The organism is Pseudomonas peradeniyensis (genome assembly GCF_014268935.2).
Classification (GTDB): domain Bacteria; phylum Pseudomonadota; class Gammaproteobacteria; order Pseudomonadales; family Pseudomonadaceae; genus Aquipseudomonas; species Aquipseudomonas peradeniyensis.
The window spans coordinates 1-55,730 of the sequence record NZ_JABWRJ020000003.1; the positions used below are offsets into that span (position 1 = coordinate 1).

56 protein-coding genes and 1 pseudogene (1 of these 57 running past the window's edge) are annotated in these 55,730 nt (G+C 64.9%); 28 read left to right on the top strand and 29 right to left on the bottom strand.

Translation table 11 applies throughout. The features are described 5' to 3' along the window. Positions 1–1,473: aldehyde dehydrogenase (locus HU751_RS14825; RefSeq protein ID WP_217862544.1), on the bottom strand; the 1,473-nt coding region annotated here is incomplete at its 3' end. Between the two features lie 196 nt (positions 1,474–1,669). On the opposite strand from HU751_RS14825, the gene HU751_RS14830 reads away from it, so the two are divergent. After that, entirely contained in the window at positions 1,670–2,029 is a 360-nt protein-coding gene (locus HU751_RS14830) for a cupin domain-containing protein (protein ID WP_050707521.1), read from the top strand. A gap of 95 nt (positions 2,030–2,124) precedes the next feature. Here HU751_RS14830 and rpmG read toward each other — a convergent pair whose 3' ends face one another. Together rpmG and rpmB are read right to left on the bottom strand one after the other, a co-directional pair. After that, positions 2,125–2,280 carry a 50S ribosomal protein L33 gene (gene rpmG / locus HU751_RS14835; protein WP_003253507.1) on the bottom strand — a complete coding sequence of 52 codons (156 nt, stop codon included), beginning with the start codon at positions 2,278–2,280 and terminating at the stop codon, positions 2,125–2,127. A 10-nt stretch (positions 2,281–2,290) separates the two neighbouring features. Next, positions 2,291–2,527: a 50S ribosomal protein L28 gene (rpmB, locus tag HU751_RS14840; RefSeq protein ID WP_003258972.1), complete on the bottom strand. Its 237-nt coding sequence runs from the start codon at positions 2,525–2,527 to the stop codon at positions 2,291–2,293. A gap of 371 nt (positions 2,528–2,898) precedes the next feature. Between rpmB and HU751_RS14845 the strand changes: the two genes are divergently transcribed. Continuing rightward, on the top strand, positions 2,899–4,488 hold the full coding sequence (locus tag HU751_RS14845; RefSeq protein ID WP_186732197.1) for an ABC transporter substrate-binding protein: 1,590 nt from the start codon (positions 2,899–2,901) through the stop codon (positions 4,486–4,488). A gap of 69 nt (positions 4,489–4,557) precedes the next feature. Here HU751_RS14845 and radC read toward each other — a convergent pair whose 3' ends face one another. Next, complete coding sequence (gene radC, locus HU751_RS14850; protein ID WP_186732196.1) at positions 4,558–5,238, bottom strand: RadC family protein; 681 nt, start codon at positions 5,236–5,238, stop codon at positions 4,558–4,560. 127 nt (positions 5,239–5,365) lie between these two features. Here radC and coaBC point away from each other — a divergent pair, with 127 nt between their 5' ends. The 4 genes and pseudogenes from coaBC to argB all read left to right on the top strand — a co-directional run bounded on the left by coaBC (position 5,366) and on the right by argB (position 9,482). Continuing rightward, positions 5,366–6,577 carry a bifunctional phosphopantothenoylcysteine decarboxylase/phosphopantothenate--cysteine ligase CoaBC gene (gene coaBC / locus HU751_RS14855; protein WP_050707524.1) on the top strand — a complete coding sequence of 404 codons (1,212 nt, stop codon included), beginning with the start codon at positions 5,366–5,368 and terminating at the stop codon, positions 6,575–6,577. Positions 6,578–6,582: 5 nt separating this feature from the next. Continuing rightward, positions 6,583–7,038, top strand: a complete 456-nt coding sequence (gene dut / locus HU751_RS14860; RefSeq protein ID WP_050707525.1) for a dUTP diphosphatase — start codon at positions 6,583–6,585, stop codon at positions 7,036–7,038. A 134-nt stretch (positions 7,039–7,172) separates the two neighbouring features. Then, a pseudogene (locus tag HU751_RS14865) lies at positions 7,173–8,546 on the top strand (phosphomannomutase/phosphoglucomutase); the annotation flags it as partial. 30 nt (positions 8,547–8,576) lie between these two features. Continuing rightward, a complete protein-coding gene (gene argB, locus HU751_RS14870; RefSeq protein ID WP_028689938.1) occupies positions 8,577–9,482 on the top strand; it encodes an acetylglutamate kinase in 906 nt (301 codons plus the stop codon). Between the two features lie 149 nt (positions 9,483–9,631). On the opposite strand, the gene pyrE is transcribed toward argB, so the two are convergent. After that, positions 9,632–10,273 (bottom strand): orotate phosphoribosyltransferase, encoded by a 642-nt coding sequence (gene pyrE / locus HU751_RS14875; protein ID WP_011536401.1) that lies wholly within the window; start codon positions 10,271–10,273, stop codon positions 9,632–9,634. An 80-nt stretch (positions 10,274–10,353) separates the two neighbouring features. On the opposite strand from pyrE, the gene crc reads away from it, so the two are divergent. Next, positions 10,354–11,133, top strand: a complete 780-nt coding sequence (crc, locus tag HU751_RS14880) for a catabolite repression control protein Crc (protein WP_186732195.1) — start codon at positions 10,354–10,356, stop codon at positions 11,131–11,133. Between the two features lie 47 nt (positions 11,134–11,180). Here the strand turns inward: crc and HU751_RS14885 are convergent, their stop codons facing one another. Both HU751_RS14885 and rph read right to left on the bottom strand, forming a co-directional pair. Continuing rightward, positions 11,181–11,549 (bottom strand): DUF4870 domain-containing protein, encoded by a 369-nt coding sequence (locus HU751_RS14885; protein ID WP_186732194.1) that lies wholly within the window; start codon positions 11,547–11,549, stop codon positions 11,181–11,183. 24 nt (positions 11,550–11,573) lie between these two features. After that, complete coding sequence (gene rph, locus HU751_RS14890) at positions 11,574–12,296, bottom strand: ribonuclease PH (protein ID WP_009681991.1); 723 nt, start codon at positions 12,294–12,296, stop codon at positions 11,574–11,576. Positions 12,297–12,520: 224 nt separating this feature from the next. On the opposite strand from rph, the gene HU751_RS14895 reads away from it, so the two are divergent. Next, positions 12,521–13,384 carry a YicC/YloC family endoribonuclease gene (locus HU751_RS14895; RefSeq protein ID WP_186712300.1) on the top strand — a complete coding sequence of 288 codons (864 nt, stop codon included), beginning with the start codon at positions 12,521–12,523 and terminating at the stop codon, positions 13,382–13,384. A 13-nt stretch (positions 13,385–13,397) separates the two neighbouring features. Continuing rightward, positions 13,398–14,018 (top strand): guanylate kinase, encoded by a 621-nt coding sequence (gene gmk, locus HU751_RS14900; RefSeq protein WP_028689945.1) that lies wholly within the window; start codon positions 13,398–13,400, stop codon positions 14,016–14,018. A gap of 134 nt (positions 14,019–14,152) precedes the next feature. Here gmk and HU751_RS14905 read toward each other — a convergent pair whose 3' ends face one another. The 3 genes from HU751_RS14905 to HU751_RS14915 all read right to left on the bottom strand — a co-directional run bounded on the left by HU751_RS14905 (position 14,153) and on the right by HU751_RS14915 (position 17,968). Next, positions 14,153–15,694, bottom strand: coding sequence for an APC family permease (locus HU751_RS14905; RefSeq protein ID WP_186732193.1), 1,542 nt, complete (start codon positions 15,692–15,694; stop codon positions 14,153–14,155). Positions 15,695–15,807: 113 nt separating this feature from the next. After that, positions 15,808–16,581, bottom strand: coding sequence for a gamma-glutamyl-gamma-aminobutyrate hydrolase family protein (locus HU751_RS14910; protein WP_186732192.1), 774 nt, complete (start codon positions 16,579–16,581; stop codon positions 15,808–15,810). Between the two features lie 4 nt (positions 16,582–16,585). After that, positions 16,586–17,968 carry a glutamine synthetase family protein gene (locus HU751_RS14915; protein ID WP_050707534.1) on the bottom strand — a complete coding sequence of 461 codons (1,383 nt, stop codon included), beginning with the start codon at positions 17,966–17,968 and terminating at the stop codon, positions 16,586–16,588. Positions 17,969–18,176: 208 nt separating this feature from the next. Between HU751_RS14915 and HU751_RS14920 the strand changes: the two genes are divergently transcribed. From HU751_RS14920 to HU751_RS14940, 5 genes are all read left to right on the top strand, one after another. Further along, entirely contained in the window at positions 18,177–19,052 is an 876-nt protein-coding gene (locus HU751_RS14920) for a LysR family transcriptional regulator (protein ID WP_186712296.1), read from the top strand. A gap of 238 nt (positions 19,053–19,290) precedes the next feature. Further along, positions 19,291–19,554 (top strand): DNA-directed RNA polymerase subunit omega, encoded by a 264-nt coding sequence (rpoZ, locus tag HU751_RS14925; protein WP_008091595.1) that lies wholly within the window; start codon positions 19,291–19,293, stop codon positions 19,552–19,554. Between the two features lie 59 nt (positions 19,555–19,613). Continuing rightward, the gene (spoT, locus tag HU751_RS14930; RefSeq protein ID WP_028689950.1) at positions 19,614–21,722 is read left to right on the top strand and encodes a bifunctional GTP diphosphokinase/guanosine-3',5'-bis pyrophosphate 3'-pyrophosphohydrolase; all 2,109 of its coding nucleotides are present in this window, start codon (positions 19,614–19,616) and stop codon (positions 21,720–21,722) included. Between the two features lie 23 nt (positions 21,723–21,745). Then, the gene (locus HU751_RS14935) at positions 21,746–22,126 is read left to right on the top strand and encodes a RidA family protein (RefSeq protein WP_028689951.1); all 381 of its coding nucleotides are present in this window, start codon (positions 21,746–21,748) and stop codon (positions 22,124–22,126) included. A gap of 58 nt (positions 22,127–22,184) precedes the next feature. Further along, positions 22,185–22,910, top strand: coding sequence for a hypothetical protein (locus tag HU751_RS14940; protein WP_186732191.1), 726 nt, complete (start codon positions 22,185–22,187; stop codon positions 22,908–22,910). A 73-nt stretch (positions 22,911–22,983) separates the two neighbouring features. On the opposite strand, the gene HU751_RS14945 is transcribed toward HU751_RS14940, so the two are convergent. Beyond that, entirely contained in the window at positions 22,984–23,841 is an 858-nt protein-coding gene (locus HU751_RS14945; protein ID WP_186732190.1) for an SDR family oxidoreductase, read from the bottom strand. 192 nt (positions 23,842–24,033) lie between these two features. On the opposite strand from HU751_RS14945, the gene exbB reads away from it, so the two are divergent. The 6 genes from exbB (at position 24,034) to HU751_RS14975 (ending at position 30,763) form a co-directional block, all read left to right on the top strand. After that, positions 24,034–25,008, top strand: coding sequence for a tonB-system energizer ExbB (exbB, locus tag HU751_RS14950; RefSeq protein WP_186732189.1), 975 nt, complete (start codon positions 24,034–24,036; stop codon positions 25,006–25,008). Positions 25,009–25,011: 3 nt separating this feature from the next. Next, positions 25,012–25,440 (top strand): TonB system transport protein ExbD, encoded by a 429-nt coding sequence (gene exbD, locus HU751_RS14955; protein WP_023632733.1) that lies wholly within the window; start codon positions 25,012–25,014, stop codon positions 25,438–25,440. Then, positions 25,437–26,171, top strand: a complete 735-nt coding sequence (locus tag HU751_RS14960) for an energy transducer TonB (protein WP_028689955.1) — start codon at positions 25,437–25,439, stop codon at positions 26,169–26,171. The genes exbD and HU751_RS14960 overlap by 4 nt, the downstream gene beginning before the upstream one ends. Positions 26,172–26,266: 95 nt before the next feature. Further along, positions 26,267–27,193: a hydrogen peroxide-inducible genes activator gene (locus HU751_RS14965; RefSeq protein WP_028689956.1), complete on the top strand. Its 927-nt coding sequence runs from the start codon at positions 26,267–26,269 to the stop codon at positions 27,191–27,193. Between the two features lie 4 nt (positions 27,194–27,197). Beyond that, positions 27,198–29,276: an ATP-dependent DNA helicase RecG gene (gene recG, locus HU751_RS14970; protein ID WP_186732188.1), complete on the top strand. Its 2,079-nt coding sequence runs from the start codon at positions 27,198–27,200 to the stop codon at positions 29,274–29,276. A gap of 77 nt (positions 29,277–29,353) precedes the next feature. Next, entirely contained in the window at positions 29,354–30,763 is a 1,410-nt protein-coding gene (locus tag HU751_RS14975; protein WP_110736235.1) for an aminoacyl-tRNA deacylase and HDOD domain-containing protein, read from the top strand. A gap of 177 nt (positions 30,764–30,940) precedes the next feature. Here the strand turns inward: HU751_RS14975 and HU751_RS14980 are convergent, their stop codons facing one another. The 4 genes from HU751_RS14980 to HU751_RS14995 form a co-directional block, all read right to left on the bottom strand. Continuing rightward, positions 30,941–31,315 (bottom strand): hypothetical protein, encoded by a 375-nt coding sequence (locus HU751_RS14980; protein ID WP_050707542.1) that lies wholly within the window; start codon positions 31,313–31,315, stop codon positions 30,941–30,943. Between the two features lie 134 nt (positions 31,316–31,449). Continuing rightward, complete coding sequence (locus HU751_RS14985) at positions 31,450–31,746, bottom strand: HU family DNA-binding protein (protein WP_050707543.1); 297 nt, start codon at positions 31,744–31,746, stop codon at positions 31,450–31,452. A 188-nt stretch (positions 31,747–31,934) separates the two neighbouring features. Continuing rightward, positions 31,935–33,083 (bottom strand): NAD(P)/FAD-dependent oxidoreductase, encoded by a 1,149-nt coding sequence (locus tag HU751_RS14990; RefSeq protein ID WP_186732187.1) that lies wholly within the window; start codon positions 33,081–33,083, stop codon positions 31,935–31,937. A gap of 33 nt (positions 33,084–33,116) precedes the next feature. Continuing rightward, positions 33,117–33,284, bottom strand: coding sequence for a rubredoxin (locus HU751_RS14995; RefSeq protein ID WP_028689962.1), 168 nt, complete (start codon positions 33,282–33,284; stop codon positions 33,117–33,119). Between the two features lie 221 nt (positions 33,285–33,505). Between HU751_RS14995 and HU751_RS15000 the strand changes: the two genes are divergently transcribed. Continuing rightward, positions 33,506–34,063: a chorismate--pyruvate lyase family protein gene (locus HU751_RS15000; protein WP_186732186.1), complete on the top strand. Its 558-nt coding sequence runs from the start codon at positions 33,506–33,508 to the stop codon at positions 34,061–34,063. Further along, positions 34,063–34,953: a 4-hydroxybenzoate octaprenyltransferase gene (gene ubiA, locus HU751_RS15005; RefSeq protein WP_186732185.1), complete on the top strand. Its 891-nt coding sequence runs from the start codon at positions 34,063–34,065 to the stop codon at positions 34,951–34,953. Before HU751_RS15000 ends, ubiA begins: the two co-directional genes overlap by 1 nt. A gap of 81 nt (positions 34,954–35,034) precedes the next feature. Here ubiA and HU751_RS15010 read toward each other — a convergent pair whose 3' ends face one another. Further along, complete coding sequence (locus HU751_RS15010) at positions 35,035–35,406, bottom strand: COG4315 family predicted lipoprotein (RefSeq protein ID WP_186732184.1); 372 nt, start codon at positions 35,404–35,406, stop codon at positions 35,035–35,037. A gap of 174 nt (positions 35,407–35,580) precedes the next feature. Here HU751_RS15010 and phoB point away from each other — a divergent pair, with 174 nt between their 5' ends. The 3 genes from phoB (at position 35,581) to HU751_RS15025 (ending at position 39,138) form a co-directional block, all read left to right on the top strand. Further along, complete coding sequence (gene phoB, locus HU751_RS15015) at positions 35,581–36,270, top strand: phosphate regulon transcriptional regulator PhoB (RefSeq protein WP_003253341.1); 690 nt, start codon at positions 35,581–35,583, stop codon at positions 36,268–36,270. 72 nt (positions 36,271–36,342) lie between these two features. Then, positions 36,343–37,614, top strand: a complete 1,272-nt coding sequence (gene phoR / locus HU751_RS15020; RefSeq protein WP_264082619.1) for a phosphate regulon sensor histidine kinase PhoR — start codon at positions 36,343–36,345, stop codon at positions 37,612–37,614. A 183-nt stretch (positions 37,615–37,797) separates the two neighbouring features. Continuing rightward, positions 37,798–39,138, top strand: a complete 1,341-nt coding sequence (locus HU751_RS15025) for a hemolysin family protein (RefSeq protein WP_028689967.1) — start codon at positions 37,798–37,800, stop codon at positions 39,136–39,138. Between the two features lie 32 nt (positions 39,139–39,170). Here HU751_RS15025 and HU751_RS15030 read toward each other — a convergent pair whose 3' ends face one another. The 8 genes from HU751_RS15030 to HU751_RS15065 form a co-directional block, all read right to left on the bottom strand. Further along, positions 39,171–40,070, bottom strand: coding sequence for a peptidoglycan DD-metalloendopeptidase family protein (locus tag HU751_RS15030; protein ID WP_186712284.1), 900 nt, complete (start codon positions 40,068–40,070; stop codon positions 39,171–39,173). A gap of 199 nt (positions 40,071–40,269) precedes the next feature. Continuing rightward, positions 40,270–41,175 carry a response regulator gene (locus HU751_RS15035; protein ID WP_050707550.1) on the bottom strand — a complete coding sequence of 302 codons (906 nt, stop codon included), beginning with the start codon at positions 41,173–41,175 and terminating at the stop codon, positions 40,270–40,272. Positions 41,176–41,338: 163 nt separating this feature from the next. Beyond that, positions 41,339–42,109, bottom strand: a complete 771-nt coding sequence (phoU, locus tag HU751_RS15040) for a phosphate signaling complex protein PhoU (RefSeq protein WP_023630537.1) — start codon at positions 42,107–42,109, stop codon at positions 41,339–41,341. 188 nt (positions 42,110–42,297) lie between these two features. Then, positions 42,298–43,131 carry a phosphate ABC transporter ATP-binding protein PstB gene (gene pstB / locus HU751_RS15045; protein ID WP_110736314.1) on the bottom strand — a complete coding sequence of 278 codons (834 nt, stop codon included), beginning with the start codon at positions 43,129–43,131 and terminating at the stop codon, positions 42,298–42,300. Positions 43,132–43,203: 72 nt separating this feature from the next. Next, a complete protein-coding gene (gene pstA, locus HU751_RS15050; RefSeq protein ID WP_186732182.1) occupies positions 43,204–44,874 on the bottom strand; it encodes a phosphate ABC transporter permease PstA in 1,671 nt (556 codons plus the stop codon). A gap of 17 nt (positions 44,875–44,891) precedes the next feature. Beyond that, complete coding sequence (locus HU751_RS15055) at positions 44,892–47,180, bottom strand: ABC transporter permease subunit (RefSeq protein ID WP_186732181.1); 2,289 nt, start codon at positions 47,178–47,180, stop codon at positions 44,892–44,894. 142 nt (positions 47,181–47,322) lie between these two features. Continuing rightward, positions 47,323–48,321: a phosphate ABC transporter substrate-binding protein PstS gene (locus tag HU751_RS15060; protein WP_186732180.1), complete on the bottom strand. Its 999-nt coding sequence runs from the start codon at positions 48,319–48,321 to the stop codon at positions 47,323–47,325. A 168-nt stretch (positions 48,322–48,489) separates the two neighbouring features. Further along, the gene (locus tag HU751_RS15065; RefSeq protein WP_062360101.1) at positions 48,490–49,779 is read right to left on the bottom strand and encodes an MFS transporter; all 1,290 of its coding nucleotides are present in this window, start codon (positions 49,777–49,779) and stop codon (positions 48,490–48,492) included. A 362-nt stretch (positions 49,780–50,141) separates the two neighbouring features. Between HU751_RS15065 and HU751_RS15070 the strand changes: the two genes are divergently transcribed. Beyond that, on the top strand, positions 50,142–50,540 hold the full coding sequence (locus HU751_RS15070; RefSeq protein ID WP_003253317.1) for an acyl-CoA thioesterase: 399 nt from the start codon (positions 50,142–50,144) through the stop codon (positions 50,538–50,540). Between the two features lie 73 nt (positions 50,541–50,613). Then, entirely contained in the window at positions 50,614–51,510 is an 897-nt protein-coding gene (locus tag HU751_RS15075) for a D-hexose-6-phosphate mutarotase (RefSeq protein WP_186732179.1), read from the top strand. Between the two features lie 117 nt (positions 51,511–51,627). On the opposite strand, the gene HU751_RS15080 is transcribed toward HU751_RS15075, so the two are convergent. The 5 genes from HU751_RS15080 to HU751_RS15100 all read right to left on the bottom strand — a co-directional run bounded on the left by HU751_RS15080 (position 51,628) and on the right by HU751_RS15100 (position 55,239). After that, positions 51,628–52,161, bottom strand: coding sequence for a DUF3299 domain-containing protein (locus HU751_RS15080; protein ID WP_186732178.1), 534 nt, complete (start codon positions 52,159–52,161; stop codon positions 51,628–51,630). A gap of 50 nt (positions 52,162–52,211) precedes the next feature. Beyond that, complete coding sequence (locus tag HU751_RS15085) at positions 52,212–52,457, bottom strand: GlsB/YeaQ/YmgE family stress response membrane protein (RefSeq protein WP_050707557.1); 246 nt, start codon at positions 52,455–52,457, stop codon at positions 52,212–52,214. Between the two features lie 96 nt (positions 52,458–52,553). Then, the gene (locus HU751_RS15090; RefSeq protein WP_186732177.1) at positions 52,554–53,636 is read right to left on the bottom strand and encodes a 5-(carboxyamino)imidazole ribonucleotide synthase; all 1,083 of its coding nucleotides are present in this window, start codon (positions 53,634–53,636) and stop codon (positions 52,554–52,556) included. A gap of 10 nt (positions 53,637–53,646) precedes the next feature. Continuing rightward, positions 53,647–54,138: a 5-(carboxyamino)imidazole ribonucleotide mutase gene (gene purE, locus HU751_RS15095; RefSeq protein ID WP_050707559.1), complete on the bottom strand. Its 492-nt coding sequence runs from the start codon at positions 54,136–54,138 to the stop codon at positions 53,647–53,649. A 171-nt stretch (positions 54,139–54,309) separates the two neighbouring features. Further along, positions 54,310–55,239: a LysR substrate-binding domain-containing protein gene (locus tag HU751_RS15100; RefSeq protein WP_050707560.1), complete on the bottom strand. Its 930-nt coding sequence runs from the start codon at positions 55,237–55,239 to the stop codon at positions 54,310–54,312. A 181-nt stretch (positions 55,240–55,420) separates the two neighbouring features. Here HU751_RS15100 and aspA point away from each other — a divergent pair, with 181 nt between their 5' ends. Next, positions 55,421–55,730: the 5' portion of an aspartate ammonia-lyase gene (gene aspA / locus HU751_RS15105; protein ID WP_050707561.1), read on the top strand. The gene runs 1,115 nt beyond the window's last position; the window shows 310 of its 1,425 coding nt (coding positions 1–310); it begins with the start codon at positions 55,421–55,423; its stop codon lies beyond the right edge, outside the window.

Consider the following 55,730-nt stretch of genomic DNA (forward strand, 5'->3'; position numbering starts at 1 on the left):
CTTCAGCTCGGTGTACTTCTCCAGGGCGTGCAGCGACTTGTCACGGCCGTTGCCCGATTGCTTGAAACCACCGAACGGCGCGGTCATGTCGCCGCCGTCGTACTGGTTGACCCAGACGCTGCCGGCGCGCACGGCGCGGGCAGTCTTGTGGGCCTTGGAGATGTCCGCGGTCCAGATGCCGGCGGCCAGGCCATACGGCGTGTCGTTGGCGATGGCGATGGCTTCCTCGGCGGTGTCGAAGGTGATCACCGACAGCACCGGGCCGAAGATCTCTTCCTTGGCGATCTTCATGGCGTTGGTCACGCCGTCGAAGATGGTCGGCTCGACATAGGTGCCACCGGTCTCTTCGAGGATGCGCTTGCCACCGGCCAGCAGCTTGGCGCCGTCCTGGTGACCGGCGTCGATGTACGACAGCACGGTGTTCATCTGCTGGGTGTCGACCAGCGCGCCGACGGTGGTCGCCGGATCCAGCGGGTTGCCCGGCTTCCAGGCCTTGAGGGCCTCGACCACCATGGGCAGGAACTTGTCCTTGATCGAACGCTCGACCAGCAGGCGCGAACCCGCGGTGCAGACCTCGCCCTGGTTGAAGGCGATGGCGCTGGCGGCGGCCTCGGCGGCGGCCTGCAGGTCAGGGGCGTCGGCGAAGACGATGTTCGGGCTCTTGCCGCCGGCTTCCAGCCAGACGCGCTTCATGTTCGACTCGCCCGCGTAGACCATCAGCTGCTTGGCGATCTTGGTGGAGCCGGTGAACACCAGGGTGTCGACGTCCATGTGCAGGGCCAGGGCCTTGCCCACGGTGTGACCGTAGCCTGGCAGCACGTTCAGCACGCCCGCCGGGATACCGGCCTCGATGGCCAGCTGGGCGATGCGGATGGCGGTCAGCGGCGACTTTTCCGACGGTTTCAGGACGATGGAGTTACCGGTGGCCAGGGCTGGGCCCAGCTTCCAGCAGGCCATCAGCAGCGGGAAGTTCCACGGTACGATGGCACCGACCACGCCTACTGGCTCGCGGGTCACCAGGCCCAACTGATCGTGCGGGGTCGGGGCGACTTCGTCGTAGACTTTGTCGATGGCTTCGGCAGTCCAGTGGATGGCCTGGGCCGCACCCGGAATGTCGATGGAGGAGGAGTCACCGATCGGCTTGCCCATGTCGAGGGTTTCGAGCAGGGCCAGTTCCTCGACGTGCTTGCGCAGCAGGTCGGCGAAGCGGATCAGCTTGGCCTTGCGCTTGGCCGGGGCCAGGCGCGACCAGACGCCGGATTCGAACACGGCGCGGGCGTTGTCGACGGCGCGGTTGGCGTCGGCCAGGTCGCAGCTGGCGACCTTGGCCAGGAAGCGTCCGTCCACCGGGCTCAGGCAGTCGAAGGTTTCACCGGATGCGGCATCGGTGTATTCGCCGTTGATGAAGGCGCGGCCTTCGATCTTCAGTTGCTGGGCACGCTGTTCCCAGTCCGCTCGAGTCAGGGTGGTCATAGGAAACTCCTCTCTTGTTAAGGTGCAACGCCGCACTGAGGACTCACGGGCGCTGTCAGAAATTCTGGCCGGGCGACAAACGCACACCGGCATCCGACACCCTAAACCAGGGCGGACAAACTATCAATATATTTGACACGAATGGCCTAAACGCCTACTGATGTGCATTTTATTAAACAACAACAGGGTAATCACCATGAGCATCGCCAGTATCGTCGACTTTGCCCAGGTTCTCACCGAGGCCGAACGCTACCGCCCGGCGGCGGAGAAAATCCTCAAGGGCGAGCCTGACCAGGCTGTCTACAACCACTATTCCAGCCCTTGCGGCCAGTTCGCCGCCGGCGTCTGGGAGGGCGAGGTGGGCCAGTGGACGGTGAGCTATACCGAACACGAGTACTGCGAGATCGTCCAGGGCGTGTCGGTGCTGCGCGACCAGGAAGGCAACGCCAAGACCCTGCGTGCCGGTGATCGGTTCGTCATCCCGGCCGGCTTCAAGGGCACCTGGGAAGTGCTGGAGCCCTGCCGCAAGATCTATGTGCTGTTCGAGCAGAAGTAACCTTGTGGGAGCGGGCTTGCCCCGCGATTGCCGATTCGCAGGCATAAAAAAACCCGCCACCTTTCGGTAGCGGGTTTTTTCAGGTCGCCGATCAATTACTTGATCTTGGCTTCCTTGTACACCACGTGCTTGCGGACGACCGGATCGTATTTCTTGATCTCGATCTTGTCCGGAGTGGTGCGCTTGTTCTTGTCGGTGGTGTAGAAGTGGCCGGTGCCGGCACTCGAAACCAGACGGATCAATTCACGCATGACGTTCTCCTTAGAACTTTTCGCCGCGAGCACGCAGCTCGGCCAGCACTACGTCGATACCACGCTTGTCAATGACGCGCATGCCTTTGGCGGATACGCGCAGACGCACGAAACGCTTCTCGGATTCAACCCAGAAACGGTGGTGCTGCAGGTTCGGCAGGAAACGACGACGGGTTTTGTTGTTTGCGTGGGAAATGTTGTTCCCGGTTACTGGACCCTTACCAGTAACTTGACAGACTCTCGACATGACTCAGCCCTCTAAAACCACATGCCCAACCCGGCATGGGTTGGCCGCTTAATCTCTCAGTCTTTGGCGCCAGGCGCCGTGATTCTGGAGGTCTTATCGACCGTATCCGCTGACGCGACAGGCCGAGCCCCTAGAAAAGAGCGCTGCTTTATACCAGAAAGACTCTGCCACAACAACAGAAGATGAGTATTCCGGTCGGGCCGAGCGCGCCCGGGCAGCATAACGACTGGGGCGGGAAGCTGTCGACCGCCCGTCGCCGAATTAATGCGAAAGGGTGTGGTCATTTGCCCATGTCCGCACTAGGGTAGGACATTTCCTGAATTTTCCAGACTGCACCGGCAGATGGGCCACCGACCAGCCAAGGAGTCACCATGCGCGCCGCCGCCCTATCCCTCCTGTTCACCACCCTGTGCGCCGCCGGCCTGGCCCAGGCTGCACCGCTGTCGGTGTGCACCGAAGCCAGCCCGGAGGGCTTCGACGTGGTGCAGTACAACTCGCTTACCACCACCAATGCTTCGGCCGATGTGCTGATGAACCGCCTGGTCGAGTTCGACGCCGGCCTAGGCAAGGTGGTGCCGAGCCTGGCCGAAAGCTGGACGGTGTCGGCAGATGGCCTGATCTACGACTTCAAGCTGCGCCAGGGCGTACAGTTCCACACCACGCCGTACTTCAAGCCGAGCCGCGAGCTGGACGCCGACGACGTGCTGTTCAGCTTCCAGCGCATGCTCTACCCGGCCCACGCCTGGCACAAGACCGCCCCGGGCGGCTACCCGCACGCCCAGTCGCTGCAGCTGGGCAGCCTGATCAAGGTGATCGACGCACCCGATCCGCACACCGTGCGCTTCACCCTGACCCACGCCGACGCCACCTTCCTGGCCACCCTGAGCATGGGCTTCGCCTCGATCTACTCCGCCGAGTACGCCGACAAGCTGCTCAAGGCCGGCACCCCGGACAAGCTCAACAGCCAGCCGGTGGGTACCGGGCCGTTCGTCTTCCAGCGCTTCCAGAAGGACGCCGTGGTGCGCTACCGCGCCAACCCCGACTACTTCGCCGGCAAGCCGTCCGTCGACCCGCTGATCTACGCCATCACCCCGGACGCCAACGTGCGCCTGCAGAAGCTCAAGCGCGGCGAGTGCCAGGTGGCCCTGTCGCCCAAGCCACTGGACATCGCCGAGGCCGGCAAGGACGGCAACCTGAAAGTGGTGACCACACCGGCGTTCATGACCGCCTTCGTCGCCATCAACAGCCAGCACCCGCCGCTGGACAAACCCGAGGTGCGCCAGGCGATCAACCTGGCCTTCGACAAGGCCGCCTACCTGAAGGCGGTGTTCGAAGACACCGCCACCGCCGCCAACGGCCCTTATCCGCCGAACACCTGGAGCTACGCCAAGGACCTGCCCGGCTATGCCCTGGACCAGAAGAAGGCCAAGGCGCTGCTGGCCAAGGCCGGCCTGGCCAAGGGCTTCGAAACCACGATCTGGACCCGACCGGCGGGCAGCCTGCTCAATCCCAACCCCAGCCTCGGCGCGCAGATGCTCCAGGCGGACCTGGCCAAGGTCGGCATCAAGGCCGAGATCCGCACCATCGAATGGGGCGAGCTGATCCGCCGCGCCAAGGCCGGCGAGCACGACCTGCTGTTCATGGGCTGGGCCGGCGACAACGGTGACCCGGACAACTTCCTCAGCCCACAGTTTGCCTGCGCGGCGGTCAAGTCCGGGACCAACTTCGCGCGCTTCTGCGACAGCCGCCTGGACCAGTTGATCAATGCCGGGCGCACCACCAACGACCAGAGCGTGCGCAGCCGCCTGTACCAGCAGGCGCAGACGCTGATCCAGCAGCAGGCGCTGTGGCTGCCACTGGCCCATCCGACGGCGGCGGCGCTGCTGCACAAAGGGGTCGAGGGTTATCAGGTGAGCCCGTTCGGGCGGCAGGATTTCAGCAAGATCGCCGTCAGCCGTTGAGGCCTCTTCGCGGGCAAGCCCGCTCCCACAGGGACTACGCATACCCTGTGGGAGCGGGCTTGCCCACGACTAACCTGCCAACCACCCATGCTCGAGCATCGACAACGGCTCGCCATCGCCGACGATGACATGGTCCATCACCCGCACATCGATCAGCGCCAGCGAGCGTTTGAGCATCAGCGTCAGATGCACGTCATCCTGGCTCGGCTCGCAATTGCCCGACGGATGGTTGTGGCAGAGGATCAGTGCCGCCGCGTTGTGCAGCAATGATCGGCGCACGACCTCGCGGGGATAGATGCTCGCGCGGTCGATGGTGCCGCGGAACAGAATCTCGAACGCCAACGGTCGGTGCTTGGTGTCCAGAAACAGGCATCCGAACACCTCGCTGCACTCGTGCCGCAGCATGGACTTGAGATAACGCCTCACCGAGGCCGGGCTCTCCAGGACCGACGCACGCTCGATGTGTTCGTCCAGATAGCGCCTGCCGATCTCCAGCAATGCCTGCAACTGCGCATACCGCACCGGCCCCAGGCCTGGCTCGCGCAGCACCTTGGTCCGGTCCGCCTCGAGAAACTGGCGAAGCCCACCGAACTTCGCCAGCAGGCCACGGGCGAGATCGAGCACATTGCGCCCGGCAACCCCCGAGCCCAGCAGCACGGCCAGCAATTCTGCGTCCGAAAGGATCGACGCTCCGCGCTGCAACAGCTTTTCCCTCGGCCGCTCCTCAGCCGGCCACTCCCTGATGTTCATCTCCCCTCCTCGCCTGCCACTACGGCCCATTTGGGCGCTGTGTTAATCTAGTTCGCTTCGAAAATGCGACGATCTGCCGCAGGCAGCCATCGTCGCCACCCGCTTTCACTGGAATAAGGCAAGGCCTATGCAGCGGTTGTATCGCAAGCGCATCGTTCTCGGCGTGGGTGGCGGCATCGCCGCCTACAAGAGTGCCGAGCTGATTCGCCGACTCCTGGAACACGGCGCGCAGGTGCGCGTGGTCATGACCCGTGGTGGCGCCGAGTTCATCACCCCGCTCACGCTGCAGGCGCTGTCCGGCCACCCGGTGCACATGGACCTGCTCGACCCCGCCGCCGAAGCAGCCATGGGCCATATCGAGCTGGCCAAGTGGGCCGACCTGGTGCTGATCGCCCCGGCCACCGCCGACCTGATGGCGCGCATGGCCCAGGGCATGGCCGACGACCTGCTGACCACCCTGGTGCTGGCCACCGATGCAACCGTGGCCGTCGCCCCGGCGATGAACCAGGCCATGTGGCGCGACCCGGCCACCCAGGCCAACCTCGAGCTGCTCAAAAGTCGCGGCATCCAGGTGTTCGGCCCGGCCTCCGGCAGCCAGGCCTGTGGCGACGTCGGCCTGGGCCGCATGCTCGAGGCCACGGACCTGGCCTGGTGCGCCGCCGAGAGCTTCAAGCGCCAGGCCCTGACCGGCAAGCACGTGCTGATCACCGCCGGTCCGACCCAAGAGAACATCGACCCGGTGCGCTATATCACCAACCATAGTTCAGGGAAGATGGGCTTCGCCCTGGCCGAGGCCGCCGCCGAAGCCGGGGCCCGGGTGACCCTCGTCACCGGCCCCGTGCACCTGCAGACGCCCGACCGGGTCAGCCGCATCGACGTGGTCAGCGCGCGGGACATGCTCGCGGCCTGCGAGGCGGCCATGCCCTGCGACCTGTTCATCGCCTCGGCTGCGGTCGCGGACTACCGCCCGGAAGTCGTCGCCCCACAGAAGCTCAAGAAGGATCCCACCACAGGCGACGGCATGCTGCTGCAGATGGTGCGCAATCCCGATATCCTTGCGACCATTGCCGGCCGGCCTGATCGCCCGTTCAGCGTGGGCTTCGCCGCCGAAACCGAGCACCTGCTCGACTACGCCACGCGCAAGCTCAAGGACAAGAACCTCGACCTGATCGTCGCCAATGATGTGGCCAATCCCAGCATCGGCTTCAACAGCGAGGAGAACGCCCTGACCGTGATCGACCGCCAGCAGCACCAGACCCTCTTCGCGCAGACCAGCAAGGGCAAGATCGCCCGCCAGCTGGTTGCCTTCATCGCCGAACGGCTCAACCAGGTTCAATAAGTTACATGCACGCTCTTCAAGCCAAGATCCTCGACCCACGCCTGGGCACCGAATTCCCCCTGCCGCAGTACGCCACCCCCGGCTCCGCCGGCCTGGACCTGCGCGCCCTGCTCAAGGAGGACACCGTCCTCGAGCCGGGCCAGACCCTGCTGATTCCCACCGGCCTGTCGGTATACATCGGCGACCCGGGCCTGGCGGCCATGATCCTGCCGCGCTCGGGCCTGGGCCATAAGCACGGCATCGTGCTGGGCAACCTGGTCGGCCTGATCGACTCGGACTACCAGGGCGAGCTGATGGTCTCCTGCTGGAACCGCGGCAACACGCCGTTCACCATCACCGTCGGCGAGCGCATCGCCCAGCTGATCCTGGTGCCGGTGGTGCAGGCGCACTTCGACATCGTCGAGCAGTTCGACGAAACCCAGCGCGGTGCCGGCGGCTTCGGTCACTCCGGCACCCGCTGAGCCGACAGCAGACCGCTCGGGCCATGGATGGCGAACTCTCTGGCGAAACCGCCGTCCAAGCGTTCAGTTTGCGCTTGCCCAGAAGCCTTTGACTTATGGAGTCCCCAGAGATGAACGACATGGCCCAGCTGGTCCCCGCACTGCCCGACAGCATCTTCCGCGCCTATGACATCCGCGGCGTGGTCGGCAAGACCCTGCATGCCGAGACCGCCTACTGGATCGGTCGCGCCATCGGCGCCCAGACCCTAGCCCAGGGCGAGCCACAGATCTCGGTCGGCCGCGATGGCCGCCTGTCCGGCCCGATGCTGGTCGAGCAACTGATCAAAGGCCTGGCTGACGCCGGCTGCCAAGTCAGCGATGTCGGCCTGGTGCCGACCCCGGCGCTGTACTACGCCGCCAACGTGCTGGCCGGCAAGTCGGGAGTGATGCTCACCGGCAGCCACAACCCGTCGGACTACAACGGTTTCAAGATCGTCATCGCCGGTGACACCCTGGCCAACGAACAGATCCAGGCCTTGCTGACGCGCCTGAAGACCAACGACCTCACCCGCGGCGAAGGCCGTGTGGAAAAGGTCGAGATCCTCGACCGCTACTTCCAGCAGATCACCGCCGACGTGAAGCTGGCCAAGCGCCTGAAGGTGGTGGTCGACTGCGGCAACGGCGCCGCCGGCGTGGTCGCCCCGCAATTGATCGAGGCCCTGGGCTGCGACGTCATCCCGCTGTTCTGCGAGGTCGACGGCAACTTCCCCAACCATCACCCGGACCCGGGCAAGCCCGAGAACCTGGAAGACCTGATCGCCAAGGTGAAGGAGACCGGTGCCGACATCGGCCTGGCCTTCGACGGCGACGGCGACCGCGTCGGCGTGGTGACCAACACCGGCAGCATCGTCTACCCCGACCGCCTGCTGATGCTGTTCGCCCAGGACGTGCTGTCGCGCAACCCGGGCGCCGAGATCATCTTCGACGTCAAGTGCACCCGCCGCCTGACCCCGCTGATCGAGCAGCACGGTGGCCGTGCGCTGATGTGGAAGACCGGCCACTCGCTGATCAAGAAGAAGATGAAGCAGACCGGCTCGCTGCTGGCCGGCGAGATGAGCGGACACATCTTCATCAAGGAACGCTGGTACGGTTTCGACGACGGCATCTACAGCGCCGCACGCCTGCTGGAGATCCTCAGCAAGGCCGGGCAGGACGCCGAAAGCCTGTTCGCCGCGTTCCCCAATGATATTTCCACGCCGGAAATCAACATTGATGTGACCGACGAGGGTAAATTCAGCATCATTGATGCACTGCAACGCGACGCCGACTGGGGCGAAGCCAACCTGACCACCATCGACGGTGTGCGGGTCGACTATCCCCACGGCTGGGGCCTGGTCCGCGCCTCCAACACCACGCCGGTGCTGGTGCTGCGCTTCGAGGCCGACAGCGCGGCAGAGCTCGACCGAATCAAGGCTGTATTCCGCACGCAGTTGCTGCGGGTCCAACCCGGCCTGCAACTGCCGTTCTGACGACTTTACGTTCCTTACCTGGAGCCCTGCATGACCCTCGATCGCGATGCCGCTTCCCATGTAGCCGAGGTTTTGTCCGAAGCACTGCCTTACATCCGCCGCTTCGTCGGCAAGACCCTGGTGATCAAGTACGGCGGCAACGCGATGGAGAGCGAGGAGCTCAAGACCGGCTTCGCCCGTGACATCGTGCTGATGAAGGCCGTGGGCATCAACCCGGTGGTGGTGCACGGTGGCGGGCCGCAGATCGGCGACCTGCTCAAGCGCCTGTCGATCGACAGCCACTTCATCGACGGCATGCGCGTCACTGACGCGGCGACCATGGACGTGGTGGAGATGGTCCTGGGCGGCCAGGTCAACAAGGACATCGTCAACCTGATCAACCGCCACGGTGGCAGCGCCATCGGCCTGACCGGCAAGGACGCGGAGCTGATCCGCGCCAAGAAGCTGACCGTCACCCGCCAGACCCCGGAGATGACTACCCCGGAAATCATCGACATCGGCCATGTCGGCGAGGTCGTGAGCGTCAACACCGACCTGCTGAACATGCTGGTCAAGGGTGACTTCATTCCGGTGATCGCACCGATCGGCGTGGGCGCCAACGGCGAGTCCTACAACATCAACGCCGACCTGGTGGCCGGCAAGGTGGCCGAGGCGCTGAAGGCCGAGAAGCTGATGCTGCTGACCAACATCGCCGGCCTGATGGACAAGCAGGGTGAGGTCCTCACCGGGCTGACCACCGAGCAGGTCAACGAGCTGATCGCCGACGGCACCATCTACGGCGGCATGCTGCCGAAGATCAAATGCGCGCTGGACGCAGTCCAGGGCGGCGTCAACAGCTCGCACATCATCGACGGTCGCGTGCCGAATGCCGTGCTGCTGGAGATCTTCACCGACAGCGGCGTGGGCACCCTGATCACCAACCGCAAGCCACGCTGATCGGCTCCTGACCCCATCGCGGGGCAAGCCCGCTCCCACAAGGCCCTCAAACGCCGACGTGGGGCGGGCTTGCCCCGCGATGAGGCCAGCAAACACAGCACAAAAAAGGGCGACCTCACGGGTCGCCCTTTTTCATTTACAAGCCGGAATCAGATCCCGTACTGCGCGCGGTACGCCTCGACCGCCGGCAGGTGCTGCTTGAGCTGCGGATCGTCAGCCAGGAATTCCAGCACCTGGGTCAGCGAGACGATGCTGACCACCGGGATACCGAAGTCGCGCTCGACTTCCTGGATCGCCGACAGCTCGCCATTGCCGCGCTCTTCGCGGTTCAGCGCGATCAGCACGCCGGCGGCCTTGGCCTGCTGGGCGTTGATGATCTGCATGACCTCGCGGATGGCGGTGCCGGCGGTGATCACGTCGTCGATGATCAGCACGTCACCGGCCAGCGGGGCGCCGACCAGGCTGCCGCCCTCACCGTGATCCTTGGCCTCTTTGCGGTTGAAGCACCACGGCACGTCGAGCTGGTGCTGTTCGGCCAGGGCCACGGCAGTGGCCGCCGCCAGGGGAATGCCCTTGTAGGCCGGGCCGAACAGCACGTCGAAGGGGATCTTGCTGTCGACGATGGCCGCCGCGTAGCAACGCCCCAGCTGGGCCAGCGCGGAACCTGTGTTGAACAGGCCGGCATTGAAGAAGTACGGGCTGGTACGCCCCGATTTCAGGGTGAACTCACCGAAGCGCAGAACGCCGCGATCGATGGCAAAACGGATGAAGTCGCGCTGATACGGCTGCATGAAAGGTCCCGGACACCACGGATTTAGCTAAATGTGTTGAGCTCGGGTATCATACACGCACGAGATTTTTGGGGCCATTTATGCGGATCATCAGTGTGAACGTAAATGGCATTCAGGCTGCGGCCGAGCGTGGATTGCTCAGCTGGCTGCAAGCCCAGAATGCCGACGTCATCTGCCTTCAGGATACCCGCGCCTCGGCCTTTGAACTCGACGACCCAGCTTTCCAGCTCGATGGCTATTTCCTTTACGCCTGCGACGCGGAGGTGCCCACCCAAGGTGGCGTGGCACTGTACTCGCGCATGCAGCCCAAGGCAGTCATCACCGGCCTGGGCTTCGAGACAGCCGACCGCTACGGGCGTTATCTGCAAGCAGATTTCGACAAAGTCAGTATTGCCAGCCTGCTGCTGCCTTCGGGCATGCACGGCGACGAAGACTTGAACCAGAAGTTCAAGTTGATGGACGACTTCGCCAAGTACCTGGACAAGCAGCGTCGCAAGCGTCGCGAATACATCTACTGCGGCTCGTTCTACGTGGCGCAGCAGAAGCTCGACATCAAGAACTGGCGCGACAGCCAGCAGTCGGTCGGCTTCCTGCCGCCAGAACGCGCCTGGATGGACGCCATCGTCGGCGACATGGGTTATGTCGACGCCCTGCGCGAAGTCAGCCGCGAAGGCGACCAGTACAGCTGGTGGCCGGACAACGAGCAGGCCGAGATGCTCAACCTGGGTTACCGGTTCGACTACCAGATCCTCACCCCAGGCCTGCGCCGCTTCGTGCGCCACGCCCGTCTGCCACGCCAGCCGCGCTTCTCCCAGCATGCGCCGCTGATCGTGGACTACGATTGGACGCTGACCATCTGAGGATGGCGCGCAGAAAAAAGCCGACCCATGGGTCGGCTTTTTTTTGCCTATCTGATTGGTCGCCAGATCCAGGGATAGCGATACGGCTTCCCTTCGTTGGCCCTGACCGCCGCCAGGATGATCAGGATCAGCACCGCCACCATCAGCGCGGCGAACAGCACGATGCCGATGAACACGAACATCAGCAGGAAGCAGACGAACCCGGCGAGGGTCACGCTGATCTGGAAGTTCAGCGCTTCCTTGCCCTGGGCATCGATGAACGGATCCTGCTCGCGCTTGAGGTGCCACAACACCAACGGGCCAAGCAGATGCCCAAGGGGCATCACCAGGCCCAGCAGCGCGGACAGGTGGCAGAACATCGCCCACTGCCGGACTTCGGCACTGGGTGGGGTGATCGACAAGTCCACATCGCTCATGTTGCGCACCTTCCTGGCGTGTCGTCAGTCGGCCAGCGCGGCCTGCTGCAGTTCGAAGATCTCGGTCATGCCCTTCTGCGCCAGCGCCAGCATGGCGTTGAAGTCCTCTGGCTGGAACGGCGCGCCCTCGGCGGTGCCCTGCACTTCGATGAAGCCACCGGCGCTGGTCATGACCACGTTCAGGTCGGTCTCGGCGGCGGAGTCCTCGAGGTAGTCGAGGTCGAGCACGGCCTCGCCCTGGTACATGCCCACCGACACCGCGGCGATCATGTGCTTGAGCGGGTTGCCGCCCTTGAGGCCGCCACGCTTCTTGATCACCGCCAGGGCATCGCACAGGGCGACCATGGCGCCGGTGATCGAGGCGGTGCGGGTGCCGCCGTCGGCCTGGATCACGTCGCAGTCGACGTACAGAGTAATGTCGCCGAGCTTGCTCATGTCCAGCGCGGCGCGCAGGGAACGGCCAATCAGGCGCTGGATTTCGAGGGTGCGGCCGCCTTGCTTGCCGCGGCTGGCCTCACGCTGGTTACGCTCGCCGGTCGAACGCGGCAGCATGCCGTATTCGGCGGTGAGCCAGCCTTGGCCCTGACCTTTGAGGAAGCGGGGAACACCATTCTCGACGCTGACCGTGCAGATGACCTTGGTGTCACCGAACTCGACCAGTACCGATCCCTCGGCGTGCTTGGTGTAGTTGCGGGTAATGCGGATCGAGCGGAGCTGATCGGCGGCGCGACCACTTGGACGTTTCATCTGGGATACCTGTACCGGGACTTTGAATCTGCCGAGCATTATAGAGCCCGCCGCCCGCCGAAGGCACGCCTGTCGTCGTACCCGCGCAGCCTGTCGCCTTTTCCGACAGGCCAGAAGAGGGCCGGTAGCATGGGTGGATTGGGCGCCCGGGCCGCACTGCGCTACAATCCTGCGCCTTGCAGCCGACAGGCTCCCCGTTCACCTGAATACGCGAGGTACTCCCCATGGTGCATAGCATGACCGCTTTTGCTCGTGTCGAGCGCGCTGGCAGCCAAGGCACCCTGGTCTGGGAGCTGCGTTCGGTCAACCACCGCTATCTCGAACCCCACCTGCGCCTGCCCGAAGCGCTGCGCGACCTCGAAGGCGCGGTACGCGAGGGCCTGCGCCAAGGCCTGTCCCGCGGCAAGGTCGAGTGCACCCTGCGCCTGAGCGAGGACAACGCCGGCAAGCCGTTGCAGGTCGACCGTGAGCGCGCCGCGCAACTGGTTGCCGCCGCCGAGACCGTGGCCGGCCTGATCAAGCAACCAGCGCCGCTCAACCCGCTGGAAGTGCTGGCCTGGCCAGGCGTGCTGGTGGCCGACGCCAGCGATCCGCAGGCGCTCAACGCCGAAGCCATCGCCCTGTTCGACGAGGCGCTGGCCGAACTCAAGGCGGGCCGTGAGCGCGAAGGCGCCGAACTGGCCCGGCTGATCAACGAGCGCCTGGACAGCATGGCCGGCGAAGTCGCCACCCTGCGCACACTGGTGCCGCAGATGCTGGCCGCGCAACGGCAGAAGGTCCTCGATCGCTTCGGCGACATGAAGGCCGAGCTCGACCCGCAGCGCCTGGAGCAGGAAATGGTCCTGCTGGCACAGAAGAGCGACGTTGCCGAGGAGCTGGATCGCCTCAGCACCCACGTCACCGAGGTGCGCCGGGTGCTCAAGTCCGGCGGCGCCGCCGGCCGGCGCCTGGACTTCCTGATGCAGGAGCTCAACCGCGAAGCCAACACCCTCGGTTCCAAGGCCTTCGACCCGCGCAGCACGCAGGCGGCGGTCAACCTGAAGGTGCTGATCGAACAGATGCGTGAACAAGTACAGAATATCGAGTAAGGCCACCCCTACCATGAATCACAGCAGCGGCACCCTCTACATCGTTTCGGCGCCGTCCGGCGCCGGCAAGACCAGCCTGGTCACGGCCCTGATCAAGGACGACGCCAACGTGCGCGTCTCGGTCTCCCACACCACCCGCGCCATGCGTCCGGGCGAGGAGCACGGAGTGAACTACCACTTCGTCGTTCATGAGGAATTCAAGGCATTGATCGCCCAAGGCGACTTCCTCGAGCACGCCGAAGTGTTCGGCAACTTCTACGGCACGTCGCGCAGCGCCCTGCAGGAAACCCTCGACCAGGGCTACGACCTGATCCTGGAAATCGACTGGCAAGGCGCCCAGCAGGTGCGCAAGCTGATGCCCGAGGCGCGTTCGATCTTCATCCTGCCGCCAAGCCAGGAGGCCCTGCGTCAACGGCTGGATGGCCGTGGGCAGGACAGCGAGGAGATCATCGCCGGGCGTATGAAGGAAGCGGTCAGCGAGATGGTGCACTACGACGAGTATGAGTACGTCATCATCAATGACGACTTCGGCGTGGCGCTGGAGGAATTGAAGGCGGTGTTCGCCTCGAATCGCCTGTTGCTGAAGAAACAGCAGGCGCGGCATGGTGAGTTGCTCAAGCAGCTGATCGGCTGAAGACCGCCGGGGCCTCTGCGAGGCCCTATCGCGACACAAGGCCGCTCCTACAGGTACGGTGCAGAGTCTGAAACTGCGCTGTACCTGTAGGAGCGGCCTTGTGCCGCGAAAGGGGCGCAGAGCGCCCCCAAGCGTTAGTCCTGCAGCTGAATGGTCGCTTGCTGACGCAGGGTAGCCCCCAGGAAATACGCCGGCGCACGCAACCGCGACAGCATCATCAGCACGATCCCCAGTGCCGAGATGATCGCCGCGATCACGAATACCAGCCCCAACCCGCCCACATGCGAGCCACTGCCGAAGTCCGGTGAAGCGCTGTCGATCGCCGTGCGCACGAAGATCACCGACAGGATCACCCCACCCACCAGCGGGCAGACGCCGCGCATGAAGAAGTGGCGCACGCTGTCGAACAGGCTGCGGCGGAAGTACCACACGCAAGCGAACGCGGTCAGCGAGTAATAGAAGCAGATCATCATGCCCAGGGCGGTGATGGTGTCTGCCAGCACGTTCTCGCTCAAGGTACGCATGGTCACGTAGAACAGGCCCGCGGCGATACCGGCACAGATGGTCGCGTAGCGCGGCGTCTGCGAACGCGGGCAGACCGTGGCGAAGCGCTGCGGCACGGCGCCGTAGTAACCCATGGCGAGCAGGGTGCGCGCCGGCGAGACGAAGGTCGACTGCAGCGAGGCCGCGGTGCTGGCCAGCACCGCGATCGACATCAGGATTGCCAATGGCCCCATGACCGGGCCGGCCAGGTGGGCGAACACGTTCTCCTGGATGCGCGGGTTGCCCAGGCCCAGGCCATCCTCGCTGATCCCGGCGAACTGCAGGGTGGCGATGGCGGTGAGCAGGTACAGGCCAAGGATCAGCAACACCGTCCAGGTGGCGGCCTTGCCCGGCACCTCCTCACTGCCGATCGACTCCTCGCTGACGGTCAGGCACACATCCCAACCCCAGAAGATGAAGATCGACAACGACAGGCCCGCGGCGAACGCCGAGAACGACTCGACGCCGAACGGGTTGAACCAGGCAAGGTCGAATGCCAGCGGTGGCGGCGCCGTGGTCTCGCCGAAGGCGGCGAAGGCGAAGCCGATCAGCACCAGCAGCTGCAAGGCCACCAGGCCGTACTGCACGGTCATGGTAGTGGCCATGCCGCGACAGCAGATCCACACCGCCAGGGCGATGAACACACAACAGGTGGTGACGTTGACCAACAGGTTGTCCGCCAGCGCCGCCAGCTCCTGGTTGCCGGTGATCTGGGCCAGGAACAGGTAGAAGAAGTCCACCGCCACGCCCGCCAGATTTGAAAGCACGATGGTGGTGGCGACCACCAGCCCCCAACCGCCGATCCAGCCGATCATCGGACCGAAGGCCCGGGCCGACCAGGTGAAGGAGGTGCCGCTGTCGGGCTCGGCCGAGTTCAGCTCGCGGTAGCCCAGGGCCACCAGCAGCATCGGCAGGAAGCCGACGATGAACACCGCCGGCAGGTGGGCGCCGACTTCGCGCACGGTCGGGCCGAGCGCGCCGGTCAGGGTGTAGACCGGGGCGATGGTAGAAATGCCCAGCACGACGCTGGCCAGCAGGCCGAGGCGGCCCTTGGCCAGGCCCTTGCTGCGCTGGGTGTTGCCCGAGTCGGACGCCGCGTCGGGTGGGCGTCCGGCTTCTGTGTATTCATTCATGAGTCTGTGCCGTAACTATTGGAATTGTTCTCACAGGCCCGCCGTAGAGGGCCCGCTTTCACTCATTGAAAGCTCGTGGTGGGGGCACGGTCATCCTGGACCTTCGGCTAACGTCAGCGTGTTTCCTGACGCACACCCTCCCGAGCAGCATGGGCAATGCAAGCCTCGCGGAACGCCTCGAACAGGCGCAGCGAGACCGGGTTTTCGGCGAAACGCCATTCAGGGTGCCACTGCACGCCGACTACAAAGCCCGGCGCATCAGGCATCGACACCGCTTCGATCAGGCCATCCGGGGCCCGTGCCTCGACACGCAGGCCCGGGGCCAGGCGGTCGATGCCCTGGCTGTGCAGCGAGTTGACCTCGAACTGCGCAGCCAGGCCCAGGCGCTCGAACAGCCCGCCCGCGGCGACCGCGACGGGATGACGAGGGCCGTATTGCACCTCCAGGGGTGCGTCCTCAGGTTCGCGGTGGTCCAGGTAGCCGGGCAGTTCCTGCACGCGCTGGTGCAGGCTGCCGCCAAGGGCCACGTTCAGTTCCTGGAAGCCACGGCAGATGCACAACACCGGCACACCGGCGGCAATGGCCGCCTGCAGCAGCGGCAAGGTCAGGCGATCACGTGCAAGATCGTGCCGGGTGCCTTCCGCGCTGGGGGCGCCATTGTAATGATGCGGCTCGACATTTGAAGGCGAACCGGTAAAAAGAATGCCATCGAGCCGGGCCAGCAGCGCCCGGGTGTCGCTGCCGCCATCACGCGCCGGCAGGATCAGCGGCAGCCCGGCAAAGCCCGCGGCCTCGACATACTTGTCGCCCACCGTGTGCGACGAGTTCTTCCCCACCTGCTGGCGGCAGGCGCTGACACCGATCAAGGGGACCGCAATTGCGCTCATGGGCTTACACCGTGTGCAGGTACCAGTTGTACTCGAGGTCGGAGATCGACACTTCGAACTCGGCCAGCTCGCTCTCCTTGCAGGCCACGAAGATGTCGATGTAGTCCGGGCTGATGTATTGGTTGAGGACTTCGCTGTCGTCCAGCGCGCGCAGGGCGTCGCGCAGGTTGTTCGGCAGGCTCTGTTCCAGCTGTTCGTAAGAGTTGCCCTCGATCGGCGCGTCCGGCTCGACCTTGTTGGTCAGGCCATGGTGGATGCCGGCGAGGATCGCCGCGAGCATCAGGTACGGGTTGGCGTCGGCACCGGCCACGCGGTGCTCGATGCGCACGTTCTCGCTGCTGTCGGTCGGCACGCGGACCGCCACGGTGCGGTTGTCCAGACCCCAGCTCGGCGCGTTGGGCACGTAGAACTGGGCGCCGAAGCGGCGGTAGGAGTTGATGTTCGGGCACAGGAACGCCATCGACGCCGGCATGGTCTCCAGCACGCCGCCGATGGCGTGGCGCAGGGTCTCGCTCTGCAGCGGGTCGTCGTGGGCGAAGATGTTCTTGCCGGTCTTCTTGTCCAGCAGCGAGATGTGCACGTGCAGGCCGTTGCCCGCCTGGCCCGGATAGGGCTTGGCCATGAAGGTGGAGTCCATCTCATGGTCGTAGGCGACGTTCTTGATCAAGCGCTTGAGCAGGATCGCGTAGTCGCAGGCCTTCAGCGGGTCGGCGACGTGGTGCAGGTTGACCTCGAACTGCGCCGGAGCGCTTTCCTTGACGATGGCGTCGGCGGGCAGGCCCTGCTCCTTGGCGGCTTCGAGCATGTCCTGCAGGCAGTCGGCGTACTCGTCGAGGTCGTCGATCAGGTACACCTGGGTCGACTGCGGGCGCTTGCCCGAAATCGGCGAGCGCGGCGGCTGCGGACGGCCGTTGAGGTTGTCCTGGTCGATCAGGTAGAACTCCAGCTCGAACGCGGCGCAGATATCCAGGCCCAGGTCGTCGAACCGGCTCACCACCTGGCGCAGCACCTCGCGCGGGTCGGCGAAGAACGGCGCGCCGTCCAGCTCGTGCATGGTCATCAGCAACTGCGCGGTCGGACGCTTCTGCCAGGGCTCGTCGCAGAGCGTGCCGGGAATCGGGAAACAGATGCGGTCGGCGTCGCCGATGTCCAGGCCCAGGCCCGTGCTTTCGACGGTCGAGCCGTTGATGTCCAGGGCGAACAGCGAGGCCGGCAGGTTGATGCCCTTCTCGTACACCTTGTGCAGGCTGGCGCGCTCGATGCGCTTGCCGCGCACCACCCCGTTCATGTCGGAGATCAGCAGGTCGACGTACTGGGTATCCGGATGGGCATCCAGGAACTCATTCATCTCGCGGGAAGAACTGGCGCACGGGGAGACCGACGTCATGGCTGTACATCCTTTGATTCGGAGCGGCGATGTGGGGAACTGCGGATGACGCCTCGAAAGGCGACGATGGTGCTGCTGTTGTTCTTTTCACTGGCCCATCGTGGGGGGCTGGTTGCCGACCGGCTGCATTGATTCCCGGGGGCCGTTTCACTATAAAATGGCCCCAACGCAACAGACATTGGCATTTCGGCAAGCAGAGCGTGCATCGATGCAATATCAGATCAACCATGCGGACCTCGCCCTGGTCCTGGCGCTGGAGCGCGGTCGCTCCCTGGCCAAGGCCGCCGAACTGCTCAAGGTCGACGTTTCCACGGTCTTCCGTTCGATCCGCCGACTGGAGTCGGCGCTGGGCACCGCGCTGTTCGTCAAGAGCCGCAAGGGCTACCTGCCCACCGACACCGCCCAGGCCCTGGCCGAGCAGGCCGAGCGCGCCGAACAGGCGCTGGACGCGGCGCGCATCGCCCTGACCAGCGGCGAGCAGGTGGTCAGCGGCACCGTGCGCCTGACCTGCACCGAGGCGGTGCTGCACAGCCTGCTGCTACCGGCGCTGGCCGAGTTCATGCCCAACTACCCGGCGCTGTCGCTGGAAATGGGCACCTCCAACACCTTTGCCAACCTCAGCCGTCGCGATGCCGACATCGCCCTGCGCCTGACCAACACGCCGCCGGAACACCTCGTGGGCCGCTGCCTGGGCTCGACCTCCTACGTGGTCTGCGGCCTGCCGGCGCTGCGCGAGCGCCTGCAGGAGTCCGCCGCCAGCGTGCCCTGGATCGCCCCTGACGACTCCATGCAGGACCACGCCACGGTGGTCTGGCGCAACCAGCATCACCCAGGGCTGATTCCGCGCTACCAGTGCAGCGGCATGTCGACCATCGCGCAACTGGTGACCACCGGCCTGGGCGTGGCGGCACTGCCCGACTACATGGTCCACGACCTGCCCGGCGTCGAGGCGCTGAGCGGCCCGCTGCCCGGCTGTGACACGCAGTTGTGGTTGCTGACCCGACCCGATTGCCGCGCCCTGCGCTCGGTGCAGACGCTGTTCGAGGAGCTGACCCCGCGCCTGCGCGACGCAATGTTGCGTTAACGCGTCAGGGGCGGTTGTTTTCGGGTAACAGGAACCGTTATCGTCCGACTCAGGCTTGGTGTGAACTTCTTCGCGGGCAAGCCCGCTCCCACAGGGCCCGCGAAAACGACTCAAACAGCACTGGAGGAAGGGCACCCGACAAAACAGCCCTTCCCTATTGGCTGGTGATTTTTTAAACTATCGAGTCCGCCTGCCCATTCTGGGCGCACGCCTACCGCATTTGCTACTGAGGAAGACCATGGCCCGCGTAACTGTTGAAGACTGCCTGGAACACGTGGATAACCGCTTTGAGCTGGTCATGCTCTCGACCAAGCGCGCCCGCCAGCTGGCTACCGGCGGCAAAGAGCCACGCGTTGCGTGGGAAAACGACAAGCCGACCGTCGTCGCCCTGCGTGAAATCGCCGAAGGCATCGTCACTCCAGAGTTCATCGCCGCCGAAGAGATCGTCACCGAGGATCCGGTATTCGCCGCGTTCGAGGACGAGAACAACGAGGCCGTCTGATTGATGCCCAGTCGACACCGTGCGGCGCAAGGCCCTCTTCTTCAGCAAGAGGTGAAACCATGCCGGGTATAGAAGCCCTCGCCGAACGGCTGTCGACTTACCTGGGCCCCGAACAGGTCAACCTGGTTCGTCGGGCCTACTTCTACGCCGAACAGGCCCACGATGGCCAGCGCCGCCGCAGCGGCGAGCCCTACGTGACCCATCCGCTGGCGGTCGCCAGCATCCTCGCCGACATGCACATGGACCATCAGAGCCTGATGGCGGCCATGCTGCACGACGTGATCGAAGACACCGGCATCGCCAAGGAAGCCTTGAGCCAGCAATTCGGCGAGACCGTCGCCGAGCTGGTCGACGGGGTCAGCAAGCTGACCCAGATGAACTTCGAGACCAAGGCCGAGGCGCAGGCCGAGAACTTCCAGAAGATGGCCATGGCCATGGCCCGCGATATCCGCGTGATCCTGGTCAAGCTGGCCGACCGCCTGCACAACATGCGCACCCTGGAAGTGCTGTCCGGCGAAAAACGCCGACGCATCGCCAAGGAAACCCTCGAGATCTACGCCCCCATCGCCAACCGCCTGGGGATGCACACCGTGCGCGTCGAGTTCGAGGACCTCGGCTTCAAGGCCATGCACCCGATGCGTTCGTCGCTGATCCACCGGGCGGTCAAGAGCGCGCGGGGCAACCGCAAGGAAATCGTCGCCAAGATCGAGACCTCGCTGGCCAACTGCCTGGCCGCCGACGGCATCCAGGGCGAGGTCAGCGGCCGGCAGAAACACCTCTATGGCATCTACAAGAAGATGCGCGGCAAGCGCCGCGCCTTCACCGAGATCATGGACGTGTACGCCTTCCGCATCATCGTCGACAAGGTCGACACCTGCTACCGCGTGCTCGGCGCCGTGCACAACCTGTACAAGCCGCTGCCGGGCCGGTTCAAGGACTACATCGCGATCCCCAAGGCCAACGGCTACCAGTCGTTGCACACCACGCTGTTCGGCATGCACGGCGTGCCCATCGAGATCCAGATCCGCACCCGCGAAATGGAAGAGATGGCCAACAACGGCATCGCCGCGCACTGGCTGTACAAGTCCAACGAGGAAGAACAGCCCAAGGGCAGCCACGCCCGCGCCCGTCAGTGGGTCAAGGGCATCCTCGAACTGCAGCAGCGCGCCGGCAACTCGCTGGAATTCATCGAGAGCGTGAAGATCGACCTGTTCCCGGACGAGGTCTACGTCTTCACCCCCAAAGGCCGGATCATGGAGCTGCCCAAGGGCTCCACCGCCGTCGACTTCGCCTACGCGGTGCACACCGACGTCGGCAACAGCTGCATCGCCTGCCGTATCAACCGCCGCCTGGCGCCGTTGTCCGAACCGCTGCAGAGCGGCTCCACCGTCGAGATCGTCAGCGCCCCGGGCGCCCGGCCGAACCCGGCCTGGCTCAACTTCGTGGTCACCGGCAAGGCGCGCACGCACATCCGCCACGCCCTCAAGCAGCAGCGCCGCTCCGAGTCCATCAGCCTCGGCGAGCGCCTGCTGAACAAGGTGCTGACCGGCTTCGACAGCAGCCTGGAAAAGATCCCCCAGGAACGCATCCAGTCGATCCTCGCCGAGTACCGCCTGGAACTGCTCGAGGACCTGCTCGAAGACATCGGCCTGGGCAATCGCATGGCCTACGTGGTCGCCCGCCGCCTGCTGTCCGCCGAAGGCGAGCAGCTGCCGGCGCCGGAAGGCCCGCTGGCGATCCGCGGCACCGAGGGCCTGGTGCTCAGCTACGCCAAGTGCTGCACCCCGATCCCGGGCGATCCGATCGTCGGCCACCTGTCGGCCGGCAAGGGCATGGTCGTGCACCTGGAAGACTGCCGCAACATCAGTGAAGTCCGCCACAACCCGGAGAAGTGCCTGCAGCTCTCCTGGGCCAAGGACATCACCGGCGAGTTCAACGTCGAACTGCGCGTCGAACTGGAACACCAGCGCGGCCTGATCGCGCTGCTGGCCAGCAGCGTCAACGCCGCCGACGGCAACATCGAGAAAATCAGCATGGACGAACGCGACGGCCGTATCAGCGTGGTCCAACTGGTGGTCAGCGTGCACGACCGCGTGCACCTGGCCCGCGTGATCAAGAAGCTGCGCACCTTGACCGGCGTGGTCCGCATCACCCGGATGCGTGCGTAGTCCGCCAACCGCAAGGAGTCATCATGAGCAAGACCGTCATCACCAGCGACAAGGCCCCTGCCGCCATCGGCACCTACTCGCAAGCGATCAAGGCTGGCAACACCGTGTACATGTCGGGCCAGATCCCGCTCGATCCGAAGACCATGGAACTGGTCGAAGGCTTCGAAGCCCAGACTGTCCAGGTGTTCGAGAACCTGAAGTCGGTGGCCGAAGCCGCTGGCGGTTCGTTCAAGGACATCGTCAAGCTGAACATCTTCCTCACCGACCTGAGCCACTTCGCCAAGGTCAACGAGATCATGGGCCGTTACTTCGAACAGCCTTACCCGGCCCGCGCCGCCATCGGCGTAGCTGCTCTGCCGAAGGGTGCCCAGGTCGAGATGGACGCGATCCTGGTCCTCGAGTAATACCCCGGTGACGGGCGCCACGCCCGTCACCACCCTCTCCTGCCCCAAGGTTTCCCCCATGCGCCACGCATTGCCTCTCGCGCTGGCAGCCCTGCTCCTGGGCGGCTGCGCCAGCCACAAACCCGAAGACTTCAACGGCACCTGGATCAACCAGGCCGCCATCGACGCCGCCGGCAAAGGCACCAGCCTGCGCCAGGCCCTCGACGCCCAGGGCCCGGTGTTCGAATGGAAGATCGACGTCAAGAACCAGCAGGCCAGCTTCAGCAATGGCTTCGAGGCTGCCGACGGACGCCTGAGCGCCAACGAGAAAGACTGGCAGGTCAGCTTCGAAGGCGGCCTGGTCGAGCAGCTCAAGCTCGACGGCGACGAGTTGCTGGCGATCGACCCGTCCGGTCACCAGCAAACCTTCGTGCGCAGCGAAGGCCCACAGAACACGCCGCTGGGCGGCAGCTTCGAGAAGGCGCTGTACCAGCAATACCTGGGCGGCGACTGGAAGATCGTCGAAGGCCAGGGCAAGGGCGCCGTGGTGCGCTTCAGCGACACCGGCAACGTCACCGGCCTGCCCGGCCCCGACCGCTTCGCCCTGTGCCTGGCGGGTGACTGCGCGACCATGGGCGATGGCAACGACAGCCTGTGGCTGGAGCGCAACCAGCGTGGCGCGCCGTGGATCTTCAAGCGCGACGGCGACACCCTGGAAATCTTCCAGGCGGTGAACCGCGCCCAGCCGGATGAAATGCCGCAACTGGCCGCCGGTGCGCGGCAGTGGGTGTTGGAAAAGGATTAGCCAACATCGCGGGGCAAGCCCGCTCCCACGATACGCGTGGGAGCGGGCTTGCCCCGCGATAGGGCCGGCAGTCTCAACCACGCCCTTGCAGAATGGCCGCATACCCCTCTTTATAGCTCGGGTACTGCGGCACCCATCCCAACGCCCGCGCCCGCGCATTGCTGCAGCGCTTGCTGCCGGTGCGCCGCACCCGCTGCTCATCCGACCACTGGGTAACGCCCAGGTACTCACGCAGCCAGGCCACCACCTCGGCCAGCGGCGCCGGATCGTCATCGACACCGATATAGCAGTCCTCCAACGCAACACCCCGGGCATCGGCCCGCAGCAGGTGCGCCATCAGGCCGGCGGCATCCTCGGCATGGATGCGATTGCCGTACAACGGTGGCTCCTCGGCCACGCGATAACCCTGGCGCACCTGGCTCAGCAACCACTCGCGCCCCGGGCCATAGATGCCGGTCAGGCGCACGATCGTCGCGGGAATGCCGCTGTCCAGCGCCAACCGCTCGGCCTCGAGCATCACCTTGCCGGAATAGCCCTCGGGCTGCGTGGCTGCCGCTTCGGCAATCCATTCACCGTCCTGCTGCGCATACACGCTGCTACTGGACACGAACACCAGGCGTCGCGGCCGCTGCCCTTTCGCCGCCAGCCATCCCAGCACATGGCGCAAACCTTCGACATAGGCCGCCTGGTAGCCGGCTTCATCGTGCTGGCTGGCCGCCACGCAATACACCAGGTAATCAGGCCCCTGCTCAGGCCAGGCGCTCGGTATCTGCGGCTCGGCCAGATCGGCGGCGATCGGCCGAACCCCTTCGGGCAGCTGATCGACCGAACGGCGCAAGCCGCTGACCTGCCAGCCTTGAGCAAGCAGTTGACGGGCCAGGCGGCTGCCCACATCACCGCAACCCACGATCAAAGCTGAAACGTCTGACATACCAAACCTCCTAATGCGAAAGGCACAGGCTATCGGGTTAGCGCGATAAACGGCTATACCAAGGTCAAAAAAAGCAACAGTATTACTTTTGTTAACAAGAATTACTTGCAATAATGGCGACCCTGTCTGTTCTCGGCCTGCTTCGAGGCCTTGAAGAACTCAACCCATTTCTCTTCATCAGGTCCGGCCAGCATGACACGTACTCAACCTTCCGCTTCGCCAACCCCGTCGCGCGCCTGGCGCGCCATTGCCGCGCTGATGTTCAGCCTGGTACTGGCCCCGGCAGCCATGGCCGATGAGCCTGTCGCCGCTACCCCGGCACCCGCCGCTGCCACCGCCCCGGCCACGCCTGCCGCCGAAGGCCAGGCGCCGATCGCCGCACCTGCTGACGCAAATGCTCCGGTGGAAGGTCAGGCTCCAGCCGACGAGAACGTGCAGGCGATGGTCGAAGACACCTCGCTGGGCATGGCCCACGACCTGTCCCCGTGGGGCATGTACAAGAACGCCGACGTGGTGGTGAAGGCCGTGATGATCGGCCTGGCCATCGCCTCGATCATCACCTGGACCATCTGGATCGCCAAGGGCTTCGAGCTGATGGGCGCCAAGCGCCGCCTGCGTGGCGAGATCGCCGCCCTGAAGCGCTCGGTAAGCCTGAAAGAGGCCAGCGAGGTGTCGAACAAGGAAGGCACCCTGGCCCACACCCTCGTGCATGACGCCCTCGAAGAGATGCGCCTGTCGGCCAACGCCCGCGAGAAGGAAGGCATCAAGGAACGCGTCAGCTTCCGCCTGGAGCGCCTGGTAGCCGCCAGTGGCCGGACCATGAGCAGCGGCACCGGCGTACTGGCCACCATCGGTTCCACCGCACCGTTCGTCGGTCTGTTCGGCACCGTGTGGGGCATCATGAACAGCTTCATCGGCATCGCCAAGACCCAGACCACCAACCTCGCCGTGGTCGCCCCGGGCATCGCCGAAGCCCTGCTGGCCACCGCCCTGGGCCTGGTCGCCGCGATCCCAGCCGTGGTCATCTACAACGTCTTCGCCCGCTCCATCGCCGGCTACAAGGCACAGGTGTCCGACGCCTCCGCCCAGGTGCTGCTGCTGGTCAGCCGCGATCTGGACCACCAGGGCAGCGAGCGCGCCGCCCCGCACATGGTGAAAGTGGGGTAAGCCATGGGCCTGCATCTCAACGAAGGTGGCGATGACCTCGCCGAGAACCACGAAATCAACGTCACGCCGTTCATCGACGTGATGCTGGTGCTGCTGATCATCTTCATGGTCGCGGCGCCCCTGGCCACGGTCGACATCAAGGTCGACCTGCCCGCCTCGACCGCGAAGCCCGCGCCGAGGCCCGAGAAGCCGGTGTTCGTCAGCGTCAAGGCCGACAAGAAGCTCTACCTCGGCGACGACGAGGTGGCCCAGCGCGACCAGCTTGGCGCCATGCTCGACGCCAAGACCAAGGGCGACAAGGAAACCACCATCTTCTTCCAGGCTGACAAGGGCGTCGATTACGGCGACCTGATGGAAGTGATGAACACCATGCGCGCCGCCGGCTACCTCAAGGTCGGCCTGGTCGGACTCGAGACGGCAGCCAAGAAATGACGAAAACGCGCTCAAACATGGCGCGCTACGGTGGCAGCCTGGCGATCGTGCTGGGTGTGCACGCGGTCGCCGTGCTGCTGACGCTCAACTGGTCGGTGCCCCAGGCCCTCGAGTTGCCGCCAGCAGCGATGATGGTCGAGCTGGCACCGCTGCCCGAGCCCGCGCCGCCGCCACCGCCCAAGGCCGCCCCGAAACCGCCGACGCCGGTCGAGGAACCGCCGCTGCCGAAGCTGGCAGAGGCGCCGAAGCCGAAGATCGCCATCCCCAAGCCGCCCAAGCCCAAGGCCAAGCCACAGCCGCCCAAGCCCGAGAAGAAGCTTGAGCCGCCGAAGGACGAGCCACCGGCCAAGGACGACGTCGCGGACACGCCGCCGAGCAACACGCCACCGCAGAAGTCGGCGGCGCCACAGCCAAGCATCGCGTCCAACAGCAATGCCCTGCCGAGCTGGCAGAGCGACCTGCTGCGCCACCTGGCCAAGTACAAGAAGTACCCCGAGGACGCTCGCCGTCGTGGGCTGCAGGGCATCAACCGCCTGCGCTTCGTGGTCGACGCCGAAGGCAAGGTGGTCTCGTACGCGCTGGCCGGCGGTTCAGGCAGCGCGGCGCTGGACCGGGCCACGCTGGAGATGATCCGTCGTGCCGGCACGGTGCCCAAGCCTCCGGCGGAGTTGCTGAACAATGGCACGATCGAAGTCGTCGCGCCGTTCGTCTACTCGCTGGACCGACGCTGACGTTTTTTGTTTCTGTCACAAAACGGCAAGTCTGATAACGTGCGTCTATCAATTGCAGCCGCTATGCTGGGGCCGCAACTTCATGGACGCACGTTATGACCCTCACCGAACTTCGCTATATCGTCACCCTCGCGCAAGAGCAGCACTTCGGCCACGCGGCCGAGCGTTGCCACGTCAGCCAGCCGACCCTGTCGGTGGGCGTGAAGAAGCTCGAGGACGAACTCGGCGTGCTGATCTTCGAGCGCAGCAAGAGCGCGGTGCGCCTCACGCCGGTCGGCGAGAGCATCGTCGCCCAGGCGCAGAAGGTACTGGAGCAGGCCCAAGGTATCCGCGAGCTGGCCCAGGCCGGCAAGAACCAGCTGACCGCGCCACTCAAGGTCGGCGCCATCTACACCGTCGGCCCCTATCTGTTCCCGCACCTGATCCCGCAGCTGCACCGCGTGGCGCCGCAGATGCCGCTGTACATCGAAGAGAACTTCACCCACGTGCTGCGCGAAAAGCTGCGCAACGGCGAACTGGACGCGGTGATCATCGCCCTGCCGTTCAACGAGGCCGACGTGCTGACCCTGCCGCTGTACGACGAGCCGTTCTGCGCCTTGATGCCGGCCGACCACCCGTGGACCGCCAAGGACACCATCGACACCGCCATGCTCAACGACAAGAGCCTGCTGCTGCTCGGTGAGGGCCACTGCTTCCGCGACCAGGTGCTCGAGGCCTGCCCGACGCTGAACAAGGGTGGTGAAGGCTCCAAGCACACCACGGTCGAGTCCAGCTCGCTGGAAACCATCCGCCACATGGTTGCATCGGGCCTGGGCGTGTCGATCCTGCCGCTGTCGGCGGTGCACAGCCATCATTACGCGCCGGGCGTCATCGAAGTCCGTCCGCTGACCGCGCCCGCACCGTTCCGCACCGTGGCCATCGCCTGGCGCGCCAGCTTCCCGCGGCCGAAGGCCATCGAGATCCTCGCCGATTCGATCCGCCTCTGCTCGGTGGCCAAGCCGCCGGTGGAACAACCGGCCTGAACCCATGACCGAGCTGTCGAACGTCCCGGTCACCACGCTCAAGGGCGTAGGCGACGCCATGGCGGAAAAACTCGCCAAGGTTGGCCTGGAGAACCTGCAGGACCTGCTGTTCCACCTGCCGCTGCGCTACCAGGACCGCACCCGCGTGGTGCCCATCGGCCAGTTGCGTCCAGGCCAGGATGCGGTGATCGAGGGCGTGGTCAGCGGGGCCGACGTGACCATGGGCAAGCGCCGCAGCCTGGTGGTGCGCCTGGGCGATGGCAGCGGCACGCTGAGCCTGCGCTTCTACCATTTCAGCAATGCGCAGAAGGAAGGCCTCAAGCGTGGCACCCACCTGCGCTGCTATGGTGAAGCCCGCCCCGGCGCCTCGGGACTGGAGATCTACCACCCGGAATACCGGGCGCTGAACGGCGACGAAGCACCGCCGCCGGTCGAACAGACGCTGACGCCGATCTACCCGACCACCGAAGGCCTGACCCAACAGCGCCTGCGCCTGCTGTGCCAGCAGAGCCTCGGCCTGCTCGGTCCGCGCAGCCTGCCCGACTGGCTGCCCGACGAACTGGCCCGCGACTACCAGCTGGCGCCGCTCAGCGACGCCATTCGCTACCTGCACAACCCGCCGGCCGACGCCGACCTCGAGGAGCTCGCCGAGGGCCATCACTGGGCCCAGCATCGTCTGGCCTTCGAAGAGCTGCTGACCCACCAGCTCTCGCAGCAACGCCTGCGCGAGAGCCTGCGCAGCCTGCGGGCGCCGGTATTGCCCAAGGCCACGCGCCTGCCGGCGCAGTACCTGGCCAACCTCGGCTTCAGCCCGACCGGCGCCCAGCAGCGGGTCGGCAACGAAATTGCCTACGATCTCAGCCAGCACGAGCCGATGATGCGCCTGGTGCAAGGCGATGTGGGCGCCGGCAAGACCGTGGTCGCCGCGCTGGCTGCCCTGCAGGCTCTGGAAGCGGGTTACCAGGTCGCCCTGATGGCGCCCACCGAGATTCTCGCCGAACAGCACTACATCACCTTCAAGCGCTGGCTCGAACCGCTTGGTATCGAAGTCGCCTGGCTGGCCGGCAAGCTCAAGGGCAAGGCCCGCGCCAGCGCCCTGGAGCAGATCGCCAATGGCGCGCCCATGGTGGTCGGCACCCATGCGCTGTTCCAGGACGAGGTGCAGTTCAAGCACCTGGCCCTGGCGATCATCGACGAACAGCACCGTTTCGGCGTGCAGCAGCGCCTGGCCCTGCGCAAGAAGGGCGTCATGGGCCAGCTGTGCCCGCACCAGCTGATCATGACCGCCACGCCGATCCCGCGCACCCTGGCCATGAGCGCCTATGCCGACCTGGACACCTCGATCCTCGACGAGCTGCCGCCCGGGCGCACCCCGGTGAACACCGTGCTGGTCGCCGACAGCCGCCGCTTCGAGGTGGTCGAGCGGGTCCGCGCCGCCTGCGCCGAAGGCCGCCAGGCCTATTGGGTGTGCACCCTGATCGAAGAATCCGAGGAACTGACCTGCCAGGCCGCCGAGAGCACCTTCGAAGAGCTGGGCAGCGCCCTGGGCGAGCTGCGCGTGGGCCTGATCCACGGGCGCATGAAGCCTGCGGAAAAGGCCGCGGTGATGGCCGAGTTCAAGGCCGGCGACCTGCAACTGCTGGTGGCCACCACGGTGATCGAGGTCGGCGTCGACGTGCCCAATGCCAGCCTGATGATCATCGAGAACCCCGAGCGCCTGGGCCTGGCCCAGTTGCACCAGCTGCGTGGCCGGGTCGGCCGGGGCAGCGCGGTGAGCCACTGCGTGCTGCTCTACCACCCGCCGCTGTCGCAGATTGGCCGTGAACGCCTGGGCATCATGCGGGAAACCAACGACGGATTCGTCATAGCAGAGAAGGACCTGGAGTTGCGTGGCCCCGGCGAGATGCTCGGGACGCGCCAGACCGGCCTGCTACAGTTCAAGGTCGCCGACCTGATGCGCGACGCCGACCTGCTGCCGGCCGTGCGCGACGCCGCCCAGGCCCTGCTGGCACGCTGGCCCGACCATGTCAGCCCGTTGCTCGACCGCTGGCTGCGCCACGGTCAACAATATGGCCAGGTGTGACGCCCGTCCCATAATGGATCCAGCTTGGCGGCCAGGCTGGTTATACTTCGCGTTTACAGAATGATTGGATACAGGCCATGACTGAAGTTGCCCTGGATACCGCAACCCTACACGCACCGTCTGTCATCCGGCTGTTGCTCGACAAGCTCGGCGTCAGCTTCCGCGAGGTGCCCGAGCACCCGGGGCTGCCGGCCGCCTCGCGGGTACAGGCCGTGCTGCTCGATGACGAGATCGGTGCCTTGATGGTGCTGTTCCCGCAAAGCCAGTTGCTGGACCTCAAGCGCCTCGAGGAACTGACCGGCCGCAAGCTCAAGGCCGTGCCGCTGGAGCGCCTGAAGCAGATGCTCGACAAGCATCACCTCAAGGCCCTGCCGGCGATTCCCGCCCTGACCAGCTCGCCCTGCCAGTACGAGAAGAGCCTGCTCGACAACGAGACGCTGCTGATCCAGTCCGGCGAAGCCGGACTGCTACTGGAAATCGGCAGGACGGCCTTCAAGAAGATGCTGTTCAAGGCCAGCGCCAGCACCTTCGGCCAGCAGATCAGCGATATTCGCCTGAGTTTCGACCAGTTGGACGGCCCTCCCAAGGAAGTCATCCGCGCCGTCCAGGCCTTCACTGCCCGCCGCATCCAGCAACGCCTGGAACAGACCATCGAGATTCCGCCGCTGGCCGACACCGCGCAGAAGATCATCAAGCTGCGCGTCGACCCCAATGCCAGCATCGACGACATCACCGGCGTGGTGGAGACCGACCCGGCCCTGGCCGCGCAGGTGGTCAGCTGGGCTGCTTCCCCGTACTACGCCTCGCCCGGCAAGATTCGCTCGGTGGAGGACGCCATCGTCCGCGTGCTGGGCTTCGACCTGGTGATCAACCTGGCCCTGGGCCTGGCGCTGGGCAAGACCCTGAGCCTGCCCAAGGACCACCCGCAACAGGCCACGCCGTACTGGCAGCAATCGATCTACACCGCCGCGGTGATCGAGGGCCTGACCCGCGCCATGCCGCGCGCCGAGCGCCCGGAAGCGGGCCTGACCTACCTGGCCGGCCTGCTGCACAACTTCGGTTACCTGCTGCTGGCCCACGTCTTCCCGCCGCATTTCTCGCTGATCTGCCGCCACCTGGAGGTCAACCCGCACCTGTGCCACAGCTATGTGGAACAGCACCTGCTGGGGATCAGCCGTGAACAGATCGGGGCCTGGCTGATGAAGCTGTGGGACATGCCCGATGAGCTGTCCACGGCCCTGCGTTTCCAGCACGACCCGGCGTACGACGGCGATTATGCGGCGTTCCCCAACCTGGTGTGCCTGGCGACGCGCCTGCTGCGCGCCCGGGGGATCGGTTCGGGGCCAAGGGACGAGATCCCGGATGCCCTGCTCGAGCGCCTGGGGCTGACTCGAGAGAAGGCCGAAGAGGTGGTGAACAAGGTGCTGGAGGCCGAGGCCCTGCTGCGCGAACTGGCGTCGCAGTTCCACGCGCCGCATTCGCATTAAGATCACCATGTAGGAGCGGCCTTGCCGAGGCGTCGGACCGGCCGGAAAGGGCCGCGAAGCGGCCCCAGATTCCGAGCCACCATCGAAATTGCTGGGGGCTGCTGCGCAGCCCTTTCGCGACGCAAGGCCGCTCCCACAGGGGGACAGTTCCCTGCGTGTATCGCCTGCGCCTGGAGCTCAGGCCTTCTTCTTCGGCTTCAGGTACTTCATCAAGCCCTGGAACCAGATCACCAGCGCCGGATTGCCCTTGATCTGGATGTTCTTCTCCTGAATCCCCTGCATGAACGCCAGCTGCTTGTTACCGGCCTGCAGCGTGGCGAAGCCATAGGCGGCGTCCTTGAAGGCGATGGCGAAGGCCGGCTGCGGATGCAGGCCGCCCTTGCTGCTAATGCGCAGGTCCTTGACGATGAAGTGCCGGGCGACCTTGCCGTCGAGCGTCTGCATCTGGAAGACCAGGTCCTTGTCCTGCAGCTGCTGCTGGAACGCCGGGTTGTTGCGGCTGGCCTTGGCCATCAGCAGCCCCATGGCCCAGAGAAGAAAGCGAAACTTCATCAACACGCCTCGAATGAAAAGTGACTGAGTCGCGCAGTTTATCCGTTTCTCGCCCTGTTTATGCAAGTTCGCCGCATTTGCTTACCAGAAACGCAACGGGCGCCTCCAGGCGCCCGTCTGGTGAACCTGTTCGGTCACTTTTTCTTGGCAGGCTTGGCCGGTGCGTTGACGCTGTCGCGCAGGTTCTTGCCCGGCTTGAAGGCGACGGTGTTGCTGGCCTTGATCTTGACCGGCTGGCCGGTCTGCGGGTTCTTGCCGGTGCGGGCGCCACGGTGGCGCTTTTCGAAGGTGCCGAAACCGACCAGGGTGACGGTGTCCTTGTCGAGCGCGCCGGTGATGCTGTCGAGAATCGCGTTGAGGACCTGGTTGGCCTTTTCCTTGGTCAGATCGGCCTTTTCGGCGATGACGGCGGCGAGTTCTGGTTTACGCATAGTGAAGCCTCTTTGACGGGATTTCTTGTTGTTATGCCGTGCTGCCGAAGGGAGCAGCGTTCAAGGCACCGCAGGCTCTAGGCTGCGGCAGACGCCAGTGAGGATGGCACGCCGACCGGGGCCGCGCCAGTATCTGGGCGGCCATTGTCGCGGCAAGAACAGGATAATTCCGACAGAACGCCCGCTATTTACGCCATCAAGGGCGGCAACTGGCGATTCAGCGCCAGTTTCTCCATGACCGCGCCGCCGGTCAGGGCGTAGCCCAGCAGCTGGCCATCGGCACCGTGGCAAAGCACTTTCAGGTCGGCGCCGCTGCCTTCGACCACCCAGGTGCCCTCAAGGCCGGGCGGCACCGGGGACACCACCAGCGGACAGGCCGGGGTCTTCACGGTGACCGGCATCGGGCCGTAGGCCACCGCGGTCGGGTTGCCGGCCAGGGTCTGGGCCAGGGCACGGGCGCAGGTCATCAGCGGCATGACATACAGCAGGTTGATGCCATCGACCTCGGCGCAGTCGCCCAGGGCGAAGATGTTGGCGTGGGAGGTGCGCAACTGGCGGTCCACCACCACGCCACGGTTGACCTGCAACCCCGCCGCCGCCGCCAGGTCGGTGCGCGGACGCAGGCCGATGGCCGAGACCACCAGATCACAGGGAATCACGCTGCCATCGGACAGGTGCGCCTCGAGCGCCTCCCCTGCACGCTGCAGGCGGGTCAGCACCGGGCCGAGGTGAAAGCGCACGCCCAGCCCTTCCAGGCCCGCCTGCACGGCCGCGGCGGCAGCCGGGTGCAGCAGGGTCGGCATCACCTGCTCACAGGGGGCGACGACCTCGCACTGCAGGCCGCCCAGGCTTAGGTCGTTGGCGAATTCGCAACCGATCAGGCCGGCACCGAGGATCAGCACACGGTGCTTGCCCGCGGCCGCAGTGCGAAAGCGTGCATAGTCCTCAAGGTCGTTGATCGGGAAGATCAGCTCGCCCGCATCGCCTTCGACCGGCACCTGCACGGTCTGCGCGCCCCAGGCCAGCACCAGGTCGCGGTATTCCACCGCTTCCTCGCCGATCCACAGGCGCTTGTGACCCGGGTCGATGCCGCTGATGCGGGTATGGGTGCGAATCTCGGCCTTGAGCTGCTCGGCCATGGCGCCCGGTTCGGCCATGCACAGGCCGTCGGCGTCCTTCTGCTTGGCGAAGCCGGTGGACAGCATGGGCTTGGAGTAGGAGCGACCGTCGTCGGAGGTGATCAGCAACAGCGGCGTGTCGCCGTCGAGCTTGCGAAACTCTCGCGCCAGGTTGTAGCCGGCAAGGCCGGTACCGATGATCACCACGGGGGACGTCATGTCGTGCATTCCTTCTTCAAGCCAGGGTTGTGATCAGCCGATGGCGATCATTTCGAAATCACTCTTGCCCACGCCGCAGTCGGGGCACAGCCAGTCTTCCGGTACGTCCTCCCAACGGGTGCCGGGGGCGATGCCGTCGTCCGGCCAGCCTTGGGCCTCGTCGTAGATCAGGCCGCAGACAATACATTGCCACTTCTTCATTTACTGCTGTTCCTCGGTCAGGCTTAGGGGGGCGTTGCAGCTGACGGCCTCATCGCGGGGCAAGCCCGCTCCTACAGGGGACCTGTGGGAGCGGGCTTGCCCGCGAAGGGGCCACCGCGCAATTCGTGGGGGCTTTGTACTGGCCCTGCCAGCAGTATGCAAGCAGTCCGGGCAAACATGCTAAGCTCGCCGCCTCTCTGGCCTGTATCAAGCATACCGACGTGCCGTACGAAACCCCGCAAGCAGCCGCTGTCGCGTGGCTGGCGTATCCGCAACTGGCGACCACCCTCGACCAGCCGACCTTGGGCTGGCTGTTCGACGAAGGCTCCCTGACCCGTCGCCTGACCCGTCTCTCCCACGACCACTTCAGCGTCACCCCCCTGTTCGAGGGCTGGCAGCCCCTGCGCGACGACGAGTGCGCCGCCTTGAGCCTTGCCCCCGGCGCGCAGGGCTGGGTGCGCGAGGTCTACCTGCGTGGCCATGGCCAGCCGTGGGTGTTCGCTCGCAGCGTGGCCAGCCGCACGGCGCTGGAACGCGGTGGGCTGGACCTGGAGACCCTGGGCAGCCGATCGCTGGGCGAGCTGCTGTTCTGTGACCAGGCGTTCGTCCGTCACCCGATCGAAGTGTGCAGTTATCCACAGGGCTGGCTGCCCGCCGAGGTCGCCGGCGCAGGGCTGTGGGGGCGGCGCTCGCGCTTCGAGCGCGACGGCCTCGACCTGCTGGTGGCCGAGGTGTTCCTGCCCGCCCTGTGGCACGCGGGCAAGGAGGAGAACCGCTGATGTACCTGCAACTGCTCAAGTCACTCAACCGTCTGCACCCACGGGCCTGGGACTTCATCCAGCTGAGCCGCATGGACCGCCCGATCGGCATCTACCTGCTGCTGTGGCCGACGCTGTCGGCGGTGTGGATCGCCGGCAACGGTTCGCCGACCCTGGCCAACGTGCTGATCTTCGGCCTCGGCGTGGTGCTGATGCGCGCCGCCGGCTGCTGCATCAATGACTTCGCCGACCGCAAGGTGGACGGCCACGTCAAGCGCACCGCCGACCGGCCACTGGCCAGCGGCCGGGTGAAACCCCGCGAAGCGCTGGTGCTGTTCGCCCTGCTGGTGGGGGTGAGCTTCCTGCTGGTGCTGTGCACCAACGCCACCACGGTGTGGCTGTCGTTCGGCGCGGTCGCCCTGGCGTTCTGCTACCCGTTCATGAAGCGCTACACCTACTACCCGCAGGTGGTGCTGGGCGCGGCGTACTCCTGGGGCATCCCGATGGCCTTCACCGCCGCGGGCGGCGAGCTGCCGGCCAGCGCCTGGCTACTGTACATCGCCAACCTGCTGTGGACGGTGGGCTACGACACCTACTACGCCATGGTCGACCGCGACGACGACCTGAAGATCGGCGTGAAATCCACCGCCATCCTGTTCGGCGAGTCTGACCGGGTGATTATCCTGACCTTGCAGTTGCTGTCGCTGGGCTGCCTGCTGCTGGCGGGCAACCGCTTCGAGCTGGGCGGCTGGTTCCATCTGGGGCTGCTGGCGGCGGTGGTGTGCTTCGCCTGGGAGTTCTGGGCGACGCGCAAGCTGGATCGTGAGTCGTGCTTCAAGGCGTTTCTGCACAACCATTGGGCGGGGATGCTGATATTTGCCGGGGTGGTGCTGGATTACGCGTTGCGCTGAAAACCTTTGGGCTGCTTTGCGGCCCTTTCCGGCCGAGGTGTCGGAGCGGCCGGAAAGGGTCGCAAAGCGCCCCCAGCTATCTCAAGGCTTGGCGATATGCCAGACGTCCTTCATGCCATCGCCGGTAGTCTCCCCGGCCTTCTTGTCCTTGACGAAGGTGTACAGCGGCTTGCCGTCATAGGCCCACTGCATCGAGCCATCGTCACGGGTGACGTGGCTCCACTTGTCCTTCGGCGCCTCGTCGTCCTTCTTCACCATCAACGGCGGCCAGTTCTTGGCGCACTCGCCGTTGCACATGGACTTGCCGCCGGCATCCTTGTCGAAGGTGTACAGCGTCATGCCGTCATGATCGACCCACATGCCGTCCTTTTCCATGGCGTGATGAGCCGACGCCACCCCCGGCACTGCCAGCGCAGCGCAAAGGGCCATCCAGCTCAGCGTATGTCGTGTCATTGGAATCACCATTGTTTCGGGAATGGATTGAGCTTGCGCGCCGCCTTCGCGGCCCCCTGAAGCCTAGTCCAGTCACGCAATGTCGCCAGAATGGCCAACACCCTGTCACACAGCTGCAATAATTCCGTTATCTAATGCGGGCCAAGACACCGTTCCTGGGAGAGGTAATTGAGCATGGTTGGCAGAAACATTCTGATCGTCGACGACGAAGCGCCTATCCGCGAGATGATCGCCGTTGCATTGGAAATGGCCGGCTATGACTGCCTCGAGGCCGAGAACTCGCAACAGGCCCACGCCATCATCGTCGACCGCAAGCCGGATCTGATCCTGCTCGACTGGATGCTGCCGGGCACCTCGGGCATCGAGCTGGCCCGCCGCCTCAAGCGCGACGAGCTGACCGGCGACATCCCGATCATCATGCTCACAGCCAAGGGTGAAGAGGACAACAAGATCCAGGGCCTGGAAGTCGGCGCCGACGACTACATCACCAAGCCGTTCTCGCCCCGCGAGCTGGTGGCGCGCCTGAAGGCCGTGCTGCGCCGCACGGGCCCGAGCGACAGCGAGGCACCGATCGAAGTCGGCGGCCTGCTGCTCGACCCGATCAGCCACCGCGTGACCATCGACGGCAAGCCGGCCGAGATGGGTCCTACCGAATACCGCCTGCTGCAGTTCTTCATGACCCACCAGGAGCGCGCCTACACCCGTGGCCAGTTGCTCGACCAGGTCTGGGGCGGCAACGTCTACGTCGAGGAACGCACCGTCGACGTGCACATCCGTCGCCTGCGCAAGGCGCTGGGTGAAGCCTATGAAAATCTGGTACAAACCGTCCGCGGCACCGGCTATCGCTTCTCGACCAAGAGCTGATCGAAGCCCCGGCGCCCGCTGTACAAGGACTGTCAATTGAACCAGAACTGGCACGCGACCCTGATTCGCCACATGCTTCTGCTGATCACCGTCTGCCTGATCGGCGGGCTGGTCAGCGGCTACTACGGCTGGAGCCTGGCCATCGGCCTGGCCCTATATCTGGGCTGGACGTTGAAGCAACTGCTGCGTCTGCACGACTGGCTGCGCAACCACCAGCCCGACGAGGCGCCACCCGACGGCTACGGCCTGTGGGGCGAGGTGTTCGACAGCATCTACCACCTGCAGCGTCGCGACCAGCGCGTACGCGGCCGCCTGCAGGCGGTGATCGACCGGGTCCAGGAGTCCACCGCCGCCCTGCGCGACGCGGTGATCATGCTCGACAGCGAAGGCAACCTGGAATGGTGGAACCGCGCCGCCGAGACCCTGCTGGGCTTCAAGACGCCGCAGGACGGCGGCCAGCCGGTGACCAACCTGGTGCGCCACCCGCGCTTCAAGGAGTACTTCGAGTCGGACAACTACGCCGAGCCGCTGGAGATTCCGTCGCCGATCAATGACCGCCTGCGCGTGCAGCTGCACCTGACCCGCTACGGCAACAACGAACACCTGATGCTGGTGCGCGACGTGACCCGCATCCACCAGCTCGAGCAGATGCGCAAGGACTTCGTCGCCAACGTTTCCCACGAGCTGCGCACACCGCTGACGGTGATCACCGGCTACCTGGAGACGCTGCTGGACAACGTCGAGGACGTGAACCCGCGCTGGAGCCGCGCCCTGCAGCAGATGAGCGCGCAAGGCTCGCGCATGCAGACCCTGCTCAACGACCTGCTGCTGCTGGCCAAGCTCGAGGCCACCGACTACCCCTCGGACAACCAGCCGGTGCTGGTCGACACCCTGCTTGGCGCCATCAAGAACGACGCCCAGGCCCTGTCCGGCCCGCGCAACCAGCGCATCAGCCTGGAAGCGGCGCCCGGCATTCGTCTCAAGGGCAGTGAGTCGGAGCTGCGCAGCGCGTTCTCCAACCTGGTGTTCAACGCGGTCAAATACACCCAGGACGAAGGCAATATCCGCATCCGCTGGTGGGCCGACGAACAGGGCGCGCACCTGAGCGTGCAGGACTCGGGGGTGGGGATCGAGGCCAAGCACCTGCCACGCCTGACCGAGCGCTTCTACCGGGTCGACTCCAGCCGCGCGTCCAATACCGGCGGCACCGGGCTGGGGCTGGCGATCGTCAAGCATGTGCTGATGCGCCATCGCGGACGGCTGGAAATCAGCAGCGTGCCGGGGCATGGCAGCACCTTTACCTGCCACTTTACGCCGGCGCAATTGGTGTCAAGCAAAGCCTGAATCATCGCGGGGCAAGCCCGCTCCCACGCGTTACCTCAGCGATCGTGGGAGCGGGCTTGCCCCGCGATGGGACGCATCCCCTTTGCTTTTGCGGCTCCAACCGCTACATTGGATCCCCCGTGCCAGCCATCGCTGGCACTTTTTTCTCTTGAATTCAAAGACGGACCCCGTAAAAACTCCATCATGGACCCTTCCCCTGGTATCAGCCTCACCTCGTTGTTCGCCGATTTCGGCATGATTCTCTTCGCCTTGTTCCTGGTGCTGCTCAACGGCTTCTTCGTTGCCGCCGAGTTTGCCATGGTCAAGCTGCGTTCCACCCGGGTCGAAGCCATCGCCGAGCTGCATGGCTGGCGTGGCAGCATCCTGCGCAAGGTGCACAACCAGCTCGACGCCTACCTGTCGGCCTGCCAGCTGGGCATCACCCTCGCCTCCCTGGGCCTGGGCTGGGTCGGCGAGCCGGCGTTCGCCCACCTGCTGGAGCCGCTGCTGGCCGCCGTGGGCGTGGACAGCCCCGAGCTGATCAAGGCGATCTCGTTCTTCGTCGCCTTCTTCGTGATCTCCTACCTGCACATCGTGGTCGGCGAGCTGGCACCGAAGTCCTGGGCAATCCGCAAGCCCGAGCTGCTGTCGCTGTGGACCGCCGTGCCGCTGTACCTGTTCTACTGGGCGATGTACCCGGCGATCTACCTGCTCAACGCCAGCGCCAACACCATCCTGCGCATCGCCGGCCAAGGTGAGCCCGGGCCGCACCACGAGCACCACTACAGCCGCGAGGAGCTCAAGCTGATCCTGCACTCCAGCCGCGGCCAGGATCCGAGCGACCAGGGCATGCGTGTGCTGGCCTCGGCCGTGGAGATGGGCGAGCTGGAGGTGGTCGACTGGGCCAACTCCCGCGAGGACATGGTCAGCATCGACGCCCATGCGCCGCTGAAGGAAATCCTCGCCCTGCTGCGCCGCCACAAGTTCAGCCGCTACCCGCTGTATGACGCCGAGCGCGAGGAATTCACCGGCCTGCTGCACATCAAGGACCTGCTGCTGGAGCTGGCCGAGCTGGATCACCTGCCCGAGACCATCGACCTCGAGGACCTCGCCCGCCCGCTGGAGCGCGTCTCCCGGCACATGCCGTTGTCCCAGCTGCTGGAGCAGTTCCGCAAGGGCGGCGCGCACTTCGTGCTGGTGGAGGAAGCCGATGGCAAGGTGATCGGCTACCTGACCATGGAAGACGTGCTGGAAGTGCTGGTCGGCGATATCCAGGACGAACACCGCAAGACCGAGCGCGGCATCCTCGCCTACCAACCGGGCAAGCTGTTGGTACGCGGTGATACGCCGCTGTTCAAGGTCGAGCGCCTGCTGGGCGTCGACCTCGACCATATCGAGGCGGAAACCCTGGCCGGCTTGGTCTATGAGACCCTCAAGCGCGTGCCCGAGGAAGAGGAAGTGCTGGAGGTCGAAGGCCTGCGCATCATCATCAAGAAGATGAAAGGGCCGAAGATCGTGCTGGCCAAGGTGCTCAAGCTCGATTGATCCTTTGGGGCTGCTGCGCAGCCCCAGAAGCCTCAAGGGTTACCGGCAGTGAAATCCGGCAACCCGCCAATCGGCCGGTCGAACTGATACGGTATCGACTCCAGCGCCAACCCCACATTGCGCTGCACCACGAAATGCAGGTGCGGACCGCTGCTGTTGCCGGTGTTGCCCGACTTGGCCAGCGCCTGCCCCTGGGCCACCCGCTGCCCCTCGCCCACCACCACCGAACCGCGCATCAGGTGCAGGTACACGCCCATGGTGCCATCCGGGTGCAGGATCCTGACGAAGTTGCCCGCCGGATTGTTGCCCCGCCCGCTCTGGTTGTTCTCGATCTTCACCACCACACCACCCCGCGCCGCGATGATCGGCGTGCCCTCGGGCATGGCGATGTCCATGGCATAGCGCCCCTTGGGCCCGAAGTGGCTGAAGCGGCCATTGGGACCCTGGCTCAGACGAAACGGCCCGCCCTTCCAGGGGAAGGGATAGCGATAGCCCTGCGGGCGCTGGCCCGGGTCGCCCATGGCATAGCGAAACTTGGTGTCGTACCTGAGGCTGCTCCCCTGGCGGGCCTGGACCACGCTGAGCACCTGGGTCGAGCGCGGCGGCACCAGCCGTCGGACGATGCGCGGGGCGTTGCCGCCCTGGGCATTGGCCAGGCGCTCCACGCGCAGTTCCACCTCCATGGGCACGAACAGTTCGTTGCGGGCGACAAAGCGCACGCCACCGGCAAAGGGCTCGGTCTTCAGGCGAACCTGGCCATCCAGGCGCTCGACCATGGGCTCACGGAACACGAAGACCTTGGCCCCCGGGCTCGGGCGGTCGGAGTAGGAGACCACGCCGAAGGTGTCGGTGGTCTTGTAGACGGTCATGCCCAGGCTCGACGCCGAGGCCGTGAGCAAGGCACAGAACAGCAGCAGGCGGGCGGGCGGCATGATGGTGGCTTTTTGACAGTTGTGTTCTGTCGAAGCCTAGCAGCCGGATTTGAGAGGGATATGACAGTTGGTCGGGTGGTGCCGGATGGGTAACGTGGGAGCGGGCTTGCCCCGCGATGACGACGGTGGCCATACCACCACTATCGCGGGGCAAGCCCGCTCCCACAACATCAGCTCCGACGCGGTACTCAAGCGGCCATCAGGCGCCGGGCGTGAAGTGCTTCTGCGCCGTGCCGCGAGCGATCAGCCGCGACAGGTAGTCGAGCTTCTGCGCATCCTGGTCGACGAACTTGAAGGTCAGTTGCAGCCAGTCGCTCTCGGGCTTGGGCTCCAGCGCCGCAATGGCGTGCAGGTAGCCGTTCAGCCGCGCCGTCTCGGCATTCTCGCCTTGCTCCAGGTCCAGCACCGCGCCTTCGAGCACCTGTGGCAGGTTGGTGCCGCGGCGCACCACCAGCAGGGCTTCCTTGAGGCTCAGGGCCTTGATCATGCACGGCTGGGTGCCGCTGGACAGGCGCAGTTGGCCTTGGCCACGGCCAGTCTGGGCCGCGGCGGCGGCAGTCTTCGGCGTCGGTGCGTTGATCAGTGGCTTGGCAGCCGCGGCGACAGGCGCCGGAGCCGCGACCTTGGCCGCTTCCGGACGACCACCGGTCAGGGCGCTGAGCGAGTCGTTGGCGAACGCCGAGTTGACTCGCGCCGGCGCACTGGACATCAGGGCGTCGAGCTTGCCGATCTTGGTCAGCGACTTCTTCACCTTGGTCAGCAGTTGCTCGTTGGTGAACGGCTTGCCGACGAAATCGGAAACACCGGCCTGGATGGCCTGGATCACGTTTTCCTTGTCACCACGGCTGGTCACCATGATGAACTGCATGGTCTTCATCTCTTCCTGTTGGCGGCACCAGGTCAGCAGTTCGAGGCCCGACATCTCGGGCATCTCCCAGTCGCACAGGACCAGGTCGAAACGTTCCTTGCTCAGCATGGCCATGGCCTTGCGACCGTTGACCGCGTCCTCGATCACCACGCCGGGAAAGGCGTTGCGCAGGCACTTTTTTACCAGGTCGCGGATGAACGGGGCATCGTCCACGACCAGCACATTCACTTTACTCATCGATACTCCTCTTGAATCCCGGCTAGCATACCGCCGACTGATGGCCATTTGCCAAACCACTGGTCACGCCGGGACTTCTCACACGGTTCGCGGGTGCCTGCTGGTGCTCGACCGCAAACGAAAACGCCCGGCGGTTGCCGGGCGTTCATGCTCGGGAGCAATCCTATTTATCGTCCGGTTCAGCCGGAACATTAGCGATTTCGCCCTCATCGAACGCTTCGCCCTGCACCTCGGCTTTCATGCGCTTGAGGCCCATGTGGCGCACGTCGGTGCCGCGCACCAGGTAGATCACCAGCTCCGAAATGTTGCGCGCGTGGTCGCCGATGCGCTCCAGCGAACGCAGGGCCCAGATCACGCTGAGCACGCGGGAGATCGAGCGCGGGTCTTCCATCATGTAGGTGACCAGCTCGCGCAGCGCGGTCTTGTATTCACGGTCGATGGTCTTGTCGTACTGGGCCACCGACAGCGCCAGGTCGGCGTCGAAACGGGCGAAGGCGTCCAGCGCGTCGCGGACCATGTTGCGCACCTGGTCGCCGATGTGGCGCACCTCGACGTAGCCGCGTGGCGACTCGCCTTCCTCGCACAGCTGGATGGCACGGCGGGCGATCTTGGTCGATTCGTCACCGATGCGCTCCAGGTCGATCACCGACTTGGAGATGCTGATGATCAGGCGCAGGTCGGAGGCCGCCGGCTGGCGACGGGCGAGGATGCGCACGCACTCCTCGTCGATGTTGCGTTCCATCTGGTTGATCTGTTCATCGACCTCGCGCACCTGCTGGGCCAGGCCCGAATCGGCCTCGATCAGCGCGGTGACGGCGTCGTTCACTTGCTTCTCGACCAGGCCGCCCATGGCCAGCAGGTGGCTGCGCACCTCCTCGAGCTCGGCATTGAACTGCTGGGAGATGTGGTGGGTAAGGCTTTCTTTGTTGATCATCGTTTCGCTCCGCGAAGCAGCTGCAGGCTTCAAGTCGTTCGTGTCGTTCCCTGGCTTACTGGCATTACCTGGTTCTGTGGGAGCGGGCTTGCCCGCGAACACCGGCAAAGCCGGTGCCAGCCACCGTGGTGCCTGCTTCGCGGGCAAGCCCGCTCCCACAGAGGCACCCGCCCCCTGGCGAGCAACTGCTAGCCGTAGCGACCGGTGATGTAGTCTTCGGTCTGCTTCTTCGCCGGGTTGGTGAACAGCGTGTCGGTATCACCGAATTCGACCAGTTTGCCCATGTACATGAACGCGGTGTAGTCCGAAACGCGGGCCGCCTGCTGCATGTTATGGGTCACGATGACGATGGTGTACTTGGATTTCAGTTCGTAGATCAGCTCCTCGACCTTCAGGGTCGAGATCGGGTCCAGCGCCGAGCACGGTTCGTCGAGCAGCAGCACTTCCGGCTCCACGGCGATGGTACGGGCGATCACCAGACGCTGCTGCTGGCCACCGGACAGGCCCAGGGCCGAGTCATGCAGGCGGTCCTTGACCTCGTCCCACAGCGCCGCGCCCTTCAGCGCCCACTCGACGGCTTCGTCGAGCACGCGCTTCTTGTTGATGCCCTGGATGCGCAGGCCGTAGACCACGTTCTCGTAGATGGTCTTGGGGAACGGGTTGGGCTTCTGGAACACCATGCCCACGCGGCGGCGCAGCTCGGCCACGTCCTCGCCCTTGCGGTAGATGTTGTTGCCGTACAGGTTGATGGCGCCTTCCACGCGGCAGCCATCGACCAGGTCGTTCATGCGGTTGAAGGTCCGCAGCAGCGTGGACTTGCCGCAGCCGGACGGGCCGATGAAGGCAGTCACGCGCTGCTTGGGGATGTTCAGGCTGACGTCGAACAGCGCTTGCTTGTCGCCGTAGAACAGGGACAGCCCAGGTACTTCGATGGCCACGGTCTCTTCGGCCAGGCGCAGGCTCTGCTTGTCGCGGCCCAGGGCCGACATGTCGATGCCGTGGGCGTGGGATTCATGCTGCATGGTCAACTCCATACGCTATCAATTCGTTTCAAAGGGCCGCCCGGTGTTCGGGCGGCACGCTTGCAATCAGGATCAGTGGTCGAGCGCCTTGTACTTCTCGCGCAGGTGGTTACGGATCCACACCGCCGAGAGGTTGAGGGTGGCGATCACCAGCACCAGCAACAGCGCGGTGGCGTACACCAGCGGCCGCGCGGCCTCGACGTTGGGGCTCTGGAAGCCGACGTCGTAGATGTGGAAGCCCAGGTGCATGATCTTCTGGTCCAGGTGCAGGTACGGGTAGTTACCGTCCACCGGCAGCGACGGCGCCAGCTTCACCACACCCACCAGCATCAGCGGCGCCACTTCGCCGGCGGCGCGGGCCACGGCGAGGATCATGCCGGTCATCATGGCCGGGCTGGCCATCGGCAGGACGATCTTCCACAGGGTCTCGGCCTTGGTCGCGCCCAGGGCCAGCGAGCCCTCGCGCACCGTACGCGGAATCCGCGCCAGGCCTTCCTCGGTGGCCACGATCACCACCGGCACCGCCAGCAGCGCCAGGGTCAGCGAGGCCCAAAGCAGGCCAGGCGTGCCGAGGGTCGGCGCCGGCAGCGACTCGGGGAAGAACAGCCGGTCGATCGAGCCGCCCAGCACGTAGACGAAGAAACCCAGGCCGAACACGCCGTAGACGATCGCCGGAACGCCGGCCAGGTTGTTCACCGCGATGCGGATCAACCGGGTCACCGGGCCCTGCTTGGCGTACTCGCGCAGGTACACCGCCGCCAGCACGCCGAACGGGGTGACGATCACGGCCATGATCAGGGTCATCATCACGGTGCCGAAGATGGCCGGGAAGATACCACCCTCGGTGTTGGCCTCACGCGGGTCGTCGCTGAGGAACTCCCACACCTTGGCGAAGTAGGCGCCCATCTTGGTCAGGCCGGACATGGCGTTCGGCTGGATGGCGTGGACCACCTTGCTCAGGTTGATCTCCACCTCGCGGCCGTTGCCGTCGCGGGCCACCAGGCTGTCGCGGGCGAAGGCCTGGTGCAGGCCGGTCAGGCGCTCCTCGATGGCCTTGTAGCGATTGTTCAGCTCAGCGCGCTCGGCGTCCATGTCGGCCTGGGCGGCAGCGTCCAGCTTGCCGTCCAGTTCCAGCTTGCGGCTGTGCAGGCGCAGGCGCTCGAGGCCATGGTTGATGGCGCCGATGTCCTTCTTCTCCAGCTTCACCAACTGGTCGTTGAGTTCGCTGGCGCGCTTGAGGCGCGTCTGCAGCTCAGTCCAGGCCTCGGGGCCCTGGGCGACCACGCGGCCTTCTTCCTTGACGCTGACCAGGTAGCCGTAGAAGTTACCCCATTCGCGGCGCTCAAGGGCGATCAGGTCGACAGGCATTTGCTGGTCGACCAGCCACTCGCCCACGACCCAGGTGAAGTCAGTGCCGTTGAGGTCACGGTTACCGACCTTGATCAGCTCGCGGGTCATGAACTCCGGGCCCTGCTCGGGAACCGGCAGGCCGGCACCCTTGAGGCGTTCACGCGGTACTTCTTCCTTCTGTACCACTTCACCGATGACCACGTGGTCGGCCTGGCCCGGCACCTTGTAGGTGGCCTGGACCAGGTCGGCCGGCCAGAAGTGGCCCAGGCCGCGCACGGCGATCACGGCCAGCAGGCCGACGGTCATGATGACCGCCATGGCGACCGCGCCACCACTGATCCAGACGCCGGGGGCGCCGCTCTTGAACCAGCCTTTGAGGGAATCCTTTTTCACGGATCTCTACCTTTCTATCAAAGCGACGAGTATTTCTTGCGCAGGCGCTGGCGAATCAGCTCGGCCAGGGTGTTCATCACGAAGGTGAACATCAGCAGCACGAGGGCGGCGAGGAACAGCACACGATAGTGGCTGCCACCGACTTCCGATTCGGGCATTTCCACGGCCACGTTGGCGGCCAGGGTGCGCATGCCCTCGAATAGGTTCATCTCCATCACCGGGGTGTTGCCGGTGGCCATCAGCACGATCATGGTCTCGCCCACCGCGCGGCCCATGCCGATCATCAGCGCCGAGAAGATGCCCGGGCTGGCAGTGAGGATGACCACGCGGGTCAGGGTCTGCCACGGCGTGGCGCCCAGCGCCAGCGAACCCAGGGTCAGGCTGCGCGGCACGCTGAACACGGCGTCTTCGGCGATGGAATAGATGTTCGGGATGACCGCGAAGCCCATGGCGATGCCGACCACCAGGGCGTTGCGCTGGTCGTAGGTGATGCCGAGGTCGTTGCTGATCCACAGGCGCATGTCGCCCTTGAAGAACCAGCTCTCGAGGAACGGACTCATGTACAGGGCAAACCAGCCGATCACCAGGATCACCGGGATCAGGATCGCCGCTTCCCAGCCATCCGGAATGCGCAGGCGGATCGACTCCGGCAGGCGGCTCCAGCTGAAGCCGGCGAGCAGGATGCCGATCGGCATGATCACGAACAGGCTGAATACGCCCGGCAGGTGGCCTTCGAGGTACGGCGCGAGGAACAGGCCGGCGAAGAAGCCGAGGATCACCGTCGGCATCGCTTCCATCAGCTCGATTACCGGCTTGACCTTGCGGCGCATGCCCGGGGCCATGAAGTAGGCGGTGTAGATGGCGGCGGCGATGGCCAGCGGCGCGGCCAGGATCATCGCGTAGAACGCGGCCTTGAGCGTACCGAAGGTCAGCGGCGACAGGCTCAGCTTGGGTTCGAAGTCGGTGTTCGAGGCGGTCGACTGCCAGACATACTTAGGCTCGTCGTAGTTCTCGTACCAGACCTTGCCCCACAGCGCGCTGAAGGAGATCTCCGGGTGCGGGTTGCGCAGGCTCAGGGGCAGCAGCTTGCCACCTTCCTCGATGATGATGCGGTTGGCGCGTGGCGACAGGGCCAGCACGCCCGCGCCTTCGGCGACCGATTCGACCAGCAGGGTGCGGTGCGCGGTGCTGTGGAACACGCCCAATTTGCCTTCGCTGTCCAGGGCGATGAAGCCCTTGCGGCGCTCTTCGGCGTCGATCTGCACCACCGGGGCCTTGCCCAGCTGGAAGCTGCGGATCAGCTTGAAGCGCGACTCGCCGTCCGGATCGCGGGCCATGAACCACTGGCTCAGGCCGCCCTTGGAGTCACCGAAGATCAGCGAGATGCCACCGACCAGCTGGGCGGTCGCGGTGATTTCGGCGTTGCCGTCTTCCAGCAGCTTGTAGCGACCATTGAGGCTCTTGTCGCGCAGGCTGAACACGTCGGCGGTGGCGCGACCGTTGACCACGTACAGCCACTGCTGGCGCGGGTCGATGAAGATGTTCTTCACCACCTCGGTCATCTGCGGCAGCTCGATGCGGTTCTGCTCGATGGTGACCTCGTCGGTCATCATGTTCTCGGTACGCGACAGCTCGACCACCTGCAGGTGCGCGCCAGTGGAGCCGGCCAGCAACAGGGTGTCGCCATTGACGTTGACGCTCACGTGTTCCAGCGCGCGGCCCTGGTCATCCAGGGTGAACAGGTCCTGACCATAGGGGTAGTCGATACCCGGCTCGATGGTCTTCTTGTTGTCCGGATAGGTGATCTTGTAGGTGTGGTGGAACACCAGCGCCTGGCCATTGGACAGGCCCAGCACCACCAGCGGGCTGCCGGGCTGGTCGGTGCTGATCGAGCTGACCTGGGCGCCGGCGGGCAGCGGCAGGTCGACGCGCTTCAGTTCGTTGCCGGTCTTGGTGTCGAAGAACAGCGCCTGGCCCTTGTCGGACACACGCATGCCCACGAGGTTCTGCTCCTCGAGGGCGATCATCAGGGGCTTGCCGGCGTCCTGTTGCAGCCAGGTCGGCTCCAGGGCCTTCTTGCTGGTCAGTTCGGCACCCTGGAACAGCGGCAGCACCACATAGGCCAGGTAGAAGAAGATCAGCGTGATCGCTGCCAGCACGGCGAGGCCGCCCACCAGGACGTACCAGCGGGTCAGACGGTCCTTGAGGGCGCGCATGCGGCGCTTGCGTTGCAACTCGGGCGTATTGAAATCAATGCGCACGGGAGGAGAATTTTGGGTCATTGTGGAGTTGGCCAGATCATTCATGCGCACACCCTAGCGGTCCCGTATGACAAAAACATGACAGTGCAGTGACGCAAAAAAGCCCGCCGCTCAGGAGCCCTGGCTTCGGACTAAGGAATTCGTGGAGGAGGCCGGCATTGTGGTCACCGGCCTCATCCTCAGTTACTTACTTCTTTGCAACGTTACCCGCGTGGGACAGACCCAGGTCAGCCAGGGTCTTGTCGACCACCTTGGCTGGCAGCGGGATGTAGCCGTCCTTCACGACAACCTGCTGGCCGGCCTGGGACAGCACCAGCTTGACGAACTCGGCTTCCAGCGGGGCCAGAGGCTTGTTCGGCGCCTTGTTGACGTAGACGTACAGGAAGCGCGACAGCGGATAGGTACCGTTCAGGGCGTTGGCTTCGTTGTCTTCGACGAAGGTGCCGCCGTCTTTCTTGGCCAGAGGCACGGTCTTGACGCTGGCGGTCTTGTAGCCGATGCCCGAGTAGCCAATGCCGTTCAGCGAGGAGCTGATCGACTGCACGACCGAGGCCGAGCCAGGCTGTTCGTTGACGTTAGGCTTGAAGTCGCCTTTGCACAGGGCTTCTTCCTTGAAGTAGCCGTAGGTGCCCGATACCGAGTTACGGCCGAACAGCTGGACCGGCTTGTTGGCCAGGTCGCCGGTCACGCCGACGTCACCCCAGGTCTTGATCTCGCTCTTGCCACCGCACAGGCGGGTGGAGGAGAAGATGGCGTCGACCTGAGCCATGGTCAGGCCCTTGATCGGGTTGTCCTTGTGCACGAATACGGCCAGGGCGTCGACGGCGACCGGGATGGCGGTCGGCTTGTAGCCGTATTTCTGCTCGAAGGCCTGCAGCTCGACGTCTTTCATCTTGCGGCTCATCGGGCCCAGGTTGGCGGTGCCTTCGGTCAGCGCGGGCGGCGCGGTGGAGGAGCCGGCGGCCTGGATCTGGATGTTTACGTTCGGATATTCCTTCTTGTAGGCCTCGGCCCACAGGGTCATCAGGTTCGCGAGGGTGTCGGAACCGACGCTGGAGAGGTTGCCCGATACACCGGTGGTCTTGGTGTAGGTCGGGATTGCAGGATCGACAGCGGCGACCGCATTGGCGGCAGCGACGCCAGCGGCGGCAAAGGTCAGGGCCGCCATCAAACGCTTCAGTTTCATGCCTTGCTCCTAGCAGGAATATCGTGGGTTGTGAGATGGAACGGGCCCAAGTATCTGCAGGCCGCATGAACACTCTATGACTCGAATATGACAATTGGATGAAAGGCCATCACCGGGAACCGGGATGGCCTTTACAGGATGTTGCAGAGGAGGAGTTTAGAGCGGGTGTCAGCGTTTACGAGCGAGCAAATAGGTGCCCACCAGCAGACCAACGGCACACAGGCACGCCACGTAGTAGGCCGGCGCCATCGGGCTGAACTTGAGCAGCGCGGTCACCACCATCGGCGTCAGCCCGCCAAAGATCGCGTAGGCCAGGTTGTAGGAGAACGACAAGCCGCTGAAGCGCACCACCGGCGGGAACGCCTTGACCATCACGTACGGCACGGCGCCGACGATGCCCACGCACAGGCCGGTCAGGGCATACAGCGGGAACAGCAGGTCCGGGCGGGTCGGCAGGCTGTGGTAGAAGGCCCAGGACGACGCCAGCAACGCCAGGCTGCCAACGATGAACACGCGCCCAGCGCCAAAACGGTCTGCCAGGCTGCCAGCCCCGATGCAGCCCAGGCTGAGCAGCACGATGGCCAGGCTGTTGGCCTTGAGCGAATCGGTGGGGCTGACGTGATAGAGGCTCTGCAGCAAGGCCGGGGTCATCAGGATGATCACCACGATGCCGGCCGACAGCAGCCAGGTGAGCAGCATCGACAGGATGATCGCACCGCGATGGTCGCGCAGCACCGCGCGCAGCGGCAGTTCTTCGGCCAGGGCCTTGCGCGCCTGCATCTCGGCGAACACCGGGGTCTCATGCAGCCAGCGGCGCAGGTAGACCGCGAAGAAGCCGAACACCCCACCGAGCAGGAACGGGATACGCCAGGCGTAATCCGCCACCTCCTCGGGGGTGTAGAGCGTGTTGATCAGGGTCGCCACCAGCGAGCCAAGCAGGATGCCCGAGGTTAGCCCCGCGGTCAGGGTGCCGCAGGCATAGCCGGTGTTGCGCGCCGGCACGTGCTCGGAGACGAACACCCAGGCCCCCGGCACCTCGCCGCCGATGGCCGCGCCCTGGATCACCCGCATCAACAGCAGCAGGATCGGCGCCCACAGGCCAATCTGCGCATAGGTGGGCAGCAGGCCCATCACCAGGGTCGGTACGGCCATCAGGAAGATGCTCAGGGTGAACATCTTCTTGCGCCCGAGCAGGTCGCCGAAGTGGGCCATGACGATGCCGCCCAGGGGGCGCGCCAGGTAGCCGGCGGCGAAGATGCCGAAGGTCTGCATCAGGCGCAGCCACTCAGGCATGTCGGCGGGGAAGAACAGCTTGCCGACCACCGTGGCGAAGAACACGAAGATGATGAAGTCGTAGAACTCCAAGGCTCCGCCCAGGGCGGACAGCGAGAGGGTCTTGTAGTCACTGCGGGACAACGGCCGGGACGGCTGCTCGATACTGCTCTGCACGGAGGTCATCGCTGTTCTTTCTCTTGTAGGTCTGCGGACCGCTTGGCATGCGGCTTCTGGATTGGCTAGGCAGCGAAGATAGCAAATTGCCGAGCCGCGCTCATAGCGGTACAAAATCCATACAGATATTCATGAATGTGCGGTCGTCGCTGGCTGTGCAGGTATATATACTGCCCGCTCGTAGGAAAAGGTTGCTTCCATTGTGGGAAGTTGTGCGAAAACGTCGGTCATTGTTGTCAGACTGTTTCGCAGAGTTTCCCTTTGGCCGCCTCGCGAAGCGAAATCAGCGTAGTATGCGTGTTGCTGAATCGTTTTTACGGCGTCCTTCATTGCGCCACCAACGAAGCTTCACGGGTCAGAGGCCCCACGGCATGATTGAGCTCGAACAAGAAGATCCTATCCCGCAGGGCGACCTGGCCTTGCAGATCACCGCGCTGCCACGCGAGACCAATGGTTTCGGCGATATCTTCGGCGGCTGGCTGGTCGCCCAGATGGACCTGGCCGGCACCGCCATGGCCAGCCGCGTCGCCGGTGGCCGGGTGGCCACGGTAGCCATCGACCGCATGGCCTTCCTGGTGCCGGTGGCGGTGGGCGCTCAGCTGTCCTTCTATACCCAGACCCTGGAGATCGGTCGCAGCTCGATCCAGATGATGGTCGAAGTGTGGAGCGACGACCCGCTGTCCAGCGAATGGCGCAAGGTCACCGAAGCCGTGTTCGTGTTCGTCGCCATCGACGGCAGCGGTCGCACCCGCTCGGTGCCTCGTCGCTGAGCCGAGCGAGCGGTAAACTCATTGCACGTCACCGGGTCCAACGGCCTGACAGACAATCAATGAGACGAGCGCAATGGCTAACTTCACGGTCGAGACCGAGCTTCACGGCGAACTCAATTGCTGGCGCATCACCAGCGAGCATGCCGAACTATTGATCGCCCAGCAGGGCGCGCAAGTCCTCAGCTACCAGCGGATCGGCGAACCGCCGCTGCTGTGGCTGAGCGACCAGGCCATCTTGCGCAAGGGCAAGTCGGTGCGCGCCGGCGCGCCGGTGTGCTGGCCATGGTTCGGTATCTTCGAACGCAACCCGGATTCGGTCAAAGCCATGTTCAAGGGCGAGCAGCCACCGGCCCACGGCCTGGTGCGCGGGCGCGACTGGCAGTTGCTGGGGGCCGAGGAGCACGGCGAAAGCCTGCACATCGAATTCGAACTACCCGAAGCCCAGGGCGACCTGCCGGGCTGGGCCCACGAGGTCCAGCTCAAGCTGCTGGTGGAACTGGGCGACCAGCTGAAGCTGACCCTCACCAGCTACAACCTCGGCAATTCCGACGTCACCCTGAGCCAGGCCCTGCACAGTTACTTCGCCGTGAGCGATGTGCGTCAGGTGCAGGTGGAAGGCGTGGACGGGTTGGCCTATATCGAAACCCTGGCCAACTGGGAGCAACACCAGCAGCAGGGCAACCTGGGCTTCGCGGGCGAGACCGATCGCATCTACCTGAACGCCCCCGAGCGCCTGGCCATCGTCGACCCGCACTGGAACCGACGCATCACCTTGCAGGCCGACGGCTCACACACTGCGGTGATCTGGAACCCCTGGACCGAGCGCGCCCGCGACCTGCCGGACATGGCCGACGATGGCTGGCAGCGCATGCTGTGCATCGAGACGGCCAATGTGATGGATGACGTGGTGGTGCTCAAGCCGGGGGCGAGTCATGCGATGAGCGTGGCGATCGGTAGCGAAGTGCTCTGAGTTTTCCGGGACCGCTACGCGGTCCTTTCGCGACACAAGGCCGCTCCCACAGGATTCGCGTGATCCCTGTAGGAGCGGCCTTGTGTCGCGATGGGCTGCAAGCAGCCCCAGAATGCGTTAGAGGTCGGCGTCTTCCACCACCCTCACCTGCCCCGCCTCCAGCGCATACGCCGCATCCGCCAGGTCATTGCTGACCGTCTCCACCTTCAGCGTGCCGGTCACCCACAACGGCGTGTAGATGTCGTCGATCTTCAAACCTTTCGGATAACGCACCAGCACCAGCTGGTTCGGCGGCGGCGGCGGAACATGGATGCAGGCGCCCGGGTACGGCACCAGGAAGAACAACGTGCTGTTGCCTTTCGCATCGCTCTCCAACGGCACCGGATACCCGCCCAGGCGGATCTGCTTGCCGTTCATCGCTGCCACGGTCTTGGTCGAGTACATCACCGCAGGCAGGCCCTTGCTCTGCTTCAGGCCACCCTTGGCAGTGAAGGTCCCCTGGGCTTCCGGGGAGTTGTGGTCGATCTCGGGCATCTGCTCGAGGGCTTTCTGGTCCGACTTGGGCATCAGCTCCAGCCAGTCGGTCTCGGGCAGTTCGGCATGGGCCAGGGCGCTGGCCAGCAGCAGGGGGACGAGGAATAACGCACGCATGGGAATGCTCGGCAACTCGGGATTGAATTGCCGGGCATTCTAGCCTGTGTTCAGTTCTTCTTGATGAAGCCGTAGATCACCAGAAGGATGATCGCCCCGACCAGGGCCCCGAAGAAACCTGCGGCCTGCCCGGCCTGGTAGATGCCAAGGGCTTGCCCGCCATAGGTGGCGGCCAGGGAGCCGGCGATGCCGAGGAGGATGGTCATGATCCAGCCCATGCTGTCGTCACCCGGTTTCAGGAAACGCGCCAGCAGGCCGACGATCAGGCCAATGAAGATGGTTCCAATGATGCCCATGGCAATCCCTCTATGATGAACATGAAACATGCCAAAGCCTAGTCAGCGCTTTGGCATGTTGCCATCTCAGAGCGGCATTGCCGGGCAGAAGTTCGATCAGCCGGCGATCAACGCCTCTACTTCGGCGATCTTGGCCTTGAGGGTGACCATGTCGGCGCAGCGCAGGGTGGCATGGCCGACCTTGCGTCCGACCTTGAACGCCTTGCCGTAGTGGTGCAGGTGACAATCATCGATGGCCACGACCTTGTCCACCGGCGGTACTTCGCCGATGAAGTTGAGCATGGCGCTCTCGCCGACCTTGGCGGTCGAACCCAGCGGCAGGCCGGCGACGGCACGCAGGTGGTTCTCGAACTGGCTGCACTCACTGCCTTCGATGGTCCAGTGCCCGGAGTTGTGCACGCGCGGGGCAATCTCGTTGGCCTTCAGACCGCCGTCGACTTCGAAGAACTCGAAGGCCATGACGCCGACATAGTCCAGCTTCTGCAGCACGCGACCGACGTAGTCTTCGGCCAGGGCCTGCAGCGGGTGCGCGTCGCTGGCCACCGACAGTTTCAGGATGCCGCTGTCGTGGGTGTTGTGCACCAGCGGGTAGAAGCGGGTTTCGCCATCGCGGGCACGCACGGCCACCAATGACACTTCGCCGGTGAATGGCACGAAGCCCTCCAGCAGGCAAGGCACGCTACCCAGCTCGGCGAAGGTATCGACCACGTCCTCAGGCTTGCGCAGGACCTTCTGGCCCTTGCCGTCATACCCCAGGGTGCGGGTCTTGAGCACGGCCGGCAGGCCGATGCTGGCGACGGCGGCATCCAGGTCCGCTTGCGAAAGGATGTCGGCGAAAGCCGGGGTCGGAATCCCCAGGTCGCGGAACATGCTCTTCTCGAACAGACGGTCGCGGGCGATGCGCAGGGCTTCGGCGCTCGGGTAGACCGGCACGAACTGCGAAAGGAAGGCGACGGTTTCCGCCGGCACGCTCTCGAACTCGAAGGTCACCAGGTCGACTTCGTCGGCCAGCTGGCGCAGGTGGTCCTGGTCGCCGTAGTCGGCGCGCAGGTGCTCGCCCAGCGGGGCGGCGCAGGCGTCCGGGGCCGGGTCGAGGAAGGCGAAGTTCATGCCCAGCGGGGTGCCCGCCAGGGCCAGCATGCGGCCCAGCTGGCCGCCACCGATTACACCGATCTTCATAGCGTCAACCTCAAGCCTGGCGCGGATCTGGATTGTCCAGAACGGTGTCGGTCTGCTCGGTGCGGAACTGCTTGAGCGCCGCGTGGAACTGCGGGTACTTGGCGCCCAGGATGCTTGCCGACAGCAGCGCGGCGTTGATCGCGCCGGCTTTGCCGATGGCCAGGGTGGCTACCGGCACGCCGGCCGGCATCTGCACGATCGACAGCAGCGAATCGACACCCGACAGCATCGACGACTGCACTGGCACGCCCAGCACCGGCAGGTGGGTCTTGGCAGCGCACATGCCTGGCAGGTGGGCCGCGCCACCGGCACCGGCGATGATCACCTCGATGCCGCGGCCTTCGGCCTCCTCGGCGTACTGGAACAGCAGGTCCGGGGTACGGTGGGCGGAAACCACCTTCACCTCGTAGGGAATGCCGAGTTTTTCCAGCATATCGGCGGTGTGGCTAAGGGTGGACCAATCGGACTTGGAGCCCATGATCACGCCAACCAGTGCACTCATCGTCGAGCCTCTTCGCTTGTGCGCCCGCGGGCGCGTCAAAAAACAACAAGCCACGCGGGACGACCGGCGTGGCTTGTTTGCTGATCATGACCGGATCTATCCGGTCGAGGGGCCGCGCAGTATAGCGTAACGCGAGGCGATCACGGCACCCCCGGCGACCAACTGTCGCCCTTATTTTTCGGGGGTTTGGCTGACTTTCGGGTCAACTGAGCCGCCCTCCAGCTTGCGCCACAGCAACCGCACGTTGGCCTTGCGCACCAGCGCGCAGCGGTACAGGCGGATTTCCAGCGGCACATGCCACTGGCTGCCGCCACAGATCACCAGTTCGCCACGTTCCAGCTCGCCACGCATCGACAGCCTCGGCACCCAGGCGATACCCATGCCTTCGAGGGCCATGCTCTTGAGACTGTCGGCCATCGCGGTTTCATAGACAGTGGTATAGCGCAGGTTGCGCTGGCGTAGCAGCAGGTTGACCGAACGGCCGAGGAAGGCGCCAGCGCTGTAGGCCAGCAGCGGCACGCTGCCCTCGCCCTCCAGGTCGAACAGCGGCTTGCCGTCCGGACCCACGGCGCACACCGGAAGCATTTCGGTGGTGCCCATGTGCAGCGAGGGGAAGATCTCAGCGTCCATCTGCAGGGCGGCGTCCGGGTCATAGAAGGCCAGCATCAGGTCGCAGCCGCCCTCGCGCAATGCATGAACGGCATCACCGACGTTGGTGGCCACCAGGCGCGTGGCGATGTTCAAACCATCGTTGCGCAGCTGCGCCACCCAGCGCGGGAAAAAGCCCGACGCCAGGGAGTGTGCGGCCGACACCTGGATGACCTCGCCCTGCCCGCCTTCGAGGTGGTGCAAATGGCGGAGAACTTCGCTCAACTGGTCGACAACGGTGCGCGCAGTGACGAGAAACAGCTGTCCGGCCTCGGTCAGTTCGATGGGTGTGCGGGAACGATTCACCAAGGTCAGCCCCAACGCCGCCTCCAAGCTGCGTATGCGTCGGCTGAAAGCCGGCTGGGTGACGAAACGGCGCTCGGCCGCCTGGGAAAAACTGCGGGTGGAGGCCAGGGCACTGAAGTCCTCCAGCCATTTGCTTTCGAGGTTCATCGACTACTCCGCAACGCGTGCACCAAAATGGAACACGCTCGATTGTCAATCGGCGTCACATCAAACCGTATGCCGTTTGTGCATAGGTTAGCGTGCAACAGCATTGGCCGCAAAATCCGGGCAGCCCTAGCATTGGCGCCATTCCGGCAGGTGCCGGGTCAAAATCGAGATGATATCCATCATGTCCTCCGCTGCATCGTTCCGCGTCGAAAAAGATCTGCTTGGTACCCTTGAAGTCCCTGCCGATGCCTACTACGGCATCCAGACTCTGCGCGCTGCCAACAACTTCCACCTCTCCGGCGTTCCGCTGTCGCACTACCCGAAACTGGTAGTCGGCCTGGCGATGGTCAAGCAGGCCGCTGCTGACGCCAACCGTGAGCTGGGGCACCTGAGCGATGCCAAGCACGCTGCCATCACTGCAGCCTGCGCCCGACTGATCAAGGGTGACTTCCACGATCAGTTCGTCGTGGACATGATTCAAGGCGGTGCCG

Coding starts and splice junctions, on each gene's coding strand:
- exbD (WP_023632733.1), top strand. CDS start 25,012: ATGGGCCTGCATCTCAACGAAGGTGGCGATGACCTCGCCGAGAACCAC.
- phoB (WP_003253341.1), top strand. CDS start 35,581: ATGGTTGGCAGAAACATTCTGATCGTCGACGACGAAGCGCCTATCCGC.
- purE (WP_050707559.1), bottom strand. CDS start 54,138: ATGAGTGCACTGGTTGGCGTGATCATGGGCTCCAAGTCCGATTGGTCC.
- HU751_RS15060 (WP_186732180.1), bottom strand. CDS start 48,321: ATGAAACTGAAGCGTTTGATGGCGGCCCTGACCTTTGCCGCCGCTGGC.
- recG (WP_186732188.1), top strand. CDS start 27,198: ATGACCGAGCTGTCGAACGTCCCGGTCACCACGCTCAAGGGCGTAGGC.
- HU751_RS15010 (WP_186732184.1), bottom strand. CDS start 35,406: ATGACACGACATACGCTGAGCTGGATGGCCCTTTGCGCTGCGCTGGCA.
- HU751_RS14935 (WP_028689951.1), top strand. CDS start 21,746: ATGAGCAAGACCGTCATCACCAGCGACAAGGCCCCTGCCGCCATCGGC.
- HU751_RS14905 (WP_186732193.1), bottom strand. CDS start 15,694: ATGAATGAATACACAGAAGCCGGACGCCCACCCGACGCGGCGTCCGAC.
- HU751_RS14915 (WP_050707534.1), bottom strand. CDS start 17,968: ATGACGTCGGTCTCCCCGTGCGCCAGTTCTTCCCGCGAGATGAATGAG.
- HU751_RS14895 (WP_186712300.1), top strand. CDS start 12,521: ATGGTGCATAGCATGACCGCTTTTGCTCGTGTCGAGCGCGCTGGCAGC.
- phoU (WP_023630537.1), bottom strand. CDS start 42,109: ATGATCAACAAAGAAAGCCTTACCCACCACATCTCCCAGCAGTTCAAT.
- radC (WP_186732196.1), bottom strand. CDS start 5,238: ATGAACATCAGGGAGTGGCCGGCTGAGGAGCGGCCGAGGGAAAAGCTG.
- ubiA (WP_186732185.1), top strand. CDS start 34,063: ATGTACCTGCAACTGCTCAAGTCACTCAACCGTCTGCACCCACGGGCC.
- HU751_RS14885 (WP_186732194.1), bottom strand. CDS start 11,549: ATGAGCGATGTGGACTTGTCGATCACCCCACCCAGTGCCGAAGTCCGG.
- HU751_RS15075 (WP_186732179.1), top strand. CDS start 50,614: ATGGCTAACTTCACGGTCGAGACCGAGCTTCACGGCGAACTCAATTGC.
- HU751_RS15070 (WP_003253317.1), top strand. CDS start 50,142: ATGATTGAGCTCGAACAAGAAGATCCTATCCCGCAGGGCGACCTGGCC.
- HU751_RS14985 (WP_050707543.1), bottom strand. CDS start 31,746: ATGCGTAAACCAGAACTCGCCGCCGTCATCGCCGAAAAGGCCGATCTG.
- HU751_RS15055 (WP_186732181.1), bottom strand. CDS start 47,180: ATGAATGATCTGGCCAACTCCACAATGACCCAAAATTCTCCTCCCGTG.
- HU751_RS14830 (WP_050707521.1), top strand. CDS start 1,670: ATGAGCATCGCCAGTATCGTCGACTTTGCCCAGGTTCTCACCGAGGCC.
- HU751_RS15090 (WP_186732177.1), bottom strand. CDS start 53,636: ATGAAGATCGGTGTAATCGGTGGCGGCCAGCTGGGCCGCATGCTGGCC.
- crc (WP_186732195.1), top strand. CDS start 10,354: ATGCGGATCATCAGTGTGAACGTAAATGGCATTCAGGCTGCGGCCGAG.
- argB (WP_028689938.1), top strand. CDS start 8,577: ATGACCCTCGATCGCGATGCCGCTTCCCATGTAGCCGAGGTTTTGTCC.
- HU751_RS14990 (WP_186732187.1), bottom strand. CDS start 33,083: ATGACGTCCCCCGTGGTGATCATCGGTACCGGCCTTGCCGGCTACAAC.
- HU751_RS14995 (WP_028689962.1), bottom strand. CDS start 33,284: ATGAAGAAGTGGCAATGTATTGTCTGCGGCCTGATCTACGACGAGGCC.
- HU751_RS14845 (WP_186732197.1), top strand. CDS start 2,899: ATGCGCGCCGCCGCCCTATCCCTCCTGTTCACCACCCTGTGCGCCGCC.
- HU751_RS15100 (WP_050707560.1), bottom strand. CDS start 55,239: ATGAACCTCGAAAGCAAATGGCTGGAGGACTTCAGTGCCCTGGCCTCC.
- rpoZ (WP_008091595.1), top strand. CDS start 19,291: ATGGCCCGCGTAACTGTTGAAGACTGCCTGGAACACGTGGATAACCGC.
- pyrE (WP_011536401.1), bottom strand. CDS start 10,273: ATGCAGCCGTATCAGCGCGACTTCATCCGTTTTGCCATCGATCGCGGC.
- dut (WP_050707525.1), top strand. CDS start 6,583: ATGCACGCTCTTCAAGCCAAGATCCTCGACCCACGCCTGGGCACCGAA.
- HU751_RS14960 (WP_028689955.1), top strand. CDS start 25,437: ATGACGAAAACGCGCTCAAACATGGCGCGCTACGGTGGCAGCCTGGCG.
- HU751_RS15065 (WP_062360101.1), bottom strand. CDS start 49,779: ATGACCTCCGTGCAGAGCAGTATCGAGCAGCCGTCCCGGCCGTTGTCC.
- coaBC (WP_050707524.1), top strand. CDS start 5,366: ATGCAGCGGTTGTATCGCAAGCGCATCGTTCTCGGCGTGGGTGGCGGC.
- exbB (WP_186732189.1), top strand. CDS start 24,034: ATGACACGTACTCAACCTTCCGCTTCGCCAACCCCGTCGCGCGCCTGG.
- rpmG (WP_003253507.1), bottom strand. CDS start 2,280: ATGCGTGAATTGATCCGTCTGGTTTCGAGTGCCGGCACCGGCCACTTC.
- gmk (WP_028689945.1), top strand. CDS start 13,398: ATGAATCACAGCAGCGGCACCCTCTACATCGTTTCGGCGCCGTCCGGC.
- HU751_RS14945 (WP_186732190.1), bottom strand. CDS start 23,841: ATGTCAGACGTTTCAGCTTTGATCGTGGGTTGCGGTGATGTGGGCAGC.
- pstB (WP_110736314.1), bottom strand. CDS start 43,131: ATGCAGCATGAATCCCACGCCCACGGCATCGACATGTCGGCCCTGGGC.
- rph (WP_009681991.1), bottom strand. CDS start 12,296: ATGAAACGTCCAAGTGGTCGCGCCGCCGATCAGCTCCGCTCGATCCGC.
- rpmB (WP_003258972.1), bottom strand. CDS start 2,527: ATGTCGAGAGTCTGTCAAGTTACTGGTAAGGGTCCAGTAACCGGGAAC.
- HU751_RS14910 (WP_186732192.1), bottom strand. CDS start 16,581: ATGAGCGCAATTGCGGTCCCCTTGATCGGTGTCAGCGCCTGCCGCCAG.
- HU751_RS14920 (WP_186712296.1), top strand. CDS start 18,177: ATGCAATATCAGATCAACCATGCGGACCTCGCCCTGGTCCTGGCGCTG.
- HU751_RS15025 (WP_028689967.1), top strand. CDS start 37,798: ATGGACCCTTCCCCTGGTATCAGCCTCACCTCGTTGTTCGCCGATTTC.
- HU751_RS14980 (WP_050707542.1), bottom strand. CDS start 31,315: ATGAAGTTTCGCTTTCTTCTCTGGGCCATGGGGCTGCTGATGGCCAAG.
- HU751_RS15035 (WP_050707550.1), bottom strand. CDS start 41,175: ATGAGTAAAGTGAATGTGCTGGTCGTGGACGATGCCCCGTTCATCCGC.
- HU751_RS15030 (WP_186712284.1), bottom strand. CDS start 40,070: ATGCCGCCCGCCCGCCTGCTGCTGTTCTGTGCCTTGCTCACGGCCTCG.
- HU751_RS15085 (WP_050707557.1), bottom strand. CDS start 52,457: ATGGGCATCATTGGAACCATCTTCATTGGCCTGATCGTCGGCCTGCTG.
- HU751_RS14940 (WP_186732191.1), top strand. CDS start 22,185: ATGCGCCACGCATTGCCTCTCGCGCTGGCAGCCCTGCTCCTGGGCGGC.
- spoT (WP_028689950.1), top strand. CDS start 19,614: ATGCCGGGTATAGAAGCCCTCGCCGAACGGCTGTCGACTTACCTGGGC.
- HU751_RS14965 (WP_028689956.1), top strand. CDS start 26,267: ATGACCCTCACCGAACTTCGCTATATCGTCACCCTCGCGCAAGAGCAG.
- phoR (WP_264082619.1), top strand. CDS start 36,343: ATGCTTCTGCTGATCACCGTCTGCCTGATCGGCGGGCTGGTCAGCGGC.
- HU751_RS15080 (WP_186732178.1), bottom strand. CDS start 52,161: ATGCGTGCGTTATTCCTCGTCCCCCTGCTGCTGGCCAGCGCCCTGGCC.
- HU751_RS14975 (WP_110736235.1), top strand. CDS start 29,354: ATGACTGAAGTTGCCCTGGATACCGCAACCCTACACGCACCGTCTGTC.